The sequence below is a fragment of the Bradyrhizobium sp. CCBAU 11430 genome, from assembly GCF_028128855.1.
Classification (GTDB): domain Bacteria; phylum Pseudomonadota; class Alphaproteobacteria; order Rhizobiales; family Xanthobacteraceae; genus Bradyrhizobium; species Bradyrhizobium ottawaense.
Genome location: NZ_LBJV01000066.1, coordinates 113,994 through 169,513, shown reverse-complemented (window position 1 = coordinate 169,513; position 55,520 = coordinate 113,994). Strand labels below are relative to the sequence as shown.

Below are 55,520 nucleotides of genomic sequence, written 5' to 3'. Positions count from 1 at the left end.
AATGTGCTCGACCACCGAGAGGTCGTGCGCGACGAAGAGATAAGTGAGGTTCAGCTCGGCCTGGAGGTCTTCCAGCAGATTGATGACCTGGGCCTGGATCGACACGTCGAGTGCCGAGACCGGCTCGTCGCAGACGATCAGCTTTGGCTCGACCGCCAGCGCGCGCGCGATCACGATGCGCTGGCGCTGGCCGCCGGAGAACTCGTGCGGATAGCGCCGCATATGCTCGGCCTTGAGCCCGACCTTGACCAGCAGGCCCGCCACGCGCTCCTCGCGCTCCTTGGCGGAGGTCGCCAGATTATGGATGGTGAAGGCTTCGCCGAGGATCGCGCCGACCGTCATGCGCGGATTGAGCGAGGCGAACGGATCCTGGAACACCAGCTGCATGTTGCGCCGCATCGCGCGCAGATCGTTGCCGCCGAGGCTGCGCACGTCCTGGCCGTCGAAAGTGACCTCGCCGTCGGTCGGCTCTATCAGGCGCAGCACGCAGCGCCCCGTCGTCGACTTGCCGCAGCCGGATTCGCCGACGAGACCTAGCGTCTCGCCGCGATTGACCGAGAACGACACGCCATCGACCGCATAGACGGTGCCGACCTGGCGCGACAGCAGGCCGCCGAGCACGGGGAAGTGCTTCTTCAGGTTGGAGACTTGCAGCAAGGGTTCGCTCATGCCGCGCCTCCCAGATTTGTATCGCCGAGATGACAGGCCATGCGATGGCCGGGTGCGATCTCGCGCAGCAACGGCTCCTTCTCGGTGCAGACGTTCATGGCGAACTTGCAGCGCGGCGCAAAGCGGCAGCCGACCGGCGGATTGATCAGGATCGGCACCGAACCGCCGATCGCCTCGAGCCGCGTCTTGTGCTCGCTGTCGAGATCGATGCGCGGGATCGAGCGGATCAGCCCTTGCGTATAGGGGTGACCGGGATTGCCGAACAGATCGTCGACGAGCGCTTCCTCGACCACCTTGCCGGCATACATCACGACGACGCGCTGCGCGGTTTCGGCGACGACGCCCATGGCATGGGTGATCAGCATCACCGCCATGCCGAAGCGCTCCTTCATGTCCTGGAGCAGATCCAGGATCTGGGCCTGGATGGTGACGTCGAGCGCGGTAGTCGGCTCGTCGGCGATGATCAGCTTCGGCTTGCAGGCGAGCGCCATCGCGATCATCACGCGCTGGCGCATGCCGCCGGAGAACTGGTGCGGATAATTGTGCACGCGACCTTCGGCGTTGGGGATCTGCACCAGCTTCAGCATCTCGATGGTGCGATCGAGCGCCTGCTTCCTGGTCACGGCCTCGTGGCGGCGCAGGCTTTCGGCGATCTGCTCGCCGACGGTGAGCACCGGGTTGAGCGAGGTCATCGGCTCCTGGAAGATGAAGCCGATCTCCTTGGCCCTGATCTCGTCGAGCTCGTTGCTGGTCAGCGGCACGAGATCGCGACCCTCGAAGATGATCTGACCCGCCGCGATGCGGCCCGGCGGCATCGCGATCAGCTTCAGGATCGACATCGCGGTGACGGTTTTGCCGCAGCCGGATTCGCCGACGACGCAGAGCGTCTCGCCCCGGTTGATGGAGATGTCGACGCCGTCGACGGCCTGGAGGATGCCGTCGTCCGTGGAGAAGTGGGTTTTCAGCCCTTTGATTTCGAGCAGCGGCGCCATCAGATCACCCGTCGCGCATCGAGCGCGTCGCGCAGACCGTCGCCGATGAAGTTGATGGCGACCACCGCGATGAAGATCGCGCCGCCCGGAAACAGCGCCCAGTGCGGGCCGATGTCGAGAAAGTCCTTGGCGTCATACAGCAGCCGGCCCCAGGTCGGCGTGTCGGGTGGAAAGCCGAGGCCGAGGAAGGACAGCGTCGATTCCGCGATGATGGCGGCGGCGACGTCGATGGTGCCGGCGATGATCACCGGACCGAGCGCATTGGGCAGGATGTGCTTCACCACCTGCCGCACCGGGCTGGCCCCGAGCGCCCGCGCGGCCTCGACGAACTCCTTCTCGCGGATCGACAGGAACTGGGCGCGCACGAGCCGCGCCACCGGCATCCAGCGCAGCCCCCCGATCACGAGCACGATCAGGATGAAGATGCCGCCCTCCGGACCGAACGCGGCCTTCAGGCCGTCGCGGAAGAGATAGATCAGCAGCAGCAGCAGCGGCAATTGCGGCAGCGACAGGAACAGATCGGTAAGCCACATCAGCCCGTGACCGAGCGCACCGCGCGACATGCCGGCGAGCGCGCCGATCAGCACACCGACGAAGACCGAGACCAGCATCGCGGCGAGGCCGACCGCGAGCGAGATGCGCCCGCCATAGATCATGCGGGCGAGGATGTCCTGCCCGAGATCGTCGGTACCGAAGGGATGCGCCGGCGAGGGCCCCTGCATGCCTGCGACGATGTCGATGTCGTCGATCTTGACGCGCCAGACGAAGGGGCCGAGCACCACTGCCAGGATCAGAACGAGCAGCAGGAACGCGCTGACCACGGCAAGCTTGTGGCGGCTGTAGCGCCGCCACGTCTCGCGCCAGGGCGAGTAGACGCGCCGCTCAGCGGAGGGAGATGCGAGGGTCAAGCCAGCCATAAAGCACGTCCGCGATGAGATTGAACAGCACGACGAGACACGCAAAGACGAAGGTGACGGCCATCACCACCGGCGTGTCGTTGGAAAGGATGGAGGAGATCAGCAGCGAGCCGATGCCGGGAATGCGGAAGATCTGCTCGGTGACGATGGCGCCGCCGAACACCGCGGGCATTTGCAGCGCGATCAACGTCACGACCGGAATCATGGCGTTGCGCATGACATGCTTGACGATGACCTTGGCCTGCCCGAGCCCCTTGGCGCGGGCGGTGGTGACATAGTCGAGCCGGATCACATCAAGCATCGCCGAGCGCACGAAACGCGTCATCGACGCCGCCTGGAACAGGCCGAGCACCGCCACCGGCATGATCGCCTGACGGATCATCTCCAGCACCCAGTGGATGCCGGTGCCCTTGATGTCGGTGGTGTAGACGAACGGCAGCCAGTCCAGCGTGACCGAGAAGATCAGGATGAACAGGATGCCTGTGAAGAACGTCGGCAGCGAGAAGCCGACGAAGGCGAGCGTGTTGGCGATCTGGTCGAACAGCGAATAGGGCTTCGTCGCCGCATAGACGCCGACGGGAATCGCGATCAGCAGCGCCAGGATCTGCGCCGAGCCGATCACGTAGAGCGTGGCCGGCAGGCGCTGGAGGATGAGCGTGTCGACGTTCATCCGGCTGACGAAGGAGAAGCCCCAGTCGCCGTGCAGCATGGCGTTGAGCCAGTGCAGGTAGCGAAGGTGGATCGGGTCGTCGAGGCCGAACTTGGCCCGGAGCGCCGCCTGCACCTCGGGCGGCACGTTCGGATTGGTCGCCAGTTCGGAGAACGGATCGCCGGGCGCAAGCGCGAGCACGACAAACAGCACGACCGAGATTCCGAGCAGGCTCGGAATCGCGATCAGCAGGCGACGCAGGACGTATTGGCTCATGAGGGAAGGCCCCGTCTAGAGTTGGGGGATCATTCCTCGCGGTACCAGTCGAACAGATTGTCGGTTTCGTTGGCCCAGCCGGAAACGACCGGGCGCAGATTGTTGGCCGCCGCCTCGACCTTCAGACGATGCTGCACCGGAATGAACACCGTGTCTTCCCACATCAGATCGTTGGCCTTGATGTAGAGCGCCGCGCGCTTGACCGGGTCCATTTCCATGTCGGCCGCGTTGATCGCGGCGTCATAGTCCTTGTTGACCCAGCGCGGGAAGTTCGTGCCCTGCCACTTGTTCTCCTTGGTCGCGGCGCTGGTGGAGAGGTAGCGGCGCATGTGCTGCGACGGATCCGGCTGGCTGAGCGGGATCTGGAACATCTCGATGTCGGCGTAGAACTTCGGATAGGTGTCGGGGTTGGCGACGTCGGAGGAGAAGAACACCGATGCCACCACCGACTTCAGCTCGACCTCGATGCCGGCCTTCTGACAGGCCTGCTTGACGATGGCCTGGGTCTTCTGGCGCGGACCATTGATCGAGGTCTGGTACAGGATCTTCAGCTTCTTGCCGTCCTTCTCGCGGATGCCGTCGGCACCGGGCTTCCAGCCGGCGTCGTCGAGCATCTTGGCGGCCTTCTCGATGTTGAATTCCCAGGATGTGTTCTTGGAAACAAACTTCTCCGGGCCGTTGAGGAAGTTGGAGGTGGTGCGGCCGGCGCGGCCGTAGATCGCCTTCTTGACGGACTCGCGGTCGACCAGCAGGGACAGCGCCTTGCGCACGACAGGGTCCGAGAACAGCGGATGCTTGGTCTTCATCGACGAACGCTCGCCGTCGACCTCGACGTTCGGGTCGGTGAAATTGAGCGCGATGAATTCGGTGTCGCCGCCCACGGCATACACTGTCTTGCCCTTGCCGCCTTTCTCCAGACGCAGCAGCACGTCATCCTCGACCTGGATGTTCCAGCCGAAATCATATTCGCCGGTCTGGATCACCGCACGCGCGGCCGAGACGGCGTCACCGCCGCCCTTCATCTCGATCGTATCGAAGTAGGGCCGGTTGGCCATGTGATAGTCGGGATTGATCACGCCGCGGATGAGATCGCCCGGCTTGAACTCGACGAATTTGTAGGGACCGGTCCCGACTGGAGAGAGGTTGGTCGGCGCTTCCCGTGACTTGCTGCCCGTGTAGTCGGCAAACAGGTGCTTGGGGAGAATGGTGTTCGGGGCTCCGACAAAGGCGTCCGCCCAGAACGGTGTCGGCTTCGGGAAAGTGATCTTGACCGTGAGATCGTCGATCTTCTCGACAGTGATGTCGCGATAGCTTGCGATGGTCACGGCCGCCGTCGCGGGATCCTTGATATACTGCCAAGTGAAGACAATGTCGTCGGCCGTGAACGGCTTGCCGTCATGCCACTTCACGCCGGGCTTCAGCTTCCACGTCACCGACTTGCCGTCGGCGGCGAGCAGGCCGTTCTGGATCGAGGGAATTTCGGTCGCCAGCACCAGCTTCATGTTGCCGTCCGGATCCCAGCAGGCGAGCGGTTCGTAGAACAGGCGCGAGCCGTCCTGATCCTTGGTGCCGGTGGCGAAATGCGGATTGAGCAAGGTCGGGCCCTGCCACCACAGCAGCTTCAGCGCACCACCGCCGCCACGCTTGGTCGGCTTGTAGGTCGAGGCGCCCTCGGCCATGGCGACGCCGCCGAGCGCGAGGATCTGGTTGGCCAGCGGGGCGGTGAGACCGACCGCGGCCATGCGCGTGATGAAAGCGCGGCGATCCATCCGCCCATCCTTCACCTCGCCGATCATCGAACGCAGTTCTTTATCCAGCATGGTTGTCCCCCGTCTGGTTCCCATAGTGATGAGGACGGCCGTGAAAGCTGGCCGCCCAATTGGCTGGCAGTAGATGGCACACCGAATGGGGGGCGCGTCAACTGGGACCGTGTGTATGCAAACGGTCTTCTGGCTGTCTGTTGGGCAAAACTGCGTTCTGCAGCCCATCCGTTCGGCAATCCAGCATCAAAACATGCTGGATTGCACGCTGCACTGCGGAAAATTTGTTCGCAGCATCAGACGAAGTGTGGAGGCGAAATTCTATGCGACGGACATGTCGAGCGGTGGCTCGACGTGATCCGGCAGCGGGCAGACATACGGCGTCTTGGCCGTCCGCTTCTTCAGGTCGGCCTTGGCCGCCTTGATCAGTTCCGGATCTGTCAGCGCCTCGATGCCGAGACCGGCCATCGCCTTGGCGGCTTGCACCATGGCCTTGTGGGCATGCGGGCTCTTGCCTTGCGCCACCACCTGCCAGGTGTGGAACGGCGTGCCGATTGCAACCGTGGGGGCGTGAACCTGCACGGTCGGCACCACCCAGCTGACGTCGCCGACGTCGGTCGAGCCGACCAGCGGGTTGCGCTTGGCATCGAGCGGGACCAGGAAGTCGGCCAGCGGCCGATCGGTCTGCTCCATGCCGATCGCGTAATAGACCGACGCGATATCCTTGTCGCTCAAGGTCGCGCGGATCTGGCTGGCAAAACCCTTGTCGGCATCGTCGAAATGCGGCGGTCCGAGCTCTTCCATGACCCGGTGCAGCGCCTGCTCCAGCGGCGTGTTCGGCAGGATGTTGGAGACCGCGGAGATGATCTTCATCTCGACCTTGGTCTCGGTCATCAGCGCCGCGCCCTCGGCGATCTTGCTCACACGTCCGACCAGCTCATTCATGCCGGGAAGGTCACGGGCGCGGATCGAATAGCGCACCCGCGCATGGGCCTGGACCACGTTGGGCGCAATGCCGCCGGTGTCGAGCAGCGCGTAATGCACCCGCGCATCGCTCGGCATGTGCTCACGCATGTAGTTCACGCCGACATTCATCAATTCCACCGCATCGAGCGCGGAACGGCCGAGATGCGGCGAGGCCGCGGCATGCGAAGTGCGGCCGGTGAAGATGAAGTCCGCGCGCGTGTTGGCGAGCGACGGCGTCACCGCGACCTCCCAGAAGCTGTGCGGATGCCAGGTGATGGCGATGTCGGCGTCCTCGAACGCGCCGGAGCGCACCATGAAGGCCTTTGCCGCGCCGCCTTCTTCGGCCGGGCAGCCATAATAGCGCACGCGGCCGGGCATCTTGTTTTCGGCAAGCCAGTCCTTCACCGCGGTCGCGGCGAGCAGCGCGGCGGAACCGAGCAGATTGTGACCACAGCCATGGCCGTGCCCGCCGGCTTCGATCGGACGATGCTCGGCGACACCCGCTTCCTGGCTGAGACCGGGCAGCGCGTCATATTCGCCCATGAAGGCGATGATCGGACCGCCCTCGCCCCACTCGCCCATCACCGCGGTCGGAATGCCGGCGACGTTCTCGGTGATGCGGAAACCCTGATGACGCAGCTCGAGGAGATGCTCGGCGGCGGACCGCGCCTCGGTGTAGCACACCTCGGGCATGCCCCACACCTTGTCGCTGAGGTCGATGAAACGCCCCTTGATCGTGTCGACGCCACGCCAGATGTCGCTGCGGTTGTCCATTGCTTCGGTCCGTGATCCCTTGGTCAAACGAAGCGGCAATGGTTAGCAGCTTAGGCAGGGGCCGCCTAGCAGCGGCAGGGACACCAGCCATGCGGCCCGGCAGGGTCTCACAGTGGGGCCCAAGACAGTGCGGCCCAAGGCGGCCGCCCCTACGGCGCTACATTCTCGGCCTCGAGAGCGCGTCTTTGCTTACGAACAGGAGGCGTCGCCGGAAGGCCGTCGGACTCTCGGCAACCAGCACCCCCTTCAGAGATTGTAGACCGCCCGCGAAGAAGGGCTCGCGAAGCCCATTACCGTGAACCTCGGTCCATTCCGGTATCTGTAATCCGTAAACGCGCGCAAGGTGCTCCGCCACGGCCGCCGTATAGGCGTCGTGCACAGCGTCGATGGAAGCGGGTCGTTCTTCGATCGCCTGCTGTCGTGCGTTCGGGTTCATGTAGAACCAATCGAGAAATTCGCGGAGCGACGGATCGAACTTCTGCTCGCCAGCCTGTACGCGGCGAACGACGTCACTCAGCGTTGCGGGCTTCTTGCCGAACAGGTTCATGGTTGGCTCGACGGAGGCATGCGATCACCTTCGGGCCCAGTCTCGAGATTTGAGAAAATCTCCTCGAGACCCAATCGGGTCTTGGGCTGAAGCGCATTCTGCGGATAGAATTTTTCGACCAACGTGAGTGCATCCTGGCTAGTCTTGATACCTATCGCGTGGGCGAGGAGCTTAATGTCGTCAATGTCCGAGTTCGTTTCGACACCGCCGACACGCATCGCGCGGCACTTCATGGCAAACAAGTACTCCGGTCTGGCGGTATAGACGCGCAGGCCCGGCTGATCCTCGGTGGGGTAGGTCTTGAATAGAGCCTTCACGTCAGGATCCGCGTCTCTCTTGCTCAACCACCCCTTCACACCGTCGTTCAACCAGTTTTCGTCCCAGCCGAACTCCTCCGCCATCTCGGTCGCAAGTCGCTTGATGAAATCCTTGTTTCCTTCAAACACCGCATCGACGTCTCCGGTGTTGATCTGACGATTCAAGGTCAGCAGGAGGGCCGATCCGCCGTAGACGACGATTTCGACGGTGCGGCCTGCGGCGAAGGCCCTGCGGCCCAGCTCGGCCAGTGCATTTTCCAAAGTTAGCCGATCGAAATTCTTGTCATCGCTCATGGCTTGTTCCACAGACGGCGAACGATACGCTTGCCACTCTGGGTCGACAACGTCTTTTCGCACGGACACCAGGACCTACAGGGCACGATCGGTCCAGAATTTCTGCATTTCCCGACCGACTGAGGCATGGCGGTCTTTAAAGGCGGGCGTTTGCGGCATAGATTGTCTTTGATTTAGCGCGGCGCTTCTCGTGCGCGAGAGGTGTGTCAAAGCGCCAAGGAAAGACCAGGAGAACTCCATGCCCGCTTTGACCGAATGGAGAGTGCCGCCGGCCAATCAGCCGCGTGCGAGCGACTACGGTTTCGATCTCGACCGCGCGCTCGCGTCCGTCGTCGGCCTGCACGCTATCGTCCCGCCGGACGCCTTCAGCGCCGAGACGCTGGGCACCGAACGCGCCGGCAACGGCGTCGTGATCGATCACGGACTGGTGCTCACCATCGGCTATCTCATCACCGAAGCGGAATCGGTGTGGCTGCACCTCAGCGATGGGCGGGTGGTCGAAGGCCACGCGCTCGGTTTCGATTCCGAAACCGGCTTCGGCCTGGTGCAAGCCCTCGGTGAGCTCGACGTCGAACCGTTGCCGCTCGGCAACTCGGCGGAAACCCGGATCGGCGACCGCGTCGTGGTCGGGGGCGCCGGCGGTCGCACGCGCTCGGTCGCGAGCCAGATCGTGGCCAAGCAGGAATTCGCCGGCTATTGGGAATATCTGCTGGACGAAGCCGTCTTCACCTATCCTGCGCATCCGAACTGGGGCGGCACGGCGCTGCTCAACGAGCGCGGCGAGCTGATCGGCATCGGCTCGCTTCAGCTGGAACGCGAGCGCGACGGCAAGGCCGAGCACGTCAACATGGTCGTGCCGATCGACCTCTTGAAGCCGATCCTGGACGATCTGCGCAAGTTCGGTCGGGTCAACAAGCCGGCGCGGCCCTGGCTCGGGCTCTACTCGACCGAGATCGACAACCGCGTGGTCGTGATCGGGATCTCCCCCAACGGTCCTGCCGCGCGCGCCGAGCTCAAGACCGACGATATCATCCTCGCCGTGAACGGGGACAAGGTCACGAGCCAGACCGCCTTCTACAAGAAAATGTGGGCACTCGGCGCCGCCGGCGTCGACGTGCCGCTGACCGTGCACCACCAAGGCGTCACCTTCGACGTCACGGTGACCTCCACCGATCGCTTCAAGCTCTTGAAGGCGCCGAAGCTGCATTGATCCCACGCTGAAGGAAGCCGCGATGAGCGAGGCCGTGATCGACGACATCGTGGCCGTGCTGCCGCCGCTGCTCAATGCGCTGGAAGCGCTCGGCTTCTTCCAACGCCATCTGCATCCGCCGGCGTTCGCTACCGTGATGAACGCGATCGGCGCACCGGATGAGGCGCTGCAAGCGGCACACGCGGCTAATGGAGAGTGGCCAGAGCAGTTTGCGGGCCTCCGCGAGCGGCTCGATCGCGCCTGCGGCGAGACGCTCGCCGCCTTTGCCGGGATCCGCGAGGTGGAGCGCGGCAATGGCGATCTCGTCGCTGTCTTCCGCGCGCTGCGCCACGTGCCGCGCGCGCAGGAGGCGCTTTATCCCCTGGCGATGCAGTTTCCTCCCGTCAGCAGCTTCTTCCTCAACACCGCCAATCGCGAAAATGCGGATCTGTTGTCGCGGCTCGAAGTCGGCGCGAGCGAAAATACTGGCATCTTCCACGATCACAACGAACCCGGCAGCCGCGGCGGCTTCTCGGTCTATGTGCCTGAGTACTATACGCCCGAACGCGCCATGCCGCTGGTGATGGCGCTGCATGGCGGCAGCGGCAACGGACGCGGTTTCCTGTGGAGCTGGCTGCGCGACACCCGCAGCCTTGGCGCGATCCTGGTGACGCCCACCGCGACCGGTCCGACCTGGGCGCTGATGGGCGACGATGCCGATACGCCCAATCTCATGCGTATCCTCGAAACCGTGCGCAGCCGCTGGAGCATCGACACCTCGCGCATGCTGCTGACCGGCATGAGCGACGGCGGCACCTTCAGCTACGTCAGCGGCCTCGAGGGCGCCTCGCCCTTCACCCATCTGGCGCCGGTCTCCGCAACCTTCCATCCGCTGATGGCGGAGATGGCGGACGCCGCGCGCTTGCAAGGTCTGCCCATCTTCATCACCCACGGCAAGCTCGACTGGATGTTTCCGGTGCAGACCGCGCGCCAGACCCAGGCAGCGCTCGCAGCGGCTGGCGCTGATGTCACCTATCGCGAGATCGACGACCTCAGCCACACCTATCCGCGCGAGATCAACGCGGAGCTGGTGCAGTGGCTGAATGGAAAATGAACAACCTGTCCTTAGATGCGCCGCATGGCCGCGGAACCATCGCGCCGTGCCGACGTTATCGGCGCGTCACCGGAGGTTCGCTATGAGGACGTTTTTTGGAATGATTTTGGGCGCCCTGCTGCTTGCCGGCGGCGTCTACGTCTACGACTCCATGCAGACCTCATCCGTCGCCAATGGCGAGGTCGCGACGAGCAATCGCACCATCGTGAACTGGGATGTCGCGAAGGCCGACTGGGACGCGCTGCGCGACCGCGCGCACAAGGACTGGGTCCGGATCTCGTCGAAGTAACCGACGCCGTATCATGCACGAGGCGCCGTCGCGAACTCCGCGGCGGCGCCTTTGTGTTGGCCGCGACCGACGCTGCGCGCCTCAGTTCATCTTGGCCTTGCGGGCATCGGCGATGACCTGCTCGAACTCGGTCATGCTAAGCACGCCGGGGACGCGGTACTTGCCGACGATGAAGGACGGGGTGCCACTGAAACCGAAGGCTTCGGCCTGCTCGTTGTTGCGCTTGAGCAGCGCGTCGATGTCGCTGCCATGGCCGGCGAGATCGCGCTTCAGGCGGTCCATGTCGACGCCGGCGGCCGCCAGCAGCTCGTTGATGCGCGGCTCGGTCAGGCGCGAGCTGACGCCCATCAAGGCGTCATGGGCCTGATGGTATTTGTCCTGGAATTTTGCCGCGAGAGCGGTCCGCGCCGCCGTCACCGAGACCGGCCCGAGGATCGGCCAATCCTTCATCACCAGCCGCACCTTGCCGTCGTCCTGGACGACCTGGCGCAGCTCGGGCTCGAGCTTGCGGCAATAGGGGCAATTGTAGTCAGACCATTCGACGATGGTGACGTTGCCGTTGGGATTGCCGGCGACGGGCGTGTCGGGATCGCGCAGCACCTTGGCTTCGGTCAGCACCTCGTTGTCGTCGGTCGCCGCACGCGCCGAGGCGCCCGTCAGTGCGAGGGCGCCCGCCCCGATCAGCGTCAGCGCCGCGCGCCGCGTCGGCACAAGGCCCTTAGTCCCAGATCCAGCCATATCTCGTCCCGTTTCGGTCCCATCTCCCTGAATACGGTTCGGGACCGGGAATTGTTACCGATCATATAGAGTGTCGCGGCGACGATGTCATCGCACCAGCAGCGTGACCGCCAGGGGGACCAGGAACGAGGTCACCAAGGCGTTGAGACTCATGGCGATGCCGGAGAAGACGCCGGCAATCTCGTCGACCTGGAACGCGCGCGCGGTGCCGATGCCATGCGCGGCAAGGCCGGCGGCGAAGCCGCGCGCCCGGTAATCGGTGACGCCGGTGCGGTTCATCAGCGGCGTCACGATGATCGCGCCCATGATGCCGGTGAGGATCACCGCCACCGCCGCCAGCGAGGGATCGGCGTGCAGGGATTCGGCGATACCCATGGCGACCCCGGCGGTGACCGATTTCGGCGCCAGCGACAGCACCACGTCGCGCGGCAGGCCGGCAAGCTCGGCCAGCAGCACCACCGACACCACCGCCGTGACCGATCCCGCGAGCAGCGCCACCAGCATCGGCACGATAGATGACACGACGCGCCTGCGGTTCTCATAGAGCGGGACCGCGAGCGCCACGGTGGCAGGCCCGAGCAGGAAGTGCACGAACTGCGCGCCGGCGAAATAGCTCGTATAGGACGTGCCGGTCGCGAGCAGGAACGCGCCGATGATCCACATCGCGTGCAGCACGGGATTGGCGAGCGGATGGCGCCGCGTCGCCAGCGACACCGCATCCGTGGTCGCATAGACCAGCAGCGTCACCGTCAGCCACAGCAGCGGCGACTGCGAGAGATAGACCCAGAGCGAGAACGGATTGTCGCTCATCGCGCGTCCTGCTGCTTCAACAGGCGGCTGACGAGGCGGAAGGTCAGCACCGTCGCGAGCAGCGTGACGACCACGGAGAGCGCAAGCACGAGGACGATGGCGATGCCATGGGAGGCGAGCAGGTCGAGCTTCTGCACGACGCCGACGCCGGCCGGCACGAACAACAGCGACAGATGTGCCAGCAGGCCCTTGCTTGCCGTTTCCACGCCGTCGTTGCGCAGCGGCCCGTATGCAAGCGCTGCGAAGCGATCGCGGGCGAGCAGCAGGATCAGGAGCAGCAGCAGGCCGAGCACAGGTCCCGGCAAGGGTAGCCCGAGGCCGCGCACGACGGCTTCGCCGATCAATTGGCACAGCAGGATGAGGCCGAGACTCGCAAGCATGACCGTCGCATCAAGAGATGCGCCGACAGGCTTGTCAATCGCAGCTATGCATGAGACGTGCGCGGCTCGTGCGAAGCAGCAATGCGCGGCAGCATCGCCATCAACGTCCCGGTCATCGTGGCGATCAGCGTGGTGTTGCCCTCGTGCTCGGCAAACGCCCTGGCCTCGCAGAACGTGAGCGTGCGGCCGGGCTTGACCACCTCCGCCCTGAACACGAACCGTTCGCCGCGAGCGGGTGCCAGCAGGGTCGTCTTGAACTCGACGGTGAGGATGTCAGCCTCCCTTGGCATCAGGGTAAAGGCGGCAACGCCGCAGGCGTTGTCGAGCCCTGCCGTGATGATGCCGGCATGGACAAAACCGTTCTGCTGCGTGAGATCAGGCGAATGCAGCATCGCCAGCTCGGCCTCGCCCGGTGCAAGGCGGACGATCACGATGCCGAGCGTGTGCATCGCCGGCTGGCCGTCGAACATTGCGATCGCCGCCGCGCGATAGCCCGGGTTCTTCGGCTCGAACGCGGCCATGGTTCAGGCCTCGGCCGGATCGGCGAGACGGCGCAGAGCGATCTCCCGGATGGCATCCGCGAACGGCGCCGATTTGCGCTGGCTCCGATCCATGTGCACGCCGGTGATCTCGCAAGTTGCGGCGATCTCGCCGGTCTCGGCATTCGTCATGTCGTGCCGGAAGCGGATCGACTTGTCGCGGACCTCGAGCAGATGGCTGCGGACCTCGACGATGTCGCCGGCGAGCAGCTCGCGCCTGTAGGCGATGTTCTGCTGCACGGCGGCCATGCCGCGGCCGGAGGAGCGCAAATAGCTCGGCGTCAGGCCGAGGCGGGCGAACAGATTCCAGTTGGCTTCGTCGAATTTGCCGACATACCACATGATGTTCATGTGGCCGACATGGTCGCATTGCCACGGATAGACCGTGCCGCGATAGGTCGCCTCCTGCTCTATCGCCATTCCGCCCTCGTTGTTTATTGATCTTGATACGGTAGCGTATCAGGCACGAGACGCGTTAGCAATACGGCACCGTATCAAGAGTTCGAGAGGCTTCTTTCATGAGCGACGGCAAGGGCGATGTCTGGGTCGAGGCGGGGTTTGCCGAGCTCGCCCGCTCGGGGGTCGAGGGTGTCAGGGTCGAGGTGCTCGCCAAGAATCTCGGCGTCACCAAGGGCGGCTTCTATCGCCGCTTCGCCGACCGCGCCGCGCTGCTCGAAGCCATGCTGCAGCGCTGGCGCGAGGGGCGGGCCGCGTCGATCGCGCAGCAGACGCGCCTCGATGGCCAACACCCCCGCGAACGGCTGAAGGCGGTGATCCAGCTCTACTCCGAGCGGCTCAATCCGGAAGCCATGGCGATCGAGCTCGCGATCCGGCAATGGGCCCGCTCCGACGAGAACGCCGCGGCCGCCGTGGCGAGCGTGGACGCAGCGCGGCTCAAGCACGTGGCCGAGCTCTATCGCGCGACCGGGCTTGCGCCCGAGGAGGCCGAGGCGCAGGCCTTCCTGTTCTACTGCTTCATCTTCGGCCAGAGCCTGTTGTTCGTCGAGCGCGGGCCGCGCAAGCGGTCCCAACTGGTGGCGAAATCGGCCGAGAAGCTGCTCAACTAGAGCATGATCCGGAAAAGTGTGCAGCGGTTTTCCGAAAGATCATGCTCAAACTAAAATTTAAGCAGAAAGGCCGGAGCGTTGCTCCGGCCTTCGCATCAGCTCGAAGCTCAGGCGGCGCCCTTCAGCTTCTTGTTGCATTCGCTGTAGTAGCCGCCGCCCTTCTGGATCCACTTCATGCCGCCGTTGCCGTTGGTGGTCTTGTTGGCGTTGTACTGGTCGACGCAGGTGTGCAGGCGCCCCTTGCCCGGGGTCTCCTTGGCATATTTCGGATCGATCGCGTTCGGATAGATCGCGGGTCCCGCCGGCAGGGTCGGCGCGGCGGCCGGGGCCGCCTCCTTCTTGGCCTGCTTCGGCTCGGCGGGAGCGGCGGGCGCAGCCGCGGTCGGTGCGGGAGCAGCCGGTGCTGCAGCAGCCGGCGTTGCATCCGCGCCGCACTGGGCCTTGCGGAAGTCATTCCACTTCATGGTGCCGAGCGAGCCGTCCTTCTTGGCCGCCTGGTATTTGGCGCTGCACTCCTGCGACGTCAGCGCCTGCGCTGGCGACGATACCGCCAACGCAGCAAATCCCGACAACGCAATCGCGCACAGCATTTTCGATTGAATGGTCATCCTCAGGTCTCCTCCTTGGTCTTCCCCCGAGGGGAAGTGAAACAAGACTTGCTATCCTAGCGTGCCGGCCATTTGCGACAAGGAAGCGATGGCTCCCGGCCGCCAAAATATAGTAACGACGCCGTTCAGATTATTCATGTCGCGTTCAGCAACGCGAGCCGACGTTCGCAACCCTTCGCAATTCTCGCCAGAAGAGTGCAACACCATGACCCTCGCCTCTCGCCTCGCCGCTGTCGCCCTCGCCTCCCTGCTCGCCGGCGGCACCGCCTTCGCGCAGACCGCCGCGCCGGCGGCCAAGACCGATACCAAGATCGATGCCGCCGCCACGGCCGACAAGAAAGCCCCGAAGGAGCGTTCGGCCGAGTCGCTCGAATGCTCCAAGCAGGCCGACGCCAAGGGCCTGCACGGCAAGGAGCGCAAGAAATTCCGCTCCGAATGCATCAAGACCGCCAAGGCGGGCACCGCCGCGCCGGCTGCCGACAAGAAGTAGGCCTCCGACACGATCTTCCGCGAGCTTCCAGCGAGAGGCGCGCGCATTGCGGCATGACGAGCCTGCAATTGTGCGCCTCTCGCTGATTTGCGATAAGGTGGCGTGAAGCAAATCGCCGCCTCCCTGTCGTTTGAATGGCCGAGCCGTGCCAAGATCTTGAGCACGGCGGAGACGCTCGTCATCGGCACCGCCGGCGGCCTTGTGTTTCTCCTCGCCGGCCTTCCCGGCGGGCTGATCTCCGGCTCGATGATCGCGGTCGGGATTGCCGCGATCGCCGGGCGCCAGCTCGCGCTGCCGCCGCTCCTGACCCAGACCGTGCTGGTGCTGCTCGGGATTTCGCTGGGCTCGGTGGTCTCGCGCCATCTGCTTCAGCAGGTCGGCACATACCCCCTCACCATCGGGCTGCTTGCACTGGCGACGTTCTGCTCGACCTTCGGCTCGAGCTATTACCTCCAGCGCATCCATGGCTGGGACCGCACCTCGGCCTTCCTGGCCGGCAGCCCCGGCGCGCTGTCGCAGATCACGATCCTGGCGGTCGAGCGCGGCGCCGACCTGCCGGGCATCGCGGTGGTGCAGACCATGCGCGTCATCATCCTCACCGCGGCCTTGCCGATGGTGCTTGCATTTGCGGGCGTCGCCCCCTCCGCCGCGCCGTCGCTGGCGACGACGATCGCCTCGCCGCTCGATCTCGTGGAGCTGGTCGCGGCCTCGCTGGCCATGGCGTTGGTCCTGCGCCTGATCAGGTTTCCGGCGAGCTGGATGTTCGGCGCCATGATCGCCTCCAGCGTGCTGCATGGCGCCGGCTGGGTCGAGGGCGGCCTGCCGGACTGGGTGCGCGGTGTGGCGCTGGTTGGCATCGGCGCGCTGATCGGCAGCCGTTTCGCGCGGATGCGCATCAAGACGCTCGCCGGTCACATCAACGCGGCACTGGGCTCGTTCACGGTCGCGATCGCCGTCTCCGCCGTTTTCGTCGGCATCGTCGCGCTGACCACGCAGGTCAAGTTCTCCGATGTCGTGGTCGCCTTCGCGCCGGGCGCGATGGACGCCATGCTGGCGCTGGCGCTGACCTTGCACATCGACCCGATCTTCGTCGGGGCCCACCACCTGTCGCGTTTCGTGTTCGTGACGATCGCAACGCCGGGCATCGTGCATCTGTTCGGGCGCACGCAGGACGATGTGGATGATTGATGGAGCCGAACTCTCGTAGGGTGGGCAAAGGCGCACTAGCGCCGTGCCCACGTTCTCTTTCGCCCTTATCACTACGAGATGGTGGGCACGGCGCGCGAAGGGCGCGCCTTTGCCCACCCTACGGCGGCTTGCCTAGCCTCTCGCCGTCCGCGCAAATCCCCACGCGGCAATCGCGGCCATCAGCAGCGAGATCAGCACATTATATCCGGCGAGCGAGAGGCCGAGGAAGCGCCACTGCACCTCGTCGCAGCGCACCACCTTCACGCTGTCGAGCTTTGAAAAGAGATCGCCGGCATTGCCGAGATTGACGACGGGACCGGAGCAATCGGTCGGCCCTTTCCAAAAACCCCATTCGACGCCGGAATGGTAGGTGCCGAGGCCGGCATTGGCGAGCGTCGCCAGCGCGAGGATCGCGAGCCCCGCCAGCAGCAGCGGCCGCGGCGCTCCGCTCCGCGCCGCCAGCGCCGTGAGCCCACCGAGCGGAATCGCGAGGTAATAGGCGTAGCGCTGCTCCAGGCAGAGCGGACAGGGCAGGATCTCCAGCACGAGCTGGAAGAACCAGGCGCCCGCGATGGTCGCCGCGGCAATCAGCGTGACGAGCAGCGAGGCAGTGAGCGCAGAGCCGCTGGCAGCCGGCTTGAACGCAGGTATGGCGGCACTCTGGGTCGTCACGGCAGCCTCTTTCCGATAGGTCGCGCCCTTAAGCCTCTAGCCCCGGTCCATGCGGCTGTCGAGAACGGCCGACATCACTTTGGCGCGGGTTGACCCCGCTTTGTCCATGGCTATAGTCCGCCGGCTTCGCGACGCTCCCTTCAAGGGCCGACCGAGGGCCCCTGTGGCGGAACTGGTAGACGCGCTCGACTCAAAATCGAGTTCCGCAAGGAGTGCTGGTTCGATTCCGGCCAGGGGCACCAGCCTTCGCTGCTTCGCAGCTACGGCTGGGCGAGCCGACCTCCGAACCATCGAAGCGAAGCAGTGAAGGCTGTCCCGCCGAAGCCTTGGCGAAGGCGGACTGGGTCAACGAGTCCAAGCTCCGCTCCCCCCACCCTAGCCATCCCCGCATCTCCACTGTATAAACCGGTAGCTTCTTCCGTCACTCGAAGGAGCTCATATGAACGACCTGCACGCGTGGCTTTCGCAGCAACACCACGGTTTGCGGACCTTCCAGACCTTTCAGCAGAAGCTCGAAACGCTCGGCCAGCACGATCCCGCCCAGCGCGGCCTGTGCCGCCTGCTCAGCGGTGTCGTCGGCAGCTATGTCGAGGCCTTTGACGAGGCCCCGCTGCCGGTCGACACTGCCGAAATCGCCTATCGGCGCCTGCTGACGCTGGTCGAAAGCCTCGATCTGCACGGAAATGCCGCCCGCCGGCTCGCCGACATCAACCGCGTGGCGACCTGCGAGTTGTGGCGGTGATCGGCAGGACGAGCGGACCCACCTCAATTTTCAAATAGCAGGACACGCCTCTTCGCCCTCGCGACGCATGACGCCCGAGTCCTGTGCTTCTCTCGACGCCCCTTCCTGAAGAAAGGGCGCAGGGAAGGCCGGGCGCCGGCTGGCACCCGCGGTCCGCTGCGCGCAAATTGCGAAGACAAATGCACAGCGGCATACAGGCAGCCCAGGACATCCCGGCCTTTCCCTGCGCAGTGGTTTGACGGCTTATGGCGCGCTCTCCCCGGGGAGCGATGCACTATTGCCCCCGTCGCCTTGCGGATGGCTGATGCGCACGCCCGGTCGGGCAGCTCACATCACCGCAAGCCTTGACGCACAGACCCCGGGCGTCAGGACGACACGCTTTTGCCGTACGCGGACCGCACCGGTCGTGTGCGCGTTGCTCAACCGCTCACGGGCCAAACCCGCCCTGCGATTGCTGGCGCGCCGATGCGCTCCCCGTCCACCGCCACCCGGCCCGCGCATCGTGACGATCGCGAAACGCCCCTTATCCTTGGGCCAGGATGAGGAACACATACGATATTTCCGAATTTCGGTCAAGCAGAATTTTTGGATCGCGGCCCGGGACCCAGAGGTGACACATTCCAACGCCGCGACATGGGCCCCGGCTCTGCAGCGCACCGCTGAAGTAGCGCTGCGCTGCGTCCGGGGCACGAGAGAGAGAGAGAGAGAGAGGCACGCTCTCTCCCGTCACTGCGAGCGCCTCGTCCGCCGAAGCTCGAAGAGCGAAGGCGGAAGCGAAGCAATCCAGGAATGCATCCGCGGAAGCAGTCTGGATTGCTTCGTCGCAAGAGCTCCTCACAATGACGAGGAGGAGAGATTACGCGTCTGGAGGCGTTCGACTTCGCCGCGCCAGTTCCTATATCCTATGGCAACCGATCTGATGCAGCGGACAGTTTGATGGCCAGGACACGCAGGACGGACGCCGACGATCTCCCCCGCTATTTCGTCTGGGTTCGGGGGCTCGAAGGCCCCGAGCCGCAGAAATGGATGGCGATGGATTTCGGCGTCGGCGACTGGAAGCGGCCGCTGGTGCTGGCCTATCTGGAGCTGCCGGCGGACGAGCGCGATCTGTCGCTGTCGCTGTTGGCGCGGCGCTACCCGCCGCCGCGGATGGATCTCTCGTAACGGCATCAGCCCATCCAGCACAAGTCTGTCGCCACGGAGACAGCGACCGCTGGAAACAGCCCCGCCGGATCGCCGCTGCCAGCCAGCGACGACCCGACACGGCGACGCCGCATGATCCCGCTTGCTACCTCAGCGCGACTGTGCGCAGAATGCACCTGTATTTTCATGAGTCAGAGATTTCAACCACTGATTGATTCTGGGGTATGATGCCCGGTTTGGCCTGACGCTTTCCTTGTCGAATTGCCGGAGGGGCCCATGACGCATCATGATGTCGGGGGGAACGCCGATTCTCCGAGGCCGGAACGCGCGCCCAGCGACAGGGATGGGAATGCCGGCGGGAGCGCGAGCGCGGCCCTGCCAAGACGCAAGCTGGTGCTGTTCGCCGACGGCACCGGCAATGCGTTCACCACGCAGGAATCCAGCGTCTGGCGTCTCTATGAAGCCCTGGACCATACCCAGCCTGATCAGATCGCGCATTACATCAAGGGTGTCGGCACCGCCGGCTGGGCACCGCTTGCCGCGCTCGACGGCGCCACCGGCATCGGCGTCCCCGGCAACGTCCGCAAACTCTATCGCTTCCTGTGCTGGAACTGGCGACCCGGCGACGACATCTACATCTTCGGCTTCAGCCGCGGCGCCTTCACCGCGCGCACGCTGGCGGCGCTGATCTCGAGCCAGGGCCTGGTGCCGGCGGAGATCGACGACACGCCGGTGTCGCATGCGGAGATGGGGCGCAACGTCAAAGCCGCCTGGCGCGAGTACCGGCGCGAGACCGTGCCCTGGACCAAGAGCCTGCCGACGATCTGGGTCACGCGCTGGATCCGCGATTTCCTGCTGTTCGTCTATCACTGGCTTTGCCGGCACCGCAGCTACGCCGAGGTGCGGGGCAAGATGAACGGGCGCAGCGAGGTCGAGATCGCATTCCTCGGCCTGTTCGACACCGTCGAGGCCTTCGGCGTGCCGGTCGAGGAGCTCCGCCTCGCCGTCGACTGGGCGATCTGGCCGATCTCGTTCCGCAATCACCGGCTGTCGCACAAGGTCAGGCACGCCTGTCACGCGCTCGCACTCGACGACGAACGCACCACCTTCCATCCGCTGCGGATCGACCAGAGCCATCTGGCGCAGGGGCAGATCGTCAAGGAAGTGTGGTTCACGGGCGTCCATTCCGATATCGGCGGCGGCTATCCAGAATCCACGCTGTCCTTCGTGCCGCTGGTCTGGATGGTCGAGCAGCTCGGCGATCGGTTGCGCTTCCAGGACGGCGAGATCGAGCATTTCAGGGAATATCAATCGGCGCTCGGACCGCGGCATGATTCCCGCAGCGGCGCAGCAGTGCTGTACCGCTACGGGCCGCGTCCGATCCTCGGCGGCGACGTGAATGGCGGGCTGCCGGTGGTGCACTTCGCCGTCATCGAGCGCATGCTGCTCGGCTGCGACGATTACGCGCCCATCATGCTTCCGGCGAACTGCCTGGTGCTGCTGCCGGACGGAACGAGGTTGCCACTGCGATCCGAGGGAGAGACCAAGGATATCGACGAGCAGCATGCGCGCGAGGCTCTGAAAGCGGCCTATCTGGCAAAGGCGACGGGCCCTCGACGCGAGCAGGAGGCGAAAGCCTTTACCGCGATGAGCACGCCTGACGCCACCATGTCGAGCCTCACGCGCGACACCGTGTGGTGGCGGCGCGTCGCCTATTTCTCGCTTTTGTTCATGGCCGGCGTCATCGCCGCCTGGCCGTGGATCGCGCACGCGCTGGTGCAGTGGTCCGAAGACCGCGCCCTGGAGGGCACCGGCGCACTGTCCTTCATCACCAATATCGACTGGGTGATGGGCGCAGTGGTGGCGCCGCTGACCAATCTGCTGCGAGACGTGCTGCCGTCCTATGCGGCCCCCTGGCTCAACATCGCGACCTACTATCCCTTCCTGACGTCGATCGTGGTGATCGTCACCTGGTGGATCTGGCACAAGAACGGAACGTTGCGTGACGACATCGAGGAGCGGGCGCGTCTTGCCTGGAACACGTCGCGCCGCAGGGCGAGCATGAAGCACATCGACAAGCCGGGGCCGTTGATGCGGTTCGGACACTGGATGCGCCTGAATGCCAGCCCGGCGCAACGCGTCATCACCAGGGGACTGGTGCCGGCGGTCTTCCTGATCGCGATCTTCGGCTCGGCCGCGCTGATCGTGTCGAGCAGCCTGTTCACCGGTCGTCTCGCCCTCGGCTCGGTCTGCTCGCCGCCTACGGTCAAGGGCTCTGCCGCGTTCCAGACCGGCACGCCGGTGACGGACGAGCCGGTCGACGCGCGCGCGCTGTTCGACACCAGGGACTTTTGCTGGTGGAGCGGGCTCGCCGTCGAGAAGGGCCGCAAATACCGCGTCTTTCTCGAGATCAAAGAACCATGGTTCGACCGCACCATCATGAGCGGCGCGAACGGATTTGCGACCTACGAGCCGCACCACTACGTGGCGCTGCCGGAGCGTCGTCTGTTCGCGGCGGACTGGTTCCAGCCCGTGGTGCGCGTCGGCAGCAAAGGCATCAACGACCTGCCGCTCAAGGCAGTCAACGTGATGCCGGCCGACGAATTTCCCCGCCGCATGAAGCCCACCCTGCCCGCGGAGGACGACATCAGCAGGAGCCGCAACAGGTACCCCGTGCGGCTCGACGACACGGCCGAGTTCAAGGGCAGGCTCGACGGCCTCGGCAAATTCGAACCGATTCCGCCGGTCATGCTCGCCGAGGCAGGCCAGGCCTGGACGAAGCAGCTGTTGACCGGCCGCGTCGTCGCCGAATTCGTGGCGCCCGAGTCCGGCGAGCTGTTCTTCTACGTCAATGACGCCGTCCAGATATTCCCGCGGCTGCTTCCGGAGTCGTTGGTCCCGTCCTGGCTCGATGCGATCCAGGGGCCGCACGATCTCTTCTACCGAAACAACAGCGGCACTGCGAAGATCAAGGTCCAGCGCCTGCCGGCCCCACCGATGCCGCCGGACAAGCCGGCATTACCGCTGGCGAGCAACTGAGGTCCAGTGGGGACGCAGCGTCGGAGCGCTCAGCGCCGCGACTTGGACACGGGGCATTCCCGCCCCCATGATTATGGGTGTCGCTGCCCGCGTCCGGCGGTTAAACTTGCCCTTGCGCCGCGGGGGACACGCGGGTCGCGGGACCATGATCATGACCGAACAGGGCGAGACGGGTGAACCCATCACCATCCTCCTCGTCGAGGACGACGCGCCGACCTGCTGGCGGCTGCAGGATGCGCTGGTCAAGGCCGGCTACGAGGTGCGCAGCGCCGGCACGCTCGGCGAAGCCCGTTCCGCGCTTGCCGGCGGCGCGCCCCGCGTGCTGCTGACCGATCTGCGCCTGCCCGACGGCCACGGCATCGAGCTGATCCGCGAGATGAGGCAGCGCTTCCCCGACACCGAGATCATGGTGATCTCGGCCCTCGGCGACGAGGAGAGCGTGATCTCGGCGATCACGGTCGGCGCCACCGGCTATCTGCTCAAGGACGCCTTCCCCACCGACATCGCCACCACCGTGCGCGATCTGGTCGCCGGCCATTCGCCGATCTCGGCCTCGATCGCGCGCTTCATCGTGCGCAGAACCCAAGGTGCCGTGCCAAATTCGGCGGAGCCACCGCCGGGACCCGTGCTCAATACGGCGAGGCTGACCCCGCGCGAGATCGACATCCTCTGGGGCATCGCAAAAGGCTTCAGCTATGCCGAGATCGCCAGCCATCTCGGCCTGTCCAAGCAGACCGTGCCCGGCCATATCAAGAACATCTATCGCAAGCTCGAGGTGCACACGCGCAGCGAAGCGGTGTTCGAAGCGGTGCAGCAGGGCCTGATCAAGCTGTGAGCGAGATCGCGGCCAAGGCACCTACAAGGGCAGCTCCGAAGGAGCCCACGCGGCCGCGGCGCCGACTGATCGCCTCGCGCCTCGTGCCCTATCTGCTGCTGCAGGCGCTGATCGTGATCGCCACCATTCTCGGGCTGCGGCTGCTGCAGCCGAACGACCCCGACGATTTTGCGCTGAGCGGATTTTCGCTGCGGCAGGACGGCGTGACGCTGCCCGTGAACCTGCCGCATTTCACGGCGTCGCGCTATTCCCTGGACGACCCGCCGATCTACACCGGCAGCTTCACGTTCCGGCGCGGCGAAGCGGCATCGGGATGGTCGGTCTACCTGCCGCGCTTCAGCAACGCGGTGGAGGTCGCCGTCGACGGCGTCGTCGTGCTCGATTCCCGGCGCGACGCCAACGCCAACCGGCCCGACCGCAACACGCCGCAGATCGCAGCGATCCCCGCCTCACTGCTGCGCGAGGGCGCCAACGAGATCACGGTGCGCCTGTTCGTGTGGGGACCGTTGAAGGGTTTTCTCGACACTGTCTATGTCGGGCCGGATGCCGCCTTGCGGCCAGCCTATGAGACGCGGACGCTGCTGTTTGTCACCCTGCCCGTGGTGTTTTCCGCCTGGCAGTCGATCCTCGCCGTCATCCTCGCGATCATGTGGCTGATGCGGCGCCGCGAGCCGGTCTATGGCGTGTTGGCGGCTGCGATGGTGCTCGGCGTGGTGCAGGCCTACGTCCCGCCGCCGGTGCCGCCGGCCGCCACGTCGCGGCTTGCCGCGGTGCTGCTGGCGTCCGCGCCGATCGAGAGCGCGTTGGTCGTCATGTTCGGCGTGCTGTTCTTCGGCTGGCGCTGGCCGCGCTACGGCATGCTGCTGTTCGTGCCGGGCCTGGTCGTGTTCGTGGTCGGGCTGATCGGAGGCCCGCCGCTGCCGCGCATTCTTTTTCTGGTGCTCGGCATCCCCACGGTCGGGCTTTGCCTGGTTCTGATGGCCTGGGTGACCGCGACCGCGGTCGTCCGGCGGCAGGACGCGGCGAGCTTCACGATCGGCTGCGCCGTCACCATCGTGCTGGTCTGCTGGATCCAGGACATGCTCACGGTGCTCGAGATCGTGAGCAACGATCGCATCTTCGTCTCGCGCCTGTCCTATTCGGCGATGCTGGTCGCGATCGGCGCGGGACTGACCTGGCGCTTCGCCCGCGCGCTGAACCAGGTCGACAGCTTCGCCGGCCAGTTGGTGACGCGCGTGCGCGAGGCCGAGGAGCGGCTGAAGGCGAGCTTCGTCCGCGAGGAGGAGCGCGCGCGCGCCGCCGCGCTCGCCAATGAGCGCACGCGCCTGATGCGCGACCTGCATGACGGCCTCGGCGGCCAGTTGGTCAGCATCGTCGCGCTCTCCGAGCGCGGCCATGAGGGCGCGACCATCACCGACGCTGCCCGGGCCGCGCTGAAGGATCTGCGCCTCGTCATCGATTCCATGGACGACATCGGCGGCGACCTGATGCTCGCGCTCGGCTCCTGGCGCGAGCGCGCGAGCGCACAATTGCGGCCGCACGACATCACGCTCGACTGGCGCGTGGCGACCCCGCAGGGCCTGCCGCTGCACCCTGAACTCAGGCCATGGCACGTCATCCAGATCGTGCGCATCCTCGACGAGGCCGTGACCAATGCGGTCAAGCACGCACAGGCACATCGCATCGCGGTCACCATCGAGACGCTCGATGCAAGCGAGGGGCCGTACGGCCTGATCAGCGTGACCGACGACGGCCAAGGCTTTGCGCTGGCCGGCCATGACGAAGCCGGGCGCACCGGCCAGACCGCGCGCGGCTTGCGCAACATGAGAAATCGCGCCGCGCGCTGCGGCGCGCTGCTCGACCTGAGCTCCGATGCTTCCGGGACGCGCGTGCGGCTGCAATTGCCGCAGCGTTTTCCCGACAGCGACGCGGCTGCGGGCTGAAAAGCCCCCTCTCCGAACGTGTGGGACGCGCGGAGAGAGGGAACGGGCCGGGTGATTTGCCGGCGGAGGACGGGGGGGGTCGTCCGCAGAGCGCCCTGGGCCCGAGGCGATGCAATCAATTCAATCGAATGGAAATATCAGCGCACGCCGACACGATTGACCGGGCCGCCGCGATTCATCGGCGTTCCCGCGCGCACGCCGACCCCGGGCGCGCCGACGCCGGGTGTTGCGACCGCGGCCCTTGCGACCGGCGCTCCCGGCGCGACCACCACCGCCGCCGTCGGCCGCACCACGCAGCCCTTGGGCACGCCGACCGTCTTGCAATAGACCACCGCCTGTGCCGGGCTCGTGCCCAGCGATACCATCGCCGCGCCGGCCAGCGCCATGACCGTCAGCCCCGCACTCAGCGCTCCAGCTCTCTTCGACATCCTTTGCTCTCCTGCTTCCCGTTCGGCGTCCCGATGCAATCACCGGGTTTCGCAGCCGAGGTGCAGCCTGAATGACAAAAGACGGCGCGCGGATACATGCCATGAAGATGGGGGTCGCTGCGGCCGGGACACCGGGCCGACGCCATGAACATGGCATGGACCCGTGCACGGCCTTCGCGAGATGGTCCGGCCCGATTGATCCCGGTCGGGACAACGTCGATTCCAGAGAGGTGCTTTATGAAGATTTCAGCTGTTGCCGCGCTGCTGCTCGCCGCTTCCGCCCTGCCCGCTGCTGCGCAATCCGGTCCATCGGTCCAGGAGCAAATGGCCTGCCGTGGCGATGCCAGCAAATTCTGCGCCGAACATATCGGCAAGCCGCCGCAGATGAATGCCTGCCTGCGCGAGAACAAGTCGAAGCTCTCGGACAGCTGCCGCAAGGTCGTCGAATCGCGCGGCGGCTAATCCGTTATCCTTCTCTACAAAGAGGGCGGCGCGTTGCCGCCCTCTCGACACCGGCGCCGCTACTCCTGCATCATCTCGCCGCTGCCGCCGAACTCGGCCGGAAAATCCTTCAGCTTGGGCAGGCCGTCGCGCATCGGCAGCACGGTCTCGGCATAGTTGACGTGAACGCCGGGCGCGAATGCGAGCGTCGGGATGGTGGCGGTGAAGACGTCGACCAGTCCGAGCGGCGGATGGTTGGTCATGAGATGGCCGCCGCACTTCTTGCAAAATTTGCGCTCGCTGAGCGGCGTCTTGGCAAACGTCTCGACATTCTGGGCGCCTTCGGTGACGCGCACGGCTTCGGGCTTCCACAGGCTGAAGGCGTTGACCGGGCCGCCCGACCAGGAGCGGCAGGAACGGCAATGGCAATAGCCCATCGCCTCCGGTGCGCCCGTGACCTCGATCGTGACCGCGCCACAGAAGCAATTTCCGACATGTTTCATTTGGTCGTCTCCGTTTGATGAAGAGGAAGAAATCCTCTCCCCGCTCCTCGTCCACAATATGTCGGGACCGATGGGAATGTGGGGAGAGGTGTCGGGGTGAAGGGGGACATCACCCCGGGGGACGTTGAGGGGACGGGCGTGCGAGATGCTCGCATACCTCAGTTGGCGCGGCCAAGCGTCCTCCGTTCGGCGGACGCGCGCGGTGCCGCGCCGAGGCTAGAGTGACCGGCGCCAGGGAATAAGCATCGACACCCGTTGTTTGTACTGCCGGTACTCGTCGCCGAAGAGAGCGACGAGGTCGTGCTCCTCCAGCGCGATGCCGACGAAGATGTAGAGCGTGGTGACGACCGCAAACAGCAGATGCCCCGCGGTCATGGTCGGCGCCGCCCAGAACGCAATGATGAAGCCGAGATAGATCGGATGGCGGACGAAATTGTAGAGCAGCGGCGTCCTGAAGCGCGGCGGCGTCATCTCCTTGCCGACCAGATGGTTGGTCACCTGATGCAATCCGAACAATTCGAAATGATTGATCAGGTAGGTGCTGGCGAACACCAGGATCCACCCGGCGAAGGACAGCGTGACCAACGTCACGGCGAGATCCGGGTTCTCGACATTCCATACGATCGCAGGCAGCGGACGCCACTGCCAGAACAGGAGCAGCAATGACAGACTCGCGAACAGCACATATGTCGAGCGCTCGACCGGCTTGGGGACGAACTGCGTCCACCACGCCTTGAACTGCTTGCGTGCCATCACGCTGTGCTGAAGGGCGAACAGCGACATCAGGAGGAGATTGACGATGACGGCTTCGGCCGTCGGCGTGTCGGTTCCGGTATCGATGGTCTTGGGCACCACCAGCCCCATGACGAAGCCGATGGCGTAGAGAATGGTGACGAAAAACACGAGATATGCCGCAATTCCGTACAGAAAGGCGATGAACTTGAAAATGCGTGAGCCCGCAACCTCCGGGCTGATAGAATGAACCTGGTGATCAAGTTGGGTCATAGAACGCTCCGTTGTGCCGAGGCATCGGCACTGTTTGGTCTTCGCACCATGCCGGATCGGACGCCCCCAGACTTTCGCGGACGGTTGATTTTCGCCTGAGACGACTTTGATTTTTGCTTGAGACGACAGAAACGTGCGATTTCGCTTTGAAAACAACGTGCTCGACGGCGACCTGCGGGAACTCACCTGCGGCGGGGCAGCCGTGCCGTTGCAGCCGCAGGTGTTCGATCTCTTGCTCTATCTCGTCGCGCAACGCGCGCGTGTGGTCAGCAAGGATGACCTGATCAGTCAGATCTGGAGCGATCGCATCATCTCGGATTCGGCGCTGAACAGCCGCATCAACGCCGCGCGCAAGGCGCTCGGCGACGACGGCGCGACGCAGCGGCTGATCAAGACCATCCCACGCAAGGGCTTTCGTTTCGTCGGCGAGGTCCGGGAAGATGTGGCAGCGTCGATCGTGCCGGCCGAAGCCAGGCCCGCCCCCTCGCGCGTGGGGGACCGCCCGGCGATCGCGGTGCTCGCGTTCGAGAACATGAGCGGCGATCCCGCGCAGGACTATTTCGGCGACGGGATCAGCGAGGACATCCTCACGGCGCTGTCGAAGCAGCGCTGGTTCATGGTGATCGCGCGCAACTCGTCCTTCACCTACAAGGGGCGCGCAGTCCACCTCCGGCAGATCGCGGAGGAGCTCGGCGTCCGCTACGTCGTCGAAGGCAGCGTGCGCAAGGCGAACAACCGGGTGCGCATCACCGCACAGCTCAACGATGCCACGTCAGGCAGCCATCTGTGGGCCGAGCGCTACGACCGCGAGCTGGTCGACGTCTTCGCCGTCCAGGACGAGATCACCAACGCGATCGCTGCGGCGATCGAACCGCAGATTCACGCGGCCGAGAGTTTTCGCGCCCACCGCAAGGGACCTGCGAGCCTGGACGCTTGGGATTTCCTGATGCGGGCGTTGTCGCATTATTGGCGCGTGACCCGGCGCGATCACGAGGCCGCACGGACGCTGCTGGAACGCGCGATCGGGATCGATCCGAATTACGGTCAGGCGCTGTCGGTGCTGGCGGCGAATTACATGCTCGGCGTGCATCTCGGCTGGGCCGAGCTCGCCACCGTGGCGCCGGTGGCGGAAGCCGCCGCGCTGGCCGCGGTGCGCTGCGACCATGAGGATGCCTGGGCGCATGTCGGCCTCGGCAGCGTCTGCTTCTCGACACGCAGGCTTGCGGACGCGCTGTCCGAGTTCGAGCAGGCGCTCGCACTCAATCCGAACTTCTCGTTGGCGCAGGGCTATTACGCACTGGCGCTGTCCTATGCCGGGCGCTCGAAGGATTCGTTCGAGGCCGCCCAACGGGCGATCCGGCTGTCACCGCGCGATCCGTCGCTGGCGATCTATCACGGCATCGCGGGCTATGCGCGCTTCACCGAACGCCGTTATGACGAGGCCATCGCGCTGGCGCGCGAGGCGATCCGCCATCGCGGCGATCTCACCGGCGCCTACCGCGTGCTCGCGGTCTCCGCCGGCATGACCGGTGACGGAACGCTTGCGGAGACGGCGCTGGGCGAGCTCCGCCGCACCCAGCCCGACATCTCCCTGCACTGGATCGCGACGCAACTGCCGTGGGCCAATGACGGGGATCGCGAACACTATCTGGAAGGATTCCGGCGCGCCGGGCTGCGCTAGGCGGCTTCTCTTACCCCGGCGCTACGCGCGCTTGCGGCGCAAATGGACGATGACGTCGAGCCGCGCGATCTCGTGGCCGGGAAGCGCCTCGGGGATCTTGGTGAAGGCGAGACCTTCGGCGACGTCGACCAGCACATCCTCGCCTTCGAGATAGAAGTGCGGGTGCACCGATGTGTCGGTGTCGAAGAACGACTTGATGCCGTCGGCCGCGATCCGGCGCAAGAGGCCGGCCTCGGTGAATTGGTTCAGCGTGTTGTAGACGGTCGCGAGCGACAGATCGGCGCTCGCCGCCATCGCTTCTTCGAACAGGCTCTCGGCGGTGACATGACGATGGCCGCGCAGGAACAGCAACTGGCCGAGCGCCAGGCGCTGGCGCGTCGGGCGCAGGCCGGCATTGCCGAGCAATTGCAGACAATGCTGCACGCCCGCATCGGGCGGCAGCTCGAGGCCGGCGACATCAGGTCCGCTATCGTCAGCCGCAGGGATATTCGTGGCCTGGATGTCCATCGATCGTCTCACGCGTCTCACGGCTCAGGGGGGCAGGACGCACCGCGCCGGGTCCCGCCAGTTGCTATTCGATCGCAAAAGCGGCGGCCTGGCTTTGATCCGGATCAAATTCGAAAGCCGTCTCTGACCTATCGCAAGGCAGCCGGGTTTATTCCCGGCCAGAATGGCTGATATCGACGAGGTTCAGATGTCCAGGCCGGTTCCCGACAAAGCAGAGATCGCGCTCGAATATCCCGACAAGTTCTATGTCGGCACCTTCGAGCATTCGTCGCGGTTCGAGGCGCGGCTCGATGGCAGCGGTGTTGCGCTGGTGCTGCAGCATCCCGGCGCGGCCGACGAACGCAAATCGGTGCACCTGCACCTCAATTTCGGCCTCCTCGCCGGCATCCTGCGTGAGCTCGCCGTCAGCGTCGCCGCCCTCCCCAAGGACGACATCGCACACCGCGAGCAGCTCGCGGACGCGCTCGACGAATTGCGCCGGGCGCTGCGGACCTCCTGAAGACTACTTCGCTTTGGCCTGGATCGGCCTCGGGGCCGGCACCGCCGCCCATTCCTTGTCGGCGCGCGGGCCGTTGAGATCGCCGGTCAGGCCGACGAGCTGGCCGGGCAGAACGTCGAGGGTCTGCTGCCAGGTCTGGGTCTGGCACAGGAATTTGATGAGGCAGCCCTTGAGCTTGAGGCGATCAGGCGACTCGCGCCAGATCGACACCGAGTAGGACTTGCCGTCCTCGGCGTTGTAGATGTCGCCGGCGAAGCGCCCCTCGGGCGTCGCCTGCAGACCCATGATGAGCTGGTGGCCGAGCAATGTGCGGGCGCGCTTGTCCGGATCCGGATTCTGGCTGTCGCGGTAAGGCTGGCCGCGCTTGTCGGCCGCCTCCTTCATCCAGACGATGAAGCCGCAGAGGCGATCGCGAGAGGGCCCGCACCGCTCGAGGCGGATTCGGGCGCGGCCGTCCTCGACCAGCCAGGTGCCGCTCGGATCTGTCGGCGTGACGGCGCCGGCGCGGCCGCCAAACGCCAGCATCACGATCGTGATCGCGATGCGCAGCAGGAAGCGAAGCAAGAAGTTCATCGGCAGCACCTTTCGTTCAGTGGATCGCGGCGTCAGTTCAGCTGCGCCATCAGCGCGTCGGCGCCCTTGTCGAGGCCCGCTGTGGCGGCCGCGAGCGCGCCGGCGGTGGCCTTGATGTCGTAGGCAGCGGGGTATTGCTTGGTGACGTAGGCGGAGAGCAGCCGCGAGGTCGTTGCGTCGAAGATCTCGACGCCGTAGACGACCGAGCCGGTCATCGTCCCCTCGCCGTCGCGCGCCGCCTGCACGCCGTTGTAGACGGCGCCGGCAAGGTCGAAGCGCGAGAGCGTGCCGAGCACCGGCGTGTTGGCGACGGCGCCGGTGAGTGTCAGCCTGATCCGCAGCGTGTTCGGCCCGGGCTCGCGCACCAGCACGAAGCGGCCGCGCAGCCGGTCGGCGAAACAGTTCTGCATGTAGGCAGCGAGCGTCGCCTTGTCCTTGCCGGACATGTCGCCGAACTGATGATCCCGGCCACGATAGACCACGACGGGATCGAGGATCACTTTGCTATAGATGCGCCAGTCGACCGGCGTGGAATAGCGGTAGGGTACGCGGCCGGAGACGTCCGATTTGTCCGGCGCCATGTAGGCCGAGGACGCCATCTCCGAATAGGGTACCGGCGCGATCGACGCGCAGCCGGCCACGGCCACGCAAAGCACCAGCGTTCCCAGACCGCGCACCGCGATCGAGCGATTCATTCCAGACTCCTCTTGGCACTGTTCTGGCGATGGCGACCGCAGCCACGTCAAGGACCGGACGCGGCTGCGGGGCTCACCATTGCCAACCCTCGGCTTCGTCCGGGGCGTTTCGGAAGCGTTGGGCTGCCTCAGTGCTCGGAGTCATAAAACCGACCAGACGGTTTGTAAAGTTCGAAAGTCACGTCCTGACGCATTTGGCCGCAGGCGCGGCTTTGGGCAGGCCCGGTTCGAATTCGTTAACGATGAATCAGGCGCGTTTGCGCCGGGTTGCAGCCTTCGCGACCGCTGCCGTTCCGGATTTGGCGGCACGTTTTGCGGCCGGTTGTTCGAGGCTGGTCCACTGCGCATCGTCGAGCAGGCGCGCGAACAGTCGCTGGTGCTCGTCCTTGCTGAGCGGCGACATGCCGAACAGCGAACTCAATAGCAGTCCCATCGCTCCGGCCCAGCGCAGCATCGCGAGATCGGGGTCCGTGGCCTCTTCCCTGATCGCGGCCATCCGCTCCATCTCGCGCTCGCGCGGCAGCGCCATCAGACGCGGATTCTCCACCATGGCCGCAACCAGCGCCAGCGCGGCGGAATTCGGCGACGTCGCCGCTTCGCGCACCGTGGCCAGCTGGGTCGCCAGATTGGGATTCGCGGAGGTCTCGCCCGCCTTCGCCATATAACGCGTCGAGAACTCCTCGAAATGCGCCATCTGCCGCTCGAGGAGTGCCTTCAGCACCGCCTCCTTGGTGCGGAACTGATGCATCACGCCGCCCTTGCTCAGCCCGCTCTCGCGCGCAATCGCATCGAGCGTCAACCGGCCCGGCCCGTCGCGCGCGATGATCGCGATGGCTGCTTCGAGCGCAGCATTGCGGGACCGTTCGGAGCGCGTGGCATTGTCCATCGCCGACTTGTCTCCGCGGCACGACGATGAATCAAGTGAAAACAGGACGCGCTGTACATTTTTTGTGCGAACACTGTCGCGACTTTCATCTTGCGGCGCCGAACGGGACTGTGTGAGCCTCGATACCGGATGGGGACTGGGATGGGCCGGCCGTAGCTTTGCGCGCCATGACGTGCGAAGCGTTGACGGCTGGTCTCGCTTGAGAAAGATACGACATGCCGAAACGAGTGTTGCTTGGTCTCCTCCTGGCGTGCGGCCTCACGGCCCCGACACTGGCGCAAGAGCCGAAGACGGGAGGTGTGATCAATGCGGTGATCCAGCCTGAGCCGCCCGGCCTGATGCTGGCGATGGTCCAGAACGGCCCGGTGCAGATGGTGTCGGGCAACATCTTCGAAGGGCTGCTGCGCTACAGCCCAAAGCTCGAACCGCAGCCGGAGCTCGCCGAAAGCTGGAGCGTCAGCGAGGACGCCAAGACCTACACCTTCAAGCTCCGGAAGGGCGTCACCTGGCATGACGGCAAGCCTTTCACCGCCGCCGACGTCTTGTTCTCGGTCGAGATGCTGAAGCAGACCCACGCGCGCGCCCGCAACAACCTCGCGCAGGTCGACAAGGTCGAGGCGCCCGACGACTACACGGTCGTCTTCACGCTCAAGCAGCCGTTCGGCCCGTTCCTCGGCATCTTCGAGGTCGGCTCGATGCCGATGGTGCCGAAGCATCTCTATGACGGCACCGACTGGAAGACCAATCCCTACAACAACGCCCCGGTCGGCACCGGCCCCTTCATGTTCAAGGAATGGCAGAAGGGCTCGTTCATTCGCCTGGCCAAGAACCCGAACTATCACGAGAAGGGCAAACCCTATCTCGACGAGATCTACTGGCAGATCATTCCCGACGCCGCCGCGCGCTCGGTGGCCTACGAGACTGGCAAGGTCGACGTGCTGCCCGGCGGCTCGGTCGAGAACTTCGACGTGCCCAGGCTGTCCAAGCTGAAGGACACCTGCGTCACCGGCGCCGGCTGGGAGTTCTTCTCGCCGCTGGCCTGGCTGTGGCTCAACAACCGCCAGGGCCCGCTCGCCGACAAGCGGGTGCGGCAGGCGGTCATGTATGCGATCGACCGCGAATTCGCCAAGGACGTGATCTGGAACGGGCTCGGCAAGGTCGCGACCGGCCCCTCCGCCTCGACCATCAAATACTATACTGACGACGTGCCGAAATATCCGTACGACCCGGCCAAGGCCAAGGCCCTCTTGAAGGAAGCCGGCTACAAGGGCGAGAAGATCCGCCTGCTGCCGCTCGCTTATGGCGAGACCTGGCAGCGCTGGGGTGAAGCGGTGAAGCAAAACCTCCAGGACGTCGGCATCAACATCGAGACCATCGCCACCGACGTCGCCGGCGGCAACCAGAAGATCGGCGACTGGGACTACGACATCGCCTTCACCTATCTCTACCAGTATGGCGATCCCGCGCTCGGCGTCGGCCGAAACTACGTCTCGAGCGCCATCGCCAAGGGCCAGGTCTTCAACAACGTCGAGGGCTACTCCAACCCCGAGATCGACAAGCTGTTCGCCGACGGTGCCGTCGCAACGCCGGACTCCAAGCGCAAGGAGATCTACGAGAAGGCGCAGAAGATCCTGGTCGAAGACGTGCCGGTGGCCTGGATGCTCGAGCTGCAATTCCCGACCATCATGCGCTGCAAGGTCAAGAACCTGATCACCACGGGGATCGGGGTCAATGACGGCTTCAAGGACGCATGGCTCGACAAGTGAGCCCTTCCTTCTTCACCTCTCCCCGCCTGCGGGGAGAGGTCGAATGTGCGCATAGCGCACATTCGGGTGGGGGGGAGTCTCCACGAGTCCAACTGCTGATACGCTCGCGGAGAGTCCCCCTCACCCCAACCCTCTCCCCGCAAGCGGGGCGAGGGAGTCGCTCCGTCTCCGTGGCTTCAGGTCACATCACCAATATGACTCACTAGATGCTCTCCTTCGTCGCTCAGCGTGTCCTCAAGGGCGTGATCGTCCTGCTTGCGATCGTCGTCCTCAATTTCTTCCTGATCCGGCTTGCGCCGGGCGACCCCGCGGTGGTGATGGCGGGCGAGGCCGGGGCCAGTGACCAGATCTTCGTCAAGCAGCTCAGGGAGAAATTCGGCCTCGACAAGCCGCTGCCGGAGCAGCTCTTCCTCTACGTCAAGGGCGTCGTCACCCTCGACCTCGGCTTCTCCTTCCGCCAGCAGGCGCCGGTCGCAAAGCTGATCGGCGAGCGGCTGCCGGCGACGCTGCTGTTGACGCTGACGGCATTCGCGATCTCGCTCATGCTCGGCATTCTCTTCGGCACCTTCGCCGCGCGCTTTGCCGGAACCTTCCTCGACACCGCCATCACCGTTTTCGCGCTGATCTTCTACGCCATGCCGATCTTCTGGGTGGCGTTGATGGGCATCCTGCTGTTCTCGGTCACCATGGATTGGCTGCCGAGTTTTGGTTACGAGACGGTCGGTGCGAACCTCACCGGCTTCGCCCACGCGGTCGACGTCGCAAAACACCTGATCATGCCGGCGATGACGCTCGGCCTGTTCTTCATGGCGACCTATACCCGCATGACGCGCGCCTCGATGCTGGAGGTGAAGCGGCTCGACTTCGTCAAGACCGCGCGCGCCAAGGGCCTCTCGGACGCCGTGATCCAGCGCCGCCACGTGCTGCGCAACGCGCTGCTCCCCGTCGTGACGCTGGCCGGCGTGCATTCCGGCACGCTGATCGGCGGCGCCGTCATCACCGAGACCGTGTTCGCCTGGCCCGGCATCGGACGGCTGATGTACGACGCGCTGTTGCAGCGGGACTACAATCTGCTGCTCGGCGTCTTCGTGATCTGCTCCGCCATGGTCCTGATCTTCAACCTCATCACCGACCTCGTCTATCGCCTGGTCGATCCGCGCATCGAATTCGCCTCATGAAACAGTTCTGGAAATCGATGCTGCGTAGCCCGAGCGGCGTCATCGGGCTCATCATTCTGGTTCTCGCGATCTCGGTCGCATTGTTCGGACCGATGCTGTTCCCGAACTCGCCATGGCGGATGGTGCAGCGGCCGTTCCTGCCGCCGTTTACGCTCTCCGCCGTGCCGCTCGGCACCGACGCGCTCGGCCGCGACGTGTTCGCCGGTATGATTTTTGGCGCACGCGTCTCGCTGCTTGTCGGCCTCGTCTCCACGCTGGTCGCGCTGATCGTCGGCGTTCCCATCGGCGCCATGGCCGGCTATTTCGGCGGCAGGGTCGATGACGCCCTGATGCGCTTCACCGAGTTCTTCCAGACCATTCCGAGCTTCGCGCTCGCGATCGTGCTGGTCGCGATCCTGCAGCCCTCGATCTATTCGATCGTGACCTCGATCGCGCTGGTGAGCTGGCCGCCGGTCGCCCGCCTCGTGCGCGGCGAGGTGCTGTCGCTGCGCACGCGCGAATACGTCCAGGCGGCGGTGGTCACAGGCCAGAGCAACACCTGGATCATCATGCGCGAGATCCTGCCGAACGCACTGTCGCCCGTGATCGTGCTGGCCTCACTGATGGTGGCGACCGCGATCCTCCTGGAATCCTCGCTGTCGTTCCTCGGCCTCGGCGACCCCAATCTGATCTCCTGGGGCTACATGGTCGGCGCCGGCCGCACCGTGATCCGCCAGGCCTGGTGGATCACGGTGTTTCCCGGTGTCGCCATCCTGATCTCCGTGCTCGGGCTCAATTTGATCGGCGAAGGCCTCAACGACGCGCTCAATCCGCGCCTGTCGCGGGAGGGACGCTGACAATGACCGCCCCGCCCGCCGTCTCCATCAAGAACCTGCGAATTGCCCTGCCCAAGGGCGCCGAGCGTCCCTTCGCCGTCGACGGCGTCTCGCTCGACTTGCGGCCCGGCAAGATCGTCTGCGTCGTCGGCGAGTCCGGCTCCGGCAAGTCGATGTGCGCGCATGCGCTGATGGGCCTGTTGCCGGATACGGTCTCGGTCGCCTCCGGCGAGATCCAGTTCGAGGGACGCGACCTGCTCAAGCTCGACGACGACGGTTGGCGCGATCTGCGCGGCCGCCGTCTCGCGATGATCTTCCAGGAGCCGATGACCGCGCTCAATCCGTTGATGCGGATCGGCGACCAGATGGCGGAGATGTTCGAGGCCCACGGCCTGCTGACGCCGAGGGAGCGGCGCGCGCGAGCGCTCGCTTTGGCACGGGAGGTCGGCCTGCCCGACCCCGAGCGCATCGTCCGCGCCTATCCGCACCAGCTCTCCGGCGGTCAGCGCCAGCGCGCCATGATCGCGATGGCGCTCGCGCTCGAGCCGGCCGTGCTGGTCGCGGACGAGCCGACCACCGCGCTCGATGTCACCACGCAGGCGCAGATCCTCAAGCTGATCCGCAACCTCCAGCGCAATCGCAACATGGCGGTGATGTTCATCACCCACGATTTCGGCGTGGTCGCCGATATCGCCGACCAGGTCGTCGTGCTCCGGCACGGCAAGGTGGTCGAGGAAGGTCCGGCCGCAACCGTCTTCAACGCGCCGCAGCACGACTACACCAAGGCGCTGCTCGCCGCCGTGCCCTCGATGGACCCGCCGGCGCGCGAGCCGCTCGACGATCAGGCCAGGGCCGTCGAGGTGATCGGGCTCGACAAGACCTATGTCACCTCGGGCGGCTGGTTTCGCGAAGACCGCCGCGTCGATGCCGCGCGCGCGGTCAATTTCAACATCCTCAGGGGCGAGACGCTCGGCCTCGTCGGCGAATCCGGCTCCGGCAAATCGTCGGTGGCGCGCCTGGTGATGCGGCTGATCGAGGCCGACCGCGGCACGGTGCGGATCGGCGAGACCGATCTCACCCAGCTCTCAGGCAAGGCGCTGCGTGCCGAGCGCCATCGCATCCAGATGATCTTTCAGGATCCGTTCGCTTCGCTCAATCCGCGCCGCAAGATCGGCCACATCATCGCCGACGGTCCGATCGCGGCCGGCCTTGATCCCAAGGTCGCGTTCGACCGGGCCCGCGATCTCCTCAAGATGGTCGGACTCGATGCCGGCGCGCTCGAGCGCTATCCGCATGAATTCTCCGGCGGCCAGCGCCAGCGCATCGGCATTGCGCGCGCGCTCGCACTCGAACCCGAGATCATCGTCGCGGACGAGGCCGTCTCCGCGCTCGACGTCTCCGTCCAGGCGCAAGTCTTGCGGCTGCTCGAAGACCTCAAGACGCGCCTCGGTCTCTCGATGCTGTTCATCACCCACGATCTACGCGTCGCCGCCCAGATCTGCGACCGCATCGCGGTGATGCAGCGCGGCGCCATCGTCGAGCTGAAGCCGACCGCGCAGCTGTTCGCCGCGCCGGAGCATGCCTATACGCGCGAGCTGCTGGCGGCGGTGCCGGGACGGAAAGAGCGCGCGCCGGCGGCGTGACGATCGATCGTATCGAGTTGCCGAATTCCGGGATGGTTCCAAAAACTTGCACGCGGCCCGAGGTGAAACAAATTCGGTCCAGAAGAATTTTCTTGACGAAAATATCCTTGCCGATGAGCGCAAGGAGCAAGTCGACACCAGCATTCGCTCGCGCGGCTCCCGAAGCCCCGCAACGGATGTGAGCTGGTGAGCGGTATCTCAACCCGGCGCATCAAAGGCACGGGAGACGTTGGGATTCCGGAGTGCGCTCACGCGCTTTTTACTCCTTCGTGACCGGCGACACCGCTTCAAAGCCGAAGACGGCGTCATAGATGACGATGAAATGATAAGCGTCATCTGATGACGGGATTTGCCAACTGATATTCGGAGCCAACATGGGCGAAGTCATTCGATTTGTCTCCAAGTCCGAGCGCGAGCGAGCACGTCTCATCCAGGAGGCGCGCGCCATCTACGACAGTATCTTCCCGCCGACCGACCCGGCCAGCGAAGGCCAGGATAAGGCCGCGATGGGTCGTACATATATCGGCCGCGACGGGGGTAACCTGTCGTGATCAAGATCATCGCCGTGCTTTGCAGCCTTGCCTCCCCGACCAATTGTCACGAGCAGGTCGTCACCACCTCGGATTTCGCCGAGGTTTCGGTGCAGTCCTGCCTGATGGGCGCACCGCAGCTCGCCGACTGGATGAACCAGCATCCAGCGGAGCGACTGGCTGCGTGGCGCTGCGTGATCGGTCGACAGGCCGGCCGGGGCATCTAGCCTCTGACGGCCGCGTTCGATCGGCGCGCCACGCCCGGCCATGACGGTCTCGACTGAAGGCAGCTCTTGAGCCAGGGCCACGGCTCGACCAAAGCAGTGACGACACTCCATTGCCGGGGTAACCTCTCGTTGCGGCCATTGGCAGCAAGGGGGAAGCCGGATGGAAGTCGCGAGCCTCGTTCTTCCCGTATTCGCGATCATCGTCACCGGCTGGCTGGCCGGCGAGCTCGGCTATCTCTCCCGCTCGCTCGCCGACGCGCTGGTGCATTTCGCCTACAACGTGGCAATGCCTGCGCTATTGATCGTCACCATCGCGCAGGAGCCCGCGGGCAATCTGCTGGAATGGCGTTTCCTGCTCGCGTTCGGCGGCGGCTCCCTCGTCTGCTTTGCGCTGGTCTTCCTGGTGGTCCGCGCCGGCGCAAAGCATGATCTCGCCAGCAGCACGATTCAAGGCATGGCGGCGGCGATGACCAATACCGGCTTCGTGGCGCTGCCGATCCTGCACGCGATCTACGGCCAGCCCGCCGTCCTGCCTGCTGCGGTAGCGACGGTATTCGTCGCGGCCGTGATGTTTCCGATCACGGTCATCCTGCTGGAGAGGGACGCGCGCGGATCGTCCGCGCAGCCCGCCGGCCTCGCGAAGCAGATCCTGCTCAATCCGATGGTGCTGTCGACGCTTAGCGGTCTCGTCTGGGCGATCACAGGCCTGCCGATTCCGGCGCCGGTCGCGGCCTATCTCAACATGATCGCCGCCGCGCTCACGCCCTGCGCACTGTTCGCCATCGGGCTCGGCCTGTCGGTCGAGGGCCTGCGCTCCAACCTGAAGGCAACGTTCGCGCTCGCGCTCGTGAAGCTCGTGATCATGCCGCTGATCGTCTACGGACTTTGTGTGGTCACCGGCCTCAACGCGCTCTACACCGTCGCCGCCGTGATATGCGCCGCCGTGCCCACGGCGAAGACGGTGTACGTGCTGGCGCACGAGCACAAGGTCGAGGAGAAACTGGTCGCGGCCACGGTCTCGGTCACGACGATGCTGTCGGTAGCGACATTGCTGGTCGCGCTATACCTTCTCTCGGGTCTGGCGACCGGCACGCGCTAACCCGCACGGCCGCACTTATCTCGTGGTGTTGCTCCAGGTGGGCGCCGAGTTGGTCACGCCGACCGAGGGCCAATTGTAAGATCCGACCGACGGTGCCGTGACCGTTCCGACCGTCTGGCCGGAGGAGCCGTAGGACGCCCGCGGCTGCGCTGCCGGCGCTCCGGCGCCGCCATAGGTCGGGGCCACCACGCCCGTGCTGTAGTGTCGGCTCGACCGCGCCTTCTTCGCTTCGGCCGCAAAGGGCGCGGCCAGTAGCCCGGTCGTGATGAGCGCGGCAATGGCGAGTTTGATGCTTGTCATGGCTGATCCCTCGATCGCTGGGGCCCTTGTGCCATGTGTTCATTGATCGCACGATGTCCATAGGCACAAGTTCATAACTCCGTGTGCTGGCGAATGTGCCGAAGCAATGCGTTGGTCACCTCCGCTTCGGACGGATCATGCTCGCCTTCGGATGGACCCGAATCAGCGCTAGTGCATTGCCCTCAGCGACTTCGCGTATTGAGGCGACATGACCGGGCCCGAACTGAAGCAACTCCGCGCCGACCTCTCCGATGCCCTCGAGCGGAAGCTCACCGCGGCCGACATGGCAAAGCTCTGCGGATTGCCGGAGAAAGGCGGCGGCGACACCATCCGACGCTGGGAGGTGAGCGGCCCGACGCCGGCGGTGACCAAGGTGCTGCGCGTGCTTGCGATGGCGAGCGAGCGCTATCCCATCCTGGAGAAGTTCGACATCTTCGATCGACATGACGTGCGCGAGGAGGACCGCCCCGCAAAGCGCGCGGCGTTCCGCGAGCAGATGCGCGATGAGGCGCGACGGCGTCTTGGTTAACGAAGGACGCGCAGAGGTTACCGAAGCCCTGCGAAGTTAAGCCTTCCTTCACCACTTCTTAAGCCGGCATTAAGCACGAAAATCATTTGCAGCCCAATAAGTTAGGTTGGGTCTCGTTGTGCCATGCATGTGACAGCATTTTCGTCAAAAGGAAGCTATCTGCAAAACCAACGCGGCGCGGAAAGCGCGCCTGCCGGGGACCTTAAGTGTCGGAGTTCAAGACGATGAAGAAGATTCTGTTTGCGACCGTTGCGCTGCTCGTGGTGGGCGCTGCTGCACCGGCCGTCGGTGCCGATCTCGGCAACCGCAACTATTACAAGTCGCCCGCGCCGGCCTATGCCGCGCCGATCTACAACTGGACCGGCTTCTATATCGGCGGCCATGTCGGTGGCGCGTTCTCCAGCGACAACAATTTCAACGGCCTTTCCACCGGCAACAACGGCAACGGCCGTTTCCTCGGCGGCGTGCAGGTCGGTGGGGACTGGCAGTTCCACCCGAACTTCGTGGTCGGCGTCGAGGGCCAGTATTCCTGGCTCTCCGGCAGCGTCGGCGCCGTGTTTCCGGGCGGCATCGCCTACACCAACGACCAGCGTGGCCTCGGCTCGATCACCGGCCGCGTCGGCTACACCTGGGGCCCCGGCCTCGTCTATGTGAAGGGCGGCTACGCCTATTCGGACAACAACGAGAAGGTGACCGTCGGCGGCGTGCCGACCGCGTTCGTCATCACCGGCGATCACCGCAACGGCTACACGGTCGGCGCCGGCCTCGAATACATGTTCGCCCCGAACTGGTCGGCCAAGGCCGAGTACCAGTACTACAATTTCGGCGAGGCGAGCTTCACCGGCGGTCCGCTCGCGGGCACCGGCAGCTTCACCACTGACGACCACACCATCAAGGCGGGCGTCAACTACCGCTTCAACTGGGCAAGCCCGGCCGTCGCGCGCTACTGATCGGTTACCACAACCTTACCATGACGGGGGGCCGGCGATTTCGCCGGCCCTTCTTTTTTCGCCCTGCGGAACACATGCAACCGTTTGCGGAGATTGCGAATTTTTAACCCGCCGTGCGGATACTGCCGGCCGCAAACAGAAGCAAGAACGTTGGGGGAATTTCGATGGCGATCCGTTTCAGCCTTGGCGGCTCACTTGGCGGCCCACTTGGCCGAATGCGGCCGCGTTTCAAAATGCCGACCTGGGGCGTACGCGGCAGCCTGTTCGCCGCCTTCGCAGTGATCGCCGGCATGGGCCTCGTGATCGCGGCCGGCGCCGGCCTGGCGCTGCAGAATCTCGGCGGACGCATGACCGAACTGAGCGGGCGGGACATTCCGCGCCTTGCTGCCAGCCTGCAATTGTCGGCATTGAGCGCGAGCCTTGCGGCACAGGGACCTGCCCTGCTCGCGGCACAAAGCGAGGAAGCGCTGAACGAGCGCACCAAGAAGCTCAAGGAGCTGCAGGAGCAAACACAGCAGAAGCTCAACGAGATCATCCAGCTCGGCGGCGACAAGGCCGTCGTCTCCGGACTCAGCGAGACGATGAAGAGCATCAACGAGGCGGCCCAGAGCCTCGCCAAGGCCGCGCGCGAGCGGCTCGATATCGCCGCCCTCCATGACAAGCAATATGACGCGCTGCGCAGCGCCCAGGGCGCCTTCGTCGGCGCGGCCAGCCCGGCGATGCTCGACGCGCAGACCCGGGTCAACGCCATTCTCGGCTCGGCCGACCTGTCTGCCGCGGATGCCAGCGATGCCGCGCAGACCGTCGGCCAGCTCGGCAACGTCGTCGCCAGCGGCAATCTCGCAGCCGCCGACATGAGTGCGGCGCTGTCGGCGAACACCAGCGACAAGCTCGACGACATCCAGAAGGAATTCAAGACGGCGCAGGGACGCCTGCGGTCCAACCTCGATCTGTTGCCGGACAATCAGGGCAACAAGATGCTGCGCGAAACGGCGGAGAAGCTGCTGGCGCTCGGCACCGGCAAGACCGGCGTGTTCAACCTGCGTGAGAAGGAGCTCGACTCCGTCGACTACGGCCAGACCATCCTCGACGAGACCCGCAAGCTCAATGTCGGCCTCGGCATCAGCGTGCAGCAGCTCGTCGACGGCGTGCAGAAAGAGACCAACGCCTCGACCTCGCAGGCGCAGCAGGAGACCTCGCTCGCGACGACCGTGATGCTGGCGCTTGGGGCCTTGATGCTGGTCGGCTCGGCGCTGTTCGTCTGGCTCTATGTCGGCCGCAACATCCTGCGCCGCATCCGCGAGCTTCAGCGCGCCATGCAGCTGCTGTCGGCCGGCGACCTCGACACCGAGATCGTCCGCTCCCGGCAGAACGACGAGATCGGCGTGATGAAGGAAACGCTGACCGTGTTCCGCGACAGCATGATCGAAGCCCGGGCGCTCGCCGGCGAGCAGGACAAGGACCGGATCGCCAAGGCCGAGCGGGCCGCGCGCATGGAAGCCAAGATCGCCGAATTCGAAAGCACGGTGCGCTCCGCGCTCGACAATCTGGCGCAGTCGGCCAATTCGATGCAATCGACCGCGCAGAGCATGTCGACCACCGCCGACCAGTCCAACGCGCTGGTCAACGCGGTCGCCTCCGCCGCCGAGGAGACCTCGGTCAACGTGCAGACCGTGTCGTCAGGCACCGAGCAGCTGTCGTCCTCGATCGAGGAGATCAGCAAGCAGGTCGTGACCTCCGCCGCGATCGCCAAGAAGGCGGTCGACGAGGCCGGCGCCACCGACACCACGGTGCAGAGCCTCGCCGACAGCGCGAGCCGCATCAGCGTCGTGGTCGACCTGATCCAGACCATCGCCTCGCAGACCAATCTGCTCGCGCTCAACGCCACCATCGAGGCGGCGCGTGCGGGCGAGGCCGGCCGCGGCTTTGCGGTGGTTGCCTCCGAGGTGAAGAGCCTCGCGAGCCAGACCGCCAAGGCCACGGAGGAAATCCGCACCCAGATCGCCAGCATGCAGGAGATCACGACCTCGGCGGTCGGCGCCATCCAGGGCATCGGCCGGATCATCGGCGAGATCGACAACGTGACCACGACGATCGCAGCCGCGGTCGAGGAGCAGGGCGCCGCCACCCGCGAGATCGCGCGCAACATCCAGCATGCGGCCGGCGGCACCAGCGAGGTCTCCAGCAACATCGTCGGCGTCTCCACGGCTTCCGCCGAAGCCGGCGCCGCGGCAAACGAAGTGCTGGGCGCCTCCGACGCGCTCCGCCGCGAAGCCGACATGCTGCGCGGAGAGATCGACGCGTTCCTCAACAACATGCGGGCGGCGTAACAGCGCCGGCCCGTAGCCCGGACGGCGCTTCGTCCGGGCTACGGAAAAACACGCCCGGTATGACCGCCATGCGGAGACCACGGGCCAGCCTTTTTCGGCTGGCGCCCCGCGCGCGCTGGGTTTAAGCCGGTAGCATGAACGCGAAAACCGACACCGCACAGTCCTCAGCCGAAGCCCTGCGCTACCCCTGGGAGCAGCACCCTGGCCACGACGAGATCGTCGAGGTCAGGCCCGGCGTGCTGTGGGCGCGGCTGAAATTGCCGTTCCGCCTCAACCACGTGAACATCTACCTGCTCGCCGACGGCGACGGCTATGCGATGGTGGATACCGGCTTCGGCAACGAGGAGACGATCGAGGCCTGGACCAAGCTGTTCGACGGGCCGCTGAAGGGCGTCCACATCACGCGCCTGATCGTCACCCACTCCCACCCCGACCATGTCGGGCTCGCAGGCTGGGTCGTCGAGCGGTTCAACTGCCCGCTGGTGATGTCGCAGGTCGAATATCTGCAATCGGTCTATCACCAGAACCGCGGCACCGCGGAGCGGCAGGAGGCGCAGCGGCTGTTCTTCCGTCGCCATGGCATGGACGAGTCGCTCACCGAAAAGCTGCTCGGCCGCGGCCAGGATTATCTCAAGCGCGTTTCGGTGCTGCCGCCCTCCTACCGCCGCATCTCCCATGGCGACGACGTCGTGATCGGCACGCGCCGCTTCAAGGTGATCACCGGCGGCGGCCACGCGCTCGACCAGGTGATGCTGTATTGCGCCGACGACAAGCTGTTCCTCTCCGCCGACCAGGTGCTGAGCAAGATCTCGCCCAATGTCAGCGTCTGGGCGGTCGAGCCCGACCAGAACTCGCTCGGCGAATATCTGGCCTCGCTCGCCAGCCTCACCACGACGCTGCCCTATGACGTCCTGGTGCTGCCCGGCCATGGCGTGCCGTTCTACGGGCTGAAGACCCGGATCAAGCAGCTCGCCGACCACCATGAAGAGCGCTGCCGCCTGATCGCGGAAGCCTGCCGCGAGGTGCCGCAGACCTCGCGCGCCTTGGTACCCGTCGTGTTCAACAAGCATGTGCTCGACGAACACCAGATGGGCTTTGCCGCCGGAGAGCTCGTCGCCCACGTCAACTACATGATCGTCGAGGGCCGGCTGACGGCGGAGACGAAGGACGGCGTGCTGCAGTTCAGGACGACGTGAGTCGCTTCGTCATGCCCGGGCTTGTGGCGGCATGTCACTTCATATTCGCGATCGCGTGCAGCGCGGCGATGTAGCCGAACGGACCCAGGCCGCAGATCACCCCGCTCGCCACGAACGAGATCTTGGAGTGGCGGTGATATTCGTCGCGGGCGAGGATGTTGGAGATGTGGACTTCCAGCACCGGCCCTTCGAACGTCTTGATCGCGTCCATGATCGCGACCGAGGTGAAGGAAAAGCCGGCCGGATTGATGATGATTGCATCGGCGTCCTGCCGCGCCGACTGGATCAGGTCGACCAGCACGCCTTCATGGTTGGATTGGTGGAAGGCGAGCTTGAGCCCGAGGGTTGCGGCAGCCGCCTCGCAGCTCGCGTTGACCTCTGCGAGCGTCGTGGTGCCGTAGATGTGCGGCTCGCGGATGCCGAGCATATTGAGGTTGGGACCGTTCAGAACCATGACACGCTTCATCGGGGCGTCCTTTCGCATGCGCTTGCCGGGCGCCGATCCGCGCCTCGCCAAGGCAAAGGCTACGACATCGGCGCGACCGGCTCAGCAATCATGAGACGGCGCGCGCCCCATGGACAAAATGTCCAAGCCAGCGACAACGGTCCCGGGCTTTCCCGGGAGCCTCGGCCCGCGCGGGCGGACCAGCGTTAGGCGTTTGATCCACATCAACTATCGCCGGCGATACGCCGCTATCAATGGACCCGCGCGCCTCGTCACAAATGTGTGCGGGCGCATGGACATTGGAGCTGGAAAAGCTCTAAAAATGAGCGGCCGCCTTGGCCGGGTTCCGTTGCAGGTTTTGCCGATGGATTACAACCAGTTCTTCGATTCCGCCCTCGATCGTCTCCATTCCGAGCGGCGCTACCGCGTGTTCGCCGACCTGGAGCGCACGGCCGGCCGATTCCCGCACGCGGTCTGGCACTCGCCCAAGGGCAAGCGCGACGTCGTGATCTGGTGCTCCAACGATTATCTCGGCATGGGCCAGCACCCGAAAGTGGTCGGCGCCATGGTCGAGACCGCGACGCGCGTCGGCACCGGTGCCGGCGGCACCCGCAACATCGCCGGCACGCATCATCCGCTGGTCCAGCTCGAGGCCGAGCTCGCCGATCTCCACGGCAAGGAAGCCGCGCTGCTGTTCACCTCGGGCTATGTCTCGAACCAGACCGGCATCCCGACCATCGCAAAACTCATTCCGAACTGCCTGATCCTGTCGGACGAGCTCAACCACAATTCGATGATCGAGGGCATCCGCCAGTCCGGCTGCGAGCGGGTCGTGTTCCGCCACAACGATCTTGCGCATCTCGAGGAGCTGTTGAAAGCGGCCGGCCCGAACCGGCCGAAGCTGATCGTCTGCGAGAGCCTCTATTCCATGGACGGCGACGTCGCCCCGCTCGCCAAGATCTGCGATCTCGCCGAGAAGTACGATGCGATGACCTATGTCGACGAAGTCCACGCGGTCGGCATGTACGGCCCGCGCGGCGGCGGCATCGCCGAGCGTGACGGCGTCATGCATCGCATCGACATCCTCGAAGGCACGCTGGCGAAAGCGTTCGGCTGCCTCGGCGGCTACATCGCCGCCAACGGCCAGATCATCGATGCCGTGCGCTCCTATGCGCCGGGCTTCATCTTCACCACCGCGCTGCCGCCGGCGATCTGCTCGGCCGCGACTGCCGCGATCAAGCATCTGAAAACCTCGAACTGGGAGCGCGAGCGCCACCAGGACCGTGCCGCCCGCGTCAAGGCGATCCTCAATGCCGCCGGCCTGCCGGTGATGTCGAGCGACACCCACATCGTGCCGCTGTTCGTCGGCGATCCCGAGAAGTGCAAGCAGGCGTCCGACCTGCTGCTCGAGGAGCACGGCATCTACATCCAGCCGATCAACTATCCGACGGTCGCCAAGGGCAGCGAGCGGCTGCGCATCACGCCCTCGCCCTATCACGACGACGGCCTGATCGATCAGCTCGCCGAAGCCCTGCTGCAGGTGTGGGACCGTCTCGGCCTGCCACTGCGCGAGAAGTCGCTGGCGGCGGAATAGGCGTTTCGCCTCTCCCACCTCCCACCCTTCCCGGAGCTACCCCCTCCCCAACCCTCCCCCACAAGGGGGGAGGGAGCGAGACAGGTGTGCCCGCCTCACGTCATCCAGCCCAATAAGTCGAGCAACGCCAGTCGCATCTTTTTCGCGAGGAGCAAGGCTCTCTCCGTTCCCTCCCCCCTTGTGGGGGAGGGTCAGGGAGGGGGGGTGCCACACGGGGATTCTCTCGGAAAACCCCAAGCTGCGCACCTTAACGACAACCCCAGTTCCCGCCCTTCCGAGCATTTCGCTGTCGCCTCCCCCCGCCCAACGCGATAGATTTGCAGCGAAAATGAGCTCGGGCGCGGCCAGCGCCCTGGGAGAAGCGCGCTCGCCATGCTGCACGATTGGGGCGTGATCGCCGCCGCCTTCGGCTATATCGGCTTCCTGTTCCTGGTGGCGAGCCATGGCGACCGCCGCTCGCCGGCCGGGCGCGGCCGTGCCTCCGGGCTGATCTATCCGCTCTCGCTGGCGATCTACTGCACCTCCTGGACCTTCTTCGGCTCGGTCGGCTTCGCCACCCGCGCCTCGACCGACTTCCTCGCCATCTATGTCGGCCCGATCCTGATGATCGGGTTAGGGGCCGGCGTGTTGCGCCGCGTGATCCAGCTGGCGAAAGCCCACAACATCACCTCGATCGCCGACTTCATCGGGGCGCGCTACGGCAAGAGCCAGGCGGTGGCGGCGACCGTGGCACTGATCGCGATCATCGGCTCGGTGCCCTACATCGCGCTCCAGCTCAAGGCGGTCGCCTCCTCGCTCGAAACGATCCTGAGCGAAGACCAGGCCTTCTCCCACATCCCGATCGTCGGCGACGTCGCGCTGATGGTGACGCTGGCGATGGCGGCCTTCGCGGTGCTGTTCGGGACGCGTCAGACCGACGCGACCGAGCATCAGCACGGCCTGATGCTGGCGGTCGCGACCGAATCCATCATCAAGCTGATCGCCTTCCTCGCCGCCGGCATCTTCGTCACCTTCTGGATGTTCTCGCCGCACGAACTGATCGAGCGCGCCATGAAGACGCCGGAGGCGGTGCGCGCCATCAACTATTCGCCGTCGATCGGCAACTTCCTCACCATGACGCTGCTGTCGCTCTGCGCGATCATGCTGCTGCCGCGCCAGTTCCACGTCAGCGTGGTCGAGAACTCCTCGGATGCCGAGGTCGGCCGCGCGCGCTGGCTGTTCCCGCTCTATCTCGTCGCCATCAATCTGTTCGTGATCCCGATCGCGCTCGCCGGCCTCGTCACCTTCCCGTTCGGCGCGGCCGACCCTGACATGTACGTGCTGGCGCTGCCGATGGAGGGCGGTGCGGGGCTTCTCAGCGTCGCCATTTTCGTCGGCGGCCTGTCGGCGGCGACCGCGATGGTGATCGTCGAATGCGTCGCACTCTCCATCATGGTCTCGAACGACCTCGTGGTGCCGCTGGTGCTGCAACGACGGCCGGAAGGACGCGCCGGCGGCGCGGATTTCAGCGACTTCCTGCTGCGCTCGCGCCGGCTCGCGATCTTCGCCATCATGGTGATGGCCTATTTCTACTATCGCGCGCTCGGCAATACCCAGCTCGTGGCGATCGGCCTGCTCTCCTTTGCCGCCATCGCGCAGCTTGCGCCGAGCTTCTTCGGCGGGCTGCTGTGGCGGCGCGCGACCGCGCGCGGCGCCATCGGCGGCATGCTGGTCGGCTTCGCGGTGTGGCTCTACACGCTGTTCATTCCGAGTTTCATGGATTCCTCGACATCGGGCATCCTGCTGCTTCAGCACGGTCCGTTCGGCATCGAGGCGCTGCGGCCGCAGGCGCTGTTCGGCGCCGATCTGCCTCCCCTGATGCACGGCGTGATCTGGTCGCTGTCGCTCAACATCCTGACCTATGTGCTGCTGTCGCTGGCGCGAAGGCCCTCGTCCATCGAGCTGCTGCAGGCCGATCTGTTCGTGCCCAATACGCTTGCGCCGATCTCGCCTAGTTTCCGCCGCTGGCGCACCACCGTCACCGTGCAGGACATCCAGACCACGGTGGCGCAATATCTCGGACCCGACCGCGCCCGGCATTCCTTCGAGGCATTCTCCGCACGGCGCAACGTTCGCCTGGAGGCTGGAGCGCCCGCCGATTTCGAGCTGTTGCAGCACGCCGAGCACCTGATCGCCTCCTCGATCGGCGCGGCCTCCTCGCGCCTCGTGATGTCACTGCTGCTGCGCAAGCGCACGGTCTCGGCCAAAGCCGCACTCAAGCTGCTCGACGACTCGCACGCAGCCCTGCATTTCAACCGCGAGATCCTGCAGACCGCGCTCAACCACGTGCGTCAGGGCATCGCCGTGTTCGATGCCGATCTGCAGCTGATCTGCTCCAACCGGCAGTTCGGCGATCTCCTCAACGTCCCCCCGCATATCGTCCAGTTCGGCGAGCCGCTGCGCGAGATCCTGGAATTCATCGGCGTGAGCGATCCGGACGACCCGGTCGAGCGCGAGGCCATGCTGGAGCGGCGCCTTGCCGCCTACACCACCGACAGCGAGCCATATCTCGAACGTCTGCCGGAACGCCACATGGTGATCGAGGTGCTTACCAACCGCATGCCCGGCGGCGGCTTCGTCATCACCTTCACCGATGTCACACCCACCTTCGAGGCGGCGGAAGCACTGGAGCGCGCCAACGCGACACTGGAAAAGCGCGTGCGCGACCGCACCGAGGAGCTGACGCGGCTGAATTCCGAGCTGGCGCTGGCCAAGAGCGCCGCGGAAGACGCCAGCATCTCCAAGACACGCTTCCTCGCCGCCGCCAGCCACGACATCCTCCAGCCGCTGAACGCGGCGCGGCTCTATGTCACGAGCCTGGTCGAGCGCCAGCACAGCGGCGAGGAGACGCGGCTGGTCGAGAACATCGACGAATCCCTGCAGGCGATCGAAGAGATCCTCGGCGCGCTGCTGGACATCTCGCGACTGGACGCCGGCGCGATGACGACCTCGATCTCGAGCTTCAAGATGGCCGATCTGATGCGCTCGCTGGAGATCGAGTTCGCGCCGATCGCGCGCGCCAAGAGCCTGGAGCTCACCTTCGTGCCGTGCTCGCTGCCGGTCGAATCGGACCGGCTCCTGCTGCGGCGCCTGCTGCAGAACCTGATCTCGAATGCGATCAAATACACCCCGCGCGGCCGCGTGCTGGTCGGCTGTCGCCGACAAGGCCCTTCGCTCAAGATCTGCGTCTACGACACCGGGGTCGGCATTCCGCCGGTCAAGCGCGGCGAGATCTTCAAGGAATTCCACCGCCTCGAGCAGGGCGCGCGGATCGCGCGCGGGCTGGGGCTCGGCCTGTCGATCGTCGAACGGCTGGCGCGGGTGCTCAAGCACGGCATCGCCATCGACGGCAACAGAAGCGGCGGCTCGGTCTTCTCCGTGACCGTGCCGACGGCGAAAGCGATCACCCACACCGCCGCGGTGACCAGCGCGACGCCGCTGGCGCGGACGCCAATCTCGGGTGCCCTGATCGTCTGTATCGAGAATGACGCGGCGATCCTCGACGGCATGCGCACGCTGCTGAAGGCCTGGGACGCCGAGGTGATCGCGGTCGCCGATCCCGAAGGCGCGATCGCCGCCATCGAGACGGCGGGACGGCGCGTCACCGGCCTCCTGGTCGACTATCATCTCGACCGCGGCAACGGCATCGCCGCCATCCGCGACATCCGCCGTCGCTTCGGCGACGCCATTCCCGCGATCCTGATCACCGCCGACCGCAGCCCCGCCGTGCAGGTCGCTGCGCGCGACGAGAAGGTCGCAGTGCTCAACAAGCCGGTCAAGCCGGCCTCGCTCCGCGCGCTCCTCGGCCAGTGGCGCACGCAGCAGATGGTGGCGGCGGAGTGAGACGCACTGCCAGCGCCCGCGCTCATGAAGAGCGCCTCCAGGGACAACGGCTTGGCCATTGAGCCGGGTACGGTGACGGAAGGGTGCACCGCGACCTCCACATCGTCATTGCGAGCGCAAGCGAAGCAATCCAGAATCCTCCCGTGGAAAGATTCTGGATTGCTTCGTCGCTTCGCTCCTCGCAATGACGGAGCAAGGTGAAATGTTGTCGTCCTCAAATCGGCATCTCGTTTCGCAGACACGCCTTCGCCTTCTCGCGGCGCGTTTCGCCCGAGGTTTGCGCTTCTCGTCACGCCCTCCTGGAGAAAAGGGCGCAGGGAAGGCCGGGTGCCGGCTGGCACCCGCGGTCCGCTGCGCGAAATGCACACGCAGGAAGAACCGCACAGCAGCATACAGGTGACGCCGAACACACGGCCTTCCCTGCGCGATGGTCGGACGGCTTATGCCGTGCTCTCCCGGGAGCCGAACTTTCCCTCTGGCCTCCCTCGCCTCACGGAATTCGCCGGCATGGCGCCGGTTGGCGCCATGTCGCCTCCGTAAGACTTGACCGTAGCAACGACGGCCAGGACCACACGGTTTTGCCGTACGCACACAGCGCCGTTCGTACAACGCGGCTTGCGAGAAGCTCACGGGGATCGGCTCAATCCATCACCCCGCCCCGCGTCTCACATCCGCGACGGCGCCAATGCGTCCACCGCAGCCCGATCCGCGGCTCGTGACGACGTACGACCGCCCCTTTTCGCCGGATCAGGGTGAGCAATACCTACGACAAAGCCGAATTTCTGTAAATACGAATATTTTCGATCAAGCCGATTGACCCAGCCGTTGCTGTTTTGCCTGACGATCACCCAAGCCCTTGGGGTGACCCGGGCACGTCGCCCGCAAAATCATGCATTGAAGAACGCACTTGATGTCCGCTGATCTCTTCCAGCAGCGCAAAACGCGGATATTGTCCAACTTCATAACCGGAAGTGCGGCTTGCCGGAATCATGAGTATTATCCTCGTAGTATCACCGCCGATCGTCGGCATAACCAAGGTCTCGCAATGAGCCGAACGGTACATGCTCCCACTGGACTCTTTGACAGCCGGCACTACGGCTTTGCGCAGGTAGCAATCGTCCCAACGCGCCTCGGCGACGCCGTCCATGTGTCTGGCCAAGTGGCTTGGGACGCAGATCGAAACGTCGTTGGTGCCGGTGATATTCGGCTCCAACTCGAGAAAAGTCTGGAGAATCTTGCGGCCGCCCTGGCGTCCGTCGGTGCAAAACTATGCGACGTCGGTGCACTTCGGCTCTATATCAGGCAAAGTCATATGCATGAGAGCAGCGCCATCACCGGAGCTCTCAAGGCGGCCTTCGGCGAGAATCCGCCTTGCGCAACTTGGATCGGGGTGTCGAGCCTCGCGAATGAGGCGTTCCTCATCGAGGTCGAGCCTTCGGTCGTTTTTATTGACCGAGAGTGACTTGATAGCCAGCGGCAGCCTCGGGCTGCGATAAGCAAACTCGGTGGTCAAGGCCCTCTGTCGCTCGGTCATTGAGCGGCATCGCTTGAACGTCCGCAATGGGTCAAAACCGGCAATGTTCTGAACGAGCCGAATGACTTCGCTCTGCCTCAAGACCGGACATCCGCGAGTTAGCGAGGAAGCGCCTCAGCCCGTCGGTAAGCCCTGCCTGTCCTAGTGGCAACCATCGCGTCTTGCGTCCGGCTCTCGATGCCGGGCTTTTGCAGGATCGCGCAGATGTGCGCCTTGCGATGGCGGCGGAATGATTGCCGGCCGAGGTCCGCTTCAGGGCGCAAGCCGTGTGAAGACGTAGTCGCGGCTGCCCGCGCGGGCTTCGTGACAGCCCCAGCAGGTGCGGTGCTGGGCCTCGTCGACCGGCTTGCCGTTGATGAAACGGCCAAAACCCCAGCCGCCCGTCGCGGCGTATTTTTTGGAATCCTTGACCATCACCTGGACCGTGGTGGCGGCGCCGGGGATGGTCGCGGACGCAAACTCAGGTGACTGTTTGCGTTTCCAGGCGCGCTTGACCAGAATGGTGCCGTCGGGGAACGGCAGCTTGCCGGCCTGATACGCGTCGATTGCGATCCGGTTGCCGACGACAGCGCGGAGCTCGTCGAGCGGCGCGGCCTCTTCGGCCGGCGCGATCAGCTCCCACTGCTTGTAGTCCGGCGGAATCGTGACGCCGAAGATCGGCGAGGCGTCGGCCGTGCCGCGTGCCGCCGGCCCCTCCGCCGAAGCGATCGTGACGAGATACGGCACGCAGGTCAGGAGCATGACGAGCAGGACCACGGCGAGCACGATCATCGTGGCGTAGGGAGATTTGTTCTTTTCAGGTTCGGCTGGCGTCATGACCATTCATCAAGCTGGGTTCAATGGGCGATCCTCGGTCCGGCCCATGGCTGGACCGAGGTGTCGTAGATGCTCAGGCGCCGTCGGCGTCGATGACGGCCTTGGCGAAGGCTTGCGGTGCTTCTTGCGGCAAATTGTGGCCGATGCCGCCGGTGATCAGGCGAAACTCGTATCGACCCGAGAACTTCCTGGCATAGGCGCTCGGGTCGGGATGCGGCGCGCCGTTGGCGTCGCCCTCCATCGTGATCGTCGGCACGTCGATGACGGGAGCCGCCGCCAGCTTCTTTTCGAGATGCTCGTATTTCGCTTCGCCCTGGGCGAGCCCGAGCCGCCAGCGGTAGTTATGGATCGTGATCGCGACATGATCCTTGTTGTCCAGCGCCGCCGCACTTCGATTGAAGGTGGCGTCGTCGAACTTCCATTGCGGTGAGGCGAGCTTCCAGATCAGCTTGGCGAAATCATGCGTGTACTTCTCGTATCCGGCACGGCCGCGCTCGGTGGCGAAATAGAACTGGTACCACCATTGCAGCTCGGCAGACGGCGGCAACGGCGCGTTGCCGGCGGCCTGGCTCGAGATCAGATAGCCGCTGACCGACACCAGCGCGCGGCAGCGCTCCGGCCACAGCGCGGCGATGATGTCGGCGGTGCGCGCGCCCCAATCGAAGCCGGCGACGACCGCCTTCTTGATATCGAGCTTGTCCATCAGCGCGATGACATCGGCCGCCATCGCGGCAGGCTCGCCGTTGCGCGGCGTCTCGCTGGAAAGGAAATGCGTCGTGCCGTAGCCGCGCAAGTGAGGGATGATCACGCGATAGCCGGCCTTGGCCAGGATCGGCGCGACGTCGACGAAGGCGTGAATGTCGTAGGGCCAGCCGTGCAGCAGGATCGCCACGGGACCGTTCGAAGGACCCGCCTCGGCATAGCCGACATTGAGGACGCCGGCATCGATCTGCTTCATCGTGCCGAAGGACGCAGTCGATGCGGACGATTTCGGCGCTTCGGTCTCGGCGCGCGCGAGGTCGATTACGCCAAGACCGACGGCGACGGTTCCGGCGGCGACGCCAAAGAACTGGCGGCGATGCTGGTCGATGATCTGCTTCATGGTGGAGCTACCTTTCTTGATGGTTGGTGATGGCGCGTCAGATCTGCGCGACCGTGACGTCGATGTTGCCGCGAACGGCCTTGGAATAGGGGCAGGTCCGATGCGCATCATCGATGATGCCGCGCGCGATCTCGGGGTCGAGGCCCGGCAGGCTGACATTGAGCCGCGCCCGCAGCGAATAGGCGCCCTCGTCGAGCACGAGATCGATTTCGGCATCGATCGCGCATTTCCTGGGAAGCTCGATCTTCCGCTGGCGCGCCGCGATCTCCATCGCGCCTTCGAAGCAGGCCGACCAGCCGGCGGCGAACAATTGCTCGGGATTGGTGCCGATGCCTGCGGCGCCCGGCGGCGACAGCTTGACGTCGAGGCGGCCGTCGGAGCTGCGCGATATGCCGTCGCCTCGGCCGCCGCTGGTGTGGGTCTTGGCCGTGTAGAGTGTTTTTGCCGCCTGCGTCATGAAGCTGTCCTTTCCGTTGCGCAACTGACTAGCAGTGGCTGGTGCAGGACACCCGTTGGGAGTTGTGAGAAGTTGTGAGGCCAGACCTCGCGCGCTTAACAAGGCCTGCATCCGCGGTCTGATGCCGATGCAGCGACGGCCTTGCCGGATCGCGATCATCTGGCTATCGGGGCCTGTCGAAGGGACCCGAGATTTGCCATGACAGAGCCGGCCGGCACCGCAACGGGAACTTTATCGTTCGGGCCATTCTCCGTGACGCCACATGAACGGCTCGTGATGCGCGACGGCGTCGCGTTGCCGCTCGGCGCGAAAGCGTTCGACACGCTGATGGCGCTGATGTCGCGGCCGAACCAGGTCATCGGCAAATGGGACCTGATGGCGCTGGTGTGGCCCGGCATCACCGTCGAGGAGGCCAATCTGCGCTTTCACGTCGCAGCACTGCGCAAGGCGCTCGGCGACGGCAAGGACGGCGCCCGCTACATCACGACGCTGTCCGGCCGCGGCTATTGCTTCGTGGCGCCGATTTCGCAACTCGCAGCGCCGATTTCGCAAACAGGCATTGCGGCAACCCAGCGCCCCGCGCCGCGGCTGGAATTGCCGCCGGTGAAACTGCCGAACCGGTTACAGCGGATGGTCGGGCGCGACGATGAGATCGCCGCCGTCTCCGACAGGCTCATCGCCTCGCGCTTTGTGACGATCGCCGGCCCGGGCGGCGTCGGCAAGACGGCGGTCGCAGTGGCGATCGCTCACGACCTGCTCGAGACCTTCTCCGATGCCGCGCACTTTGTTGATCTCGCCGCGCTCAGCGATCCCGATCTCGTGATCACCTCGATCCTGCTGATGCTGGGCTTGCCGGCCGAGACCGACGATCCCCTGCCCGCGCTGCTCGCGCATGTCAGGGACAAGCGGATGCTGCTGGTTCTCGACAATTGCGAGCACGTCATCGCGACGGCCGCACCGCT

At 65.2% G+C, this 55,520-nt stretch carries 56 protein-coding genes and 1 tRNA gene (2 of these 57 cut by a window edge); 30 read left to right on the top strand and 27 right to left on the bottom strand.

The genetic code is table 11. From position 1 onward, the window contains the following. The 8 genes from XI04_RS25885 to XI04_RS25850 form a co-directional block, all read right to left on the bottom strand. Positions 1–669 carry the 5' portion of an ABC transporter ATP-binding protein gene (locus XI04_RS25885; RefSeq protein ID WP_018316287.1) on the bottom strand. The gene continues 300 nt to the left of window position 1, outside the view, so only the first 669 of its 969 coding nucleotides appear in the window; its start codon is at positions 667–669; the stop codon falls past the left edge of the window. Continuing rightward, positions 666–1,661 carry an ABC transporter ATP-binding protein gene (locus XI04_RS25880; RefSeq protein WP_028139905.1) on the bottom strand — a complete coding sequence of 332 codons (996 nt, stop codon included), beginning with the start codon at positions 1,659–1,661 and terminating at the stop codon, positions 666–668. Before XI04_RS25880 ends, XI04_RS25885 begins: the two co-directional genes overlap by 4 nt. Beyond that, a complete protein-coding gene (locus tag XI04_RS25875; RefSeq protein WP_028139904.1) occupies positions 1,661–2,578 on the bottom strand; it encodes an ABC transporter permease in 918 nt (305 codons plus the stop codon). The genes XI04_RS25880 and XI04_RS25875 overlap by 1 nt, the downstream gene beginning before the upstream one ends. After that, complete coding sequence (locus XI04_RS25870) at positions 2,544–3,503, bottom strand: ABC transporter permease (protein ID WP_152103647.1); 960 nt, start codon at positions 3,501–3,503, stop codon at positions 2,544–2,546. The genes XI04_RS25875 and XI04_RS25870 overlap by 35 nt, the downstream gene beginning before the upstream one ends. A gap of 29 nt (positions 3,504–3,532) precedes the next feature. Continuing rightward, positions 3,533–5,323: a peptide ABC transporter substrate-binding protein gene (locus XI04_RS25865; RefSeq protein ID WP_028139903.1), complete on the bottom strand. Its 1,791-nt coding sequence runs from the start codon at positions 5,321–5,323 to the stop codon at positions 3,533–3,535. A 261-nt stretch (positions 5,324–5,584) separates the two neighbouring features. After that, positions 5,585–7,003 (bottom strand): M20 family metallopeptidase, encoded by a 1,419-nt coding sequence (locus tag XI04_RS25860; RefSeq protein WP_271611354.1) that lies wholly within the window; start codon positions 7,001–7,003, stop codon positions 5,585–5,587. A gap of 157 nt (positions 7,004–7,160) precedes the next feature. Further along, the gene (locus XI04_RS25855) at positions 7,161–7,550 is read right to left on the bottom strand and encodes a hypothetical protein (RefSeq protein ID WP_049801875.1); all 390 of its coding nucleotides are present in this window, start codon (positions 7,548–7,550) and stop codon (positions 7,161–7,163) included. Further along, on the bottom strand, positions 7,547–8,161 hold the full coding sequence (locus tag XI04_RS25850) for a hypothetical protein (RefSeq protein WP_095425137.1): 615 nt from the start codon (positions 8,159–8,161) through the stop codon (positions 7,547–7,549). The genes XI04_RS25855 and XI04_RS25850 overlap by 4 nt, the downstream gene beginning before the upstream one ends. A 238-nt stretch (positions 8,162–8,399) precedes the next feature. On the opposite strand from XI04_RS25850, the gene XI04_RS25845 reads away from it, so the two are divergent. The 3 genes from XI04_RS25845 to XI04_RS25835 all read left to right on the top strand — a co-directional run bounded on the left by XI04_RS25845 (position 8,400) and on the right by XI04_RS25835 (position 10,753). Beyond that, positions 8,400–9,371, top strand: a complete 972-nt coding sequence (locus XI04_RS25845) for a S1C family serine protease (RefSeq protein WP_271592896.1) — start codon at positions 8,400–8,402, stop codon at positions 9,369–9,371. A 22-nt stretch (positions 9,372–9,393) separates the two neighbouring features. Continuing rightward, entirely contained in the window at positions 9,394–10,464 is a 1,071-nt protein-coding gene (locus tag XI04_RS25840; protein ID WP_271609214.1) for a dienelactone hydrolase family protein, read from the top strand. An 82-nt stretch (positions 10,465–10,546) separates the two neighbouring features. Beyond that, complete coding sequence (locus XI04_RS25835; RefSeq protein ID WP_008142940.1) at positions 10,547–10,753, top strand: hypothetical protein; 207 nt, start codon at positions 10,547–10,549, stop codon at positions 10,751–10,753. 81 nt (positions 10,754–10,834) lie between these two features. Here the strand turns inward: XI04_RS25835 and XI04_RS25830 are convergent, their stop codons facing one another. The 5 genes from XI04_RS25830 to XI04_RS25810 form a co-directional block, all read right to left on the bottom strand. Then, positions 10,835–11,491: a DsbA family protein gene (locus XI04_RS25830; RefSeq protein ID WP_038948547.1), complete on the bottom strand. Its 657-nt coding sequence runs from the start codon at positions 11,489–11,491 to the stop codon at positions 10,835–10,837. Positions 11,492–11,578: 87 nt separating this feature from the next. Continuing rightward, the gene (locus XI04_RS25825; protein ID WP_271609213.1) at positions 11,579–12,301 is read right to left on the bottom strand and encodes an LrgB family protein; all 723 of its coding nucleotides are present in this window, start codon (positions 12,299–12,301) and stop codon (positions 11,579–11,581) included. After that, on the bottom strand, positions 12,298–12,681 hold the full coding sequence (locus XI04_RS25820) for a CidA/LrgA family protein (protein WP_028139896.1): 384 nt from the start codon (positions 12,679–12,681) through the stop codon (positions 12,298–12,300). Before XI04_RS25820 ends, XI04_RS25825 begins: the two co-directional genes overlap by 4 nt. A 44-nt stretch (positions 12,682–12,725) precedes the next feature. Next, the gene (locus XI04_RS25815) at positions 12,726–13,202 is read right to left on the bottom strand and encodes a PaaI family thioesterase (RefSeq protein WP_028139895.1); all 477 of its coding nucleotides are present in this window, start codon (positions 13,200–13,202) and stop codon (positions 12,726–12,728) included. Positions 13,203–13,205: 3 nt separating this feature from the next. Further along, complete coding sequence (locus tag XI04_RS25810; RefSeq protein ID WP_038948549.1) at positions 13,206–13,634, bottom strand: acyl-CoA thioesterase; 429 nt, start codon at positions 13,632–13,634, stop codon at positions 13,206–13,208. A 104-nt stretch (positions 13,635–13,738) separates the two neighbouring features. Here XI04_RS25810 and XI04_RS25805 point away from each other — a divergent pair, with 104 nt between their 5' ends. Beyond that, positions 13,739–14,287 carry a TetR/AcrR family transcriptional regulator gene (locus XI04_RS25805; RefSeq protein ID WP_038948550.1) on the top strand — a complete coding sequence of 183 codons (549 nt, stop codon included), beginning with the start codon at positions 13,739–13,741 and terminating at the stop codon, positions 14,285–14,287. Positions 14,288–14,394: 107 nt separating this feature from the next. On the opposite strand, the gene XI04_RS25800 is transcribed toward XI04_RS25805, so the two are convergent. Further along, positions 14,395–14,895 carry a hypothetical protein gene (locus tag XI04_RS25800; protein ID WP_038948551.1) on the bottom strand — a complete coding sequence of 167 codons (501 nt, stop codon included), beginning with the start codon at positions 14,893–14,895 and terminating at the stop codon, positions 14,395–14,397. 205 nt (positions 14,896–15,100) lie between these two features. Here XI04_RS25800 and XI04_RS25795 point away from each other — a divergent pair, with 205 nt between their 5' ends. After that, positions 15,101–15,385 (top strand): PsiF family protein, encoded by a 285-nt coding sequence (locus XI04_RS25795; protein WP_028139891.1) that lies wholly within the window; start codon positions 15,101–15,103, stop codon positions 15,383–15,385. Between the two features lie 102 nt (positions 15,386–15,487). Further along, positions 15,488–16,573 carry an AbrB family transcriptional regulator gene (locus tag XI04_RS25790; RefSeq protein WP_028139890.1) on the top strand — a complete coding sequence of 362 codons (1,086 nt, stop codon included), beginning with the start codon at positions 15,488–15,490 and terminating at the stop codon, positions 16,571–16,573. Positions 16,574–16,705: 132 nt separating this feature from the next. Here the strand turns inward: XI04_RS25790 and XI04_RS25785 are convergent, their stop codons facing one another. Further along, complete coding sequence (locus XI04_RS25785) at positions 16,706–17,245, bottom strand: disulfide bond formation protein B (RefSeq protein WP_271609212.1); 540 nt, start codon at positions 17,243–17,245, stop codon at positions 16,706–16,708. Between the two features lie 157 nt (positions 17,246–17,402). On the opposite strand from XI04_RS25785, the gene XI04_RS25780 reads away from it, so the two are divergent. The 6 genes from XI04_RS25780 (at position 17,403) to XI04_RS25755 (ending at position 24,947) form a co-directional block, all read left to right on the top strand. Then, a tRNA-Leu gene (locus tag XI04_RS25780) sits at positions 17,403–17,487 on the top strand. Positions 17,488–17,684: 197 nt separating this feature from the next. Further along, on the top strand, positions 17,685–17,987 hold the full coding sequence (locus tag XI04_RS25775) for a hypothetical protein (protein ID WP_028139888.1): 303 nt from the start codon (positions 17,685–17,687) through the stop codon (positions 17,985–17,987). Between the two features lie 936 nt (positions 17,988–18,923). Further along, positions 18,924–19,151 carry a hypothetical protein gene (locus XI04_RS25770; protein WP_028139887.1) on the top strand — a complete coding sequence of 76 codons (228 nt, stop codon included), beginning with the start codon at positions 18,924–18,926 and terminating at the stop codon, positions 19,149–19,151. 255 nt (positions 19,152–19,406) lie between these two features. Beyond that, entirely contained in the window at positions 19,407–22,169 is a 2,763-nt protein-coding gene (locus XI04_RS25765) for a DUF2235 domain-containing protein (protein ID WP_097668977.1), read from the top strand. Positions 22,170–22,320: 151 nt separating this feature from the next. Further along, positions 22,321–23,004, top strand: coding sequence for a response regulator transcription factor (locus XI04_RS25760; protein WP_028139885.1), 684 nt, complete (start codon positions 22,321–22,323; stop codon positions 23,002–23,004). Beyond that, positions 23,001–24,947: a sensor histidine kinase gene (locus XI04_RS25755; RefSeq protein ID WP_271609211.1), complete on the top strand. Its 1,947-nt coding sequence runs from the start codon at positions 23,001–23,003 to the stop codon at positions 24,945–24,947. The genes XI04_RS25760 and XI04_RS25755 overlap by 4 nt, the downstream gene beginning before the upstream one ends. 137 nt (positions 24,948–25,084) lie before the next feature. On the opposite strand, the gene XI04_RS25750 is transcribed toward XI04_RS25755, so the two are convergent. Continuing rightward, the gene (locus tag XI04_RS25750) at positions 25,085–25,375 is read right to left on the bottom strand and encodes a hypothetical protein (protein ID WP_018316308.1); all 291 of its coding nucleotides are present in this window, start codon (positions 25,373–25,375) and stop codon (positions 25,085–25,087) included. Positions 25,376–25,612: 237 nt separating this feature from the next. On the opposite strand from XI04_RS25750, the gene XI04_RS25745 reads away from it, so the two are divergent. Continuing rightward, positions 25,613–25,837, top strand: coding sequence for a hypothetical protein (locus tag XI04_RS25745; RefSeq protein WP_028139882.1), 225 nt, complete (start codon positions 25,613–25,615; stop codon positions 25,835–25,837). A gap of 59 nt (positions 25,838–25,896) precedes the next feature. Here XI04_RS25745 and XI04_RS25740 read toward each other — a convergent pair whose 3' ends face one another. After that, positions 25,897–26,319 (bottom strand): GFA family protein, encoded by a 423-nt coding sequence (locus tag XI04_RS25740; protein ID WP_028139881.1) that lies wholly within the window; start codon positions 26,317–26,319, stop codon positions 25,897–25,899. Positions 26,320–26,535: 216 nt separating this feature from the next. Further along, complete coding sequence (mddA, locus tag XI04_RS25735) at positions 26,536–27,324, bottom strand: methanethiol S-methyltransferase (protein WP_028139880.1); 789 nt, start codon at positions 27,322–27,324, stop codon at positions 26,536–26,538. Positions 27,325–27,457: 133 nt separating this feature from the next. Between mddA and XI04_RS25730 the strand changes: the two genes are divergently transcribed. Next, entirely contained in the window at positions 27,458–29,005 is a 1,548-nt protein-coding gene (locus XI04_RS25730) for a winged helix-turn-helix domain-containing tetratricopeptide repeat protein (RefSeq protein WP_038948573.1), read from the top strand. A 21-nt stretch (positions 29,006–29,026) separates the two neighbouring features. Here XI04_RS25730 and irr read toward each other — a convergent pair whose 3' ends face one another. Continuing rightward, on the bottom strand, positions 29,027–29,512 hold the full coding sequence (irr, locus tag XI04_RS25725) for a Fur family transcriptional regulator Irr (RefSeq protein WP_271609210.1): 486 nt from the start codon (positions 29,510–29,512) through the stop codon (positions 29,027–29,029). Positions 29,513–29,699: 187 nt separating this feature from the next. On the opposite strand from irr, the gene XI04_RS25720 reads away from it, so the two are divergent. Then, positions 29,700–30,011 (top strand): hypothetical protein, encoded by a 312-nt coding sequence (locus tag XI04_RS25720; RefSeq protein WP_095425200.1) that lies wholly within the window; start codon positions 29,700–29,702, stop codon positions 30,009–30,011. A 3-nt stretch (positions 30,012–30,014) separates the two neighbouring features. Here the strand turns inward: XI04_RS25720 and XI04_RS25715 are convergent, their stop codons facing one another. From XI04_RS25715 to XI04_RS25705, 3 genes are all read right to left on the bottom strand, one after another. After that, the gene (locus tag XI04_RS25715) at positions 30,015–30,584 is read right to left on the bottom strand and encodes a DUF2147 domain-containing protein (protein ID WP_271609209.1); all 570 of its coding nucleotides are present in this window, start codon (positions 30,582–30,584) and stop codon (positions 30,015–30,017) included. A 32-nt stretch (positions 30,585–30,616) separates the two neighbouring features. Beyond that, positions 30,617–31,279, bottom strand: coding sequence for a DUF3313 domain-containing protein (locus tag XI04_RS25710; RefSeq protein ID WP_038971893.1), 663 nt, complete (start codon positions 31,277–31,279; stop codon positions 30,617–30,619). 247 nt (positions 31,280–31,526) lie between these two features. Then, on the bottom strand, positions 31,527–32,165 hold the full coding sequence (locus XI04_RS25705) for a TetR/AcrR family transcriptional regulator (RefSeq protein ID WP_028139874.1): 639 nt from the start codon (positions 32,163–32,165) through the stop codon (positions 31,527–31,529). Between the two features lie 215 nt (positions 32,166–32,380). Between XI04_RS25705 and XI04_RS25700 the strand changes: the two genes are divergently transcribed. The 7 genes from XI04_RS25700 (at position 32,381) to XI04_RS25670 (ending at position 39,423) form a co-directional block, all read left to right on the top strand. Beyond that, on the top strand, positions 32,381–33,931 hold the full coding sequence (locus tag XI04_RS25700; RefSeq protein ID WP_028139873.1) for an ABC transporter substrate-binding protein: 1,551 nt from the start codon (positions 32,381–32,383) through the stop codon (positions 33,929–33,931). Positions 33,932–34,137: 206 nt separating this feature from the next. Further along, entirely contained in the window at positions 34,138–35,109 is a 972-nt protein-coding gene (locus tag XI04_RS25695) for an ABC transporter permease (protein WP_028139872.1), read from the top strand. Next, entirely contained in the window at positions 35,106–35,945 is an 840-nt protein-coding gene (locus XI04_RS25690; RefSeq protein WP_028139871.1) for an ABC transporter permease, read from the top strand. Before XI04_RS25695 ends, XI04_RS25690 begins: the two co-directional genes overlap by 4 nt. 2 nt (positions 35,946–35,947) lie before the next feature. Further along, positions 35,948–37,567 carry an ABC transporter ATP-binding protein gene (locus XI04_RS25685; RefSeq protein WP_028139870.1) on the top strand — a complete coding sequence of 540 codons (1,620 nt, stop codon included), beginning with the start codon at positions 35,948–35,950 and terminating at the stop codon, positions 37,565–37,567. 374 nt (positions 37,568–37,941) lie between these two features. Beyond that, a complete protein-coding gene (locus tag XI04_RS25680) occupies positions 37,942–38,118 on the top strand; it encodes a hypothetical protein (RefSeq protein WP_162832263.1) in 177 nt (58 codons plus the stop codon). Beyond that, entirely contained in the window at positions 38,115–38,324 is a 210-nt protein-coding gene (locus XI04_RS25675; RefSeq protein ID WP_028139869.1) for a hypothetical protein, read from the top strand. The genes XI04_RS25680 and XI04_RS25675 overlap by 4 nt, the downstream gene beginning before the upstream one ends. Before the next feature lie 160 nt (positions 38,325–38,484). After that, complete coding sequence (locus XI04_RS25670; protein WP_271609208.1) at positions 38,485–39,423, top strand: AEC family transporter; 939 nt, start codon at positions 38,485–38,487, stop codon at positions 39,421–39,423. 15 nt (positions 39,424–39,438) lie between these two features. On the opposite strand, the gene XI04_RS25665 is transcribed toward XI04_RS25670, so the two are convergent. Further along, positions 39,439–39,723 (bottom strand): hypothetical protein, encoded by a 285-nt coding sequence (locus tag XI04_RS25665; protein ID WP_028139867.1) that lies wholly within the window; start codon positions 39,721–39,723, stop codon positions 39,439–39,441. Between the two features lie 208 nt (positions 39,724–39,931). On the opposite strand from XI04_RS25665, the gene XI04_RS25660 reads away from it, so the two are divergent. The 4 genes from XI04_RS25660 (at position 39,932) to XI04_RS25645 (ending at position 44,728) form a co-directional block, all read left to right on the top strand. Beyond that, on the top strand, positions 39,932–40,252 hold the full coding sequence (locus XI04_RS25660) for a hypothetical protein (RefSeq protein ID WP_028139866.1): 321 nt from the start codon (positions 39,932–39,934) through the stop codon (positions 40,250–40,252). 224 nt (positions 40,253–40,476) lie between these two features. Then, on the top strand, positions 40,477–41,202 hold the full coding sequence (locus XI04_RS25655; protein WP_038971905.1) for an outer membrane protein: 726 nt from the start codon (positions 40,477–40,479) through the stop codon (positions 41,200–41,202). Between the two features lie 164 nt (positions 41,203–41,366). After that, positions 41,367–43,532, top strand: coding sequence for a methyl-accepting chemotaxis protein (locus tag XI04_RS25650; RefSeq protein WP_028139864.1), 2,166 nt, complete (start codon positions 41,367–41,369; stop codon positions 43,530–43,532). 134 nt (positions 43,533–43,666) lie between these two features. Beyond that, positions 43,667–44,728: an MBL fold metallo-hydrolase gene (locus XI04_RS25645; protein WP_028139863.1), complete on the top strand. Its 1,062-nt coding sequence runs from the start codon at positions 43,667–43,669 to the stop codon at positions 44,726–44,728. A 34-nt stretch (positions 44,729–44,762) separates the two neighbouring features. Here XI04_RS25645 and aroQ read toward each other — a convergent pair whose 3' ends face one another. After that, positions 44,763–45,194 (bottom strand): type II 3-dehydroquinate dehydratase, encoded by a 432-nt coding sequence (gene aroQ / locus XI04_RS25640; protein ID WP_028139862.1) that lies wholly within the window; start codon positions 45,192–45,194, stop codon positions 44,763–44,765. Positions 45,195–45,537: 343 nt separating this feature from the next. On the opposite strand from aroQ, the gene hemA reads away from it, so the two are divergent. The 3 genes from hemA to XI04_RS25625 all read left to right on the top strand — a co-directional run bounded on the left by hemA (position 45,538) and on the right by XI04_RS25625 (position 52,111). Next, complete coding sequence (gene hemA, locus XI04_RS25635) at positions 45,538–46,767, top strand: 5-aminolevulinate synthase (protein WP_271592950.1); 1,230 nt, start codon at positions 45,538–45,540, stop codon at positions 46,765–46,767. 372 nt (positions 46,768–47,139) lie between these two features. Further along, positions 47,140–50,649: a PAS domain-containing hybrid sensor histidine kinase/response regulator gene (locus XI04_RS25630; protein WP_271609207.1), complete on the top strand. Its 3,510-nt coding sequence runs from the start codon at positions 47,140–47,142 to the stop codon at positions 50,647–50,649. 910 nt (positions 50,650–51,559) lie between these two features. After that, positions 51,560–52,111: a RidA family protein gene (locus XI04_RS25625; protein ID WP_244429123.1), complete on the top strand. Its 552-nt coding sequence runs from the start codon at positions 51,560–51,562 to the stop codon at positions 52,109–52,111. Between the two features lie 324 nt (positions 52,112–52,435). Here the strand turns inward: XI04_RS25625 and XI04_RS25620 are convergent, their stop codons facing one another. From XI04_RS25620 to XI04_RS25610, 3 genes are all read right to left on the bottom strand, one after another. After that, entirely contained in the window at positions 52,436–52,999 is a 564-nt protein-coding gene (locus XI04_RS25620) for a cytochrome P460 family protein (protein WP_038948590.1), read from the bottom strand. Between the two features lie 73 nt (positions 53,000–53,072). Then, positions 53,073–54,101 (bottom strand): alpha/beta fold hydrolase, encoded by a 1,029-nt coding sequence (locus XI04_RS25615; RefSeq protein ID WP_038948591.1) that lies wholly within the window; start codon positions 54,099–54,101, stop codon positions 53,073–53,075. 37 nt (positions 54,102–54,138) lie between these two features. Then, on the bottom strand, positions 54,139–54,558 hold the full coding sequence (locus XI04_RS25610; protein ID WP_212475005.1) for an organic hydroperoxide resistance protein: 420 nt from the start codon (positions 54,556–54,558) through the stop codon (positions 54,139–54,141). A gap of 198 nt (positions 54,559–54,756) precedes the next feature. Between XI04_RS25610 and XI04_RS25605 the strand changes: the two genes are divergently transcribed. Beyond that, positions 54,757–55,520, top strand: the 5' portion of a protein-coding gene (locus XI04_RS25605; protein ID WP_271623796.1) for an ATP-binding protein. Its footprint extends 2,113 nt past the window's final position; the window shows 764 of its 2,877 coding nt (coding positions 1–764); its start codon is at positions 54,757–54,759; its stop codon lies off the right edge, out of view.

Coding starts and splice junctions, on each gene's coding strand:
- XI04_RS25745 (WP_028139882.1), top strand. CDS start 25,613: ATGAAGATTTCAGCTGTTGCCGCGCTGCTGCTCGCCGCTTCCGCCCTG.
- XI04_RS25625 (WP_244429123.1), top strand. CDS start 51,560: ATGTCCGCTGATCTCTTCCAGCAGCGCAAAACGCGGATATTGTCCAAC.
- XI04_RS25835 (WP_008142940.1), top strand. CDS start 10,547: ATGAGGACGTTTTTTGGAATGATTTTGGGCGCCCTGCTGCTTGCCGGC.
- XI04_RS25820 (WP_028139896.1), bottom strand. CDS start 12,681: ATGCTTGCGAGTCTCGGCCTCATCCTGCTGTGCCAATTGATCGGCGAA.
- XI04_RS25720 (WP_095425200.1), top strand. CDS start 29,700: ATGTCCAGGCCGGTTCCCGACAAAGCAGAGATCGCGCTCGAATATCCC.
- XI04_RS25765 (WP_097668977.1), top strand. CDS start 19,407: ATGACGCATCATGATGTCGGGGGGAACGCCGATTCTCCGAGGCCGGAA.
- XI04_RS25880 (WP_028139905.1), bottom strand. CDS start 1,661: ATGGCGCCGCTGCTCGAAATCAAAGGGCTGAAAACCCACTTCTCCACG.
- XI04_RS25850 (WP_095425137.1), bottom strand. CDS start 8,161: ATGAGCGATGACAAGAATTTCGATCGGCTAACTTTGGAAAATGCACTG.
- mddA (WP_028139880.1), bottom strand. CDS start 27,324: ATGACCCAACTTGATCACCAGGTTCATTCTATCAGCCCGGAGGTTGCG.
- XI04_RS25865 (WP_028139903.1), bottom strand. CDS start 5,323: ATGCTGGATAAAGAACTGCGTTCGATGATCGGCGAGGTGAAGGATGGG.
- XI04_RS25685 (WP_028139870.1), top strand. CDS start 35,948: ATGACCGCCCCGCCCGCCGTCTCCATCAAGAACCTGCGAATTGCCCTG.
- XI04_RS25795 (WP_028139891.1), top strand. CDS start 15,101: ATGACCCTCGCCTCTCGCCTCGCCGCTGTCGCCCTCGCCTCCCTGCTC.
- XI04_RS25715 (WP_271609209.1), bottom strand. CDS start 30,584: ATGAACTTCTTGCTTCGCTTCCTGCTGCGCATCGCGATCACGATCGTG.
- XI04_RS25845 (WP_271592896.1), top strand. CDS start 8,400: ATGCCCGCTTTGACCGAATGGAGAGTGCCGCCGGCCAATCAGCCGCGT.
- XI04_RS25875 (WP_028139904.1), bottom strand. CDS start 2,578: ATGGCTGGCTTGACCCTCGCATCTCCCTCCGCTGAGCGGCGCGTCTAC.
- XI04_RS25690 (WP_028139871.1), top strand. CDS start 35,106: ATGAAACAGTTCTGGAAATCGATGCTGCGTAGCCCGAGCGGCGTCATC.
- XI04_RS25800 (WP_038948551.1), bottom strand. CDS start 14,895: ATGACCATTCAATCGAAAATGCTGTGCGCGATTGCGTTGTCGGGATTT.
- XI04_RS25770 (WP_028139887.1), top strand. CDS start 18,924: ATGGCCAGGACACGCAGGACGGACGCCGACGATCTCCCCCGCTATTTC.
- XI04_RS25760 (WP_028139885.1), top strand. CDS start 22,321: ATGACCGAACAGGGCGAGACGGGTGAACCCATCACCATCCTCCTCGTC.
- XI04_RS25655 (WP_038971905.1), top strand. CDS start 40,477: ATGAAGAAGATTCTGTTTGCGACCGTTGCGCTGCTCGTGGTGGGCGCT.
- XI04_RS25665 (WP_028139867.1), bottom strand. CDS start 39,723: ATGACAAGCATCAAACTCGCCATTGCCGCGCTCATCACGACCGGGCTA.
- XI04_RS25695 (WP_028139872.1), top strand. CDS start 34,138: ATGCTCTCCTTCGTCGCTCAGCGTGTCCTCAAGGGCGTGATCGTCCTG.
- XI04_RS25805 (WP_038948550.1), top strand. CDS start 13,739: ATGAGCGACGGCAAGGGCGATGTCTGGGTCGAGGCGGGGTTTGCCGAG.
- XI04_RS25670 (WP_271609208.1), top strand. CDS start 38,485: ATGGAAGTCGCGAGCCTCGTTCTTCCCGTATTCGCGATCATCGTCACC.
- XI04_RS25620 (WP_038948590.1), bottom strand. CDS start 52,999: ATGACGCCAGCCGAACCTGAAAAGAACAAATCTCCCTACGCCACGATG.
- XI04_RS25870 (WP_152103647.1), bottom strand. CDS start 3,503: ATGAGCCAATACGTCCTGCGTCGCCTGCTGATCGCGATTCCGAGCCTG.
- XI04_RS25680 (WP_162832263.1), top strand. CDS start 37,942: ATGGGCGAAGTCATTCGATTTGTCTCCAAGTCCGAGCGCGAGCGAGCA.
- XI04_RS25840 (WP_271609214.1), top strand. CDS start 9,394: ATGAGCGAGGCCGTGATCGACGACATCGTGGCCGTGCTGCCGCCGCTG.
- XI04_RS25860 (WP_271611354.1), bottom strand. CDS start 7,003: ATGGACAACCGCAGCGACATCTGGCGTGGCGTCGACACGATCAAGGGG.
- XI04_RS25645 (WP_028139863.1), top strand. CDS start 43,667: ATGAACGCGAAAACCGACACCGCACAGTCCTCAGCCGAAGCCCTGCGC.
- XI04_RS25615 (WP_038948591.1), bottom strand. CDS start 54,101: ATGAAGCAGATCATCGACCAGCATCGCCGCCAGTTCTTTGGCGTCGCC.
- XI04_RS25660 (WP_028139866.1), top strand. CDS start 39,932: ATGACCGGGCCCGAACTGAAGCAACTCCGCGCCGACCTCTCCGATGCC.
- aroQ (WP_028139862.1), bottom strand. CDS start 45,194: ATGAAGCGTGTCATGGTTCTGAACGGTCCCAACCTCAATATGCTCGGC.
- XI04_RS25650 (WP_028139864.1), top strand. CDS start 41,367: ATGGCGATCCGTTTCAGCCTTGGCGGCTCACTTGGCGGCCCACTTGGC.
- XI04_RS25610 (WP_212475005.1), bottom strand. CDS start 54,558: ATGACGCAGGCGGCAAAAACACTCTACACGGCCAAGACCCACACCAGC.
- irr (WP_271609210.1), bottom strand. CDS start 29,512: ATGGACATCCAGGCCACGAATATCCCTGCGGCTGACGATAGCGGACCT.
- XI04_RS25710 (WP_038971893.1), bottom strand. CDS start 31,279: ATGAATCGCTCGATCGCGGTGCGCGGTCTGGGAACGCTGGTGCTTTGC.
- XI04_RS25855 (WP_049801875.1), bottom strand. CDS start 7,550: ATGAACCTGTTCGGCAAGAAGCCCGCAACGCTGAGTGACGTCGTTCGC.
- XI04_RS25630 (WP_271609207.1), top strand. CDS start 47,140: ATGCTGCACGATTGGGGCGTGATCGCCGCCGCCTTCGGCTATATCGGC.
- XI04_RS25775 (WP_028139888.1), top strand. CDS start 17,685: ATGAACGACCTGCACGCGTGGCTTTCGCAGCAACACCACGGTTTGCGG.
- hemA (WP_271592950.1), top strand. CDS start 45,538: ATGGATTACAACCAGTTCTTCGATTCCGCCCTCGATCGTCTCCATTCC.
- XI04_RS25825 (WP_271609213.1), bottom strand. CDS start 12,301: ATGAGCGACAATCCGTTCTCGCTCTGGGTCTATCTCTCGCAGTCGCCG.
- XI04_RS25700 (WP_028139873.1), top strand. CDS start 32,381: ATGCCGAAACGAGTGTTGCTTGGTCTCCTCCTGGCGTGCGGCCTCACG.
- XI04_RS25740 (WP_028139881.1), bottom strand. CDS start 26,319: ATGAAACATGTCGGAAATTGCTTCTGTGGCGCGGTCACGATCGAGGTC.
- XI04_RS25815 (WP_028139895.1), bottom strand. CDS start 13,202: ATGGCCGCGTTCGAGCCGAAGAACCCGGGCTATCGCGCGGCGGCGATC.
- XI04_RS25705 (WP_028139874.1), bottom strand. CDS start 32,165: ATGGACAATGCCACGCGCTCCGAACGGTCCCGCAATGCTGCGCTCGAA.
- XI04_RS25750 (WP_018316308.1), bottom strand. CDS start 25,375: ATGTCGAAGAGAGCTGGAGCGCTGAGTGCGGGGCTGACGGTCATGGCG.
- XI04_RS25830 (WP_038948547.1), bottom strand. CDS start 11,491: ATGGCTGGATCTGGGACTAAGGGCCTTGTGCCGACGCGGCGCGCGGCG.